General features: G+C 68.3%; 61 protein-coding genes and 1 riboswitch (2 of these 62 running past the window's edge). Of the genes, 37 read left to right on the top strand and 24 right to left on the bottom strand.

The window, feature by feature from the left end:
* Window positions 1–874: the beginning of a serine/threonine-protein kinase gene (locus tag AB0I19_RS16170; protein ID WP_357149273.1), read on the bottom strand. Its footprint begins 902 nt before the window's first position; only the first 874 of its 1,776 coding nucleotides appear in the window; it begins with the start codon at window positions 872–874; its stop codon lies beyond the left edge, outside the window.
* Window positions 875–963: 89 nt separating this feature from the next.
* The gene (locus AB0I19_RS16165) at window positions 964–3,372 is read right to left on the bottom strand and encodes a protein kinase (protein ID WP_357149270.1); all 2,409 of its coding nucleotides are present in this window, start codon (window positions 3,370–3,372) and stop codon (window positions 964–966) included.
* Window positions 3,373–3,595: 223 nt separating this feature from the next.
* Here AB0I19_RS16165 and AB0I19_RS16160 point away from each other — a divergent pair, with 223 nt between their 5' ends.
* The gene (locus tag AB0I19_RS16160; protein ID WP_357149400.1) at window positions 3,596–4,945 is read left to right on the top strand and encodes an amidase family protein; all 1,350 of its coding nucleotides are present in this window, start codon (window positions 3,596–3,598) and stop codon (window positions 4,943–4,945) included.
* On the opposite strand, the gene AB0I19_RS16155 is transcribed toward AB0I19_RS16160, so the two are convergent.
* The 3 genes from AB0I19_RS16155 to AB0I19_RS16145 form a co-directional block, all read right to left on the bottom strand.
* Window positions 4,942–5,838: a LysR substrate-binding domain-containing protein gene (locus tag AB0I19_RS16155; RefSeq protein WP_067495793.1), complete on the bottom strand. Its 897-nt coding sequence runs from the start codon at window positions 5,836–5,838 to the stop codon at window positions 4,942–4,944. The two genes, AB0I19_RS16160 and AB0I19_RS16155, sit on opposite strands and share 4 nt — an antisense overlap.
* A 323-nt stretch (window positions 5,839–6,161) precedes the next feature.
* Window positions 6,162–7,703, bottom strand: coding sequence for an aldehyde dehydrogenase family protein (locus tag AB0I19_RS16150; RefSeq protein ID WP_357149268.1), 1,542 nt, complete (start codon window positions 7,701–7,703; stop codon window positions 6,162–6,164).
* A gap of 113 nt (window positions 7,704–7,816) precedes the next feature.
* Complete coding sequence (locus tag AB0I19_RS16145; protein ID WP_067495790.1) at window positions 7,817–8,089, bottom strand: DUF2277 domain-containing protein; 273 nt, start codon at window positions 8,087–8,089, stop codon at window positions 7,817–7,819.
* Between the two features lie 62 nt (window positions 8,090–8,151).
* Here AB0I19_RS16145 and AB0I19_RS16140 point away from each other — a divergent pair, with 62 nt between their 5' ends.
* A complete protein-coding gene (locus tag AB0I19_RS16140) occupies window positions 8,152–9,009 on the top strand; it encodes a DUF1266 domain-containing protein (RefSeq protein ID WP_357149265.1) in 858 nt (285 codons plus the stop codon).
* A 5-nt stretch (window positions 9,010–9,014) separates the two neighbouring features.
* On the opposite strand, the gene AB0I19_RS16135 is transcribed toward AB0I19_RS16140, so the two are convergent.
* Complete coding sequence (locus AB0I19_RS16135) at window positions 9,015–9,995, bottom strand: hypothetical protein (RefSeq protein ID WP_357149262.1); 981 nt, start codon at window positions 9,993–9,995, stop codon at window positions 9,015–9,017.
* A 226-nt stretch (window positions 9,996–10,221) separates the two neighbouring features.
* Between AB0I19_RS16135 and ftsH the strand changes: the two genes are divergently transcribed.
* The 19 genes from ftsH to AB0I19_RS16040 all read left to right on the top strand — a co-directional run bounded on the left by ftsH (window position 10,222) and on the right by AB0I19_RS16040 (window position 29,339).
* Window positions 10,222–12,582 carry an ATP-dependent zinc metalloprotease FtsH gene (gene ftsH, locus AB0I19_RS16130; protein WP_357149260.1) on the top strand — a complete coding sequence of 787 codons (2,361 nt, stop codon included), beginning with the start codon at window positions 10,222–10,224 and terminating at the stop codon, window positions 12,580–12,582.
* 479 nt (window positions 12,583–13,061) lie between these two features.
* The gene (folE, locus tag AB0I19_RS16125; RefSeq protein ID WP_356984769.1) at window positions 13,062–13,652 is read left to right on the top strand and encodes a GTP cyclohydrolase I FolE; all 591 of its coding nucleotides are present in this window, start codon (window positions 13,062–13,064) and stop codon (window positions 13,650–13,652) included.
* Window positions 13,649–14,518, top strand: a complete 870-nt coding sequence (gene folP, locus AB0I19_RS16120) for a dihydropteroate synthase (protein ID WP_357149257.1) — start codon at window positions 13,649–13,651, stop codon at window positions 14,516–14,518. Before folE ends, folP begins: the two co-directional genes overlap by 4 nt.
* On the top strand, window positions 14,515–14,937 hold the full coding sequence (folB, locus tag AB0I19_RS16115; protein ID WP_067495891.1) for a dihydroneopterin aldolase: 423 nt from the start codon (window positions 14,515–14,517) through the stop codon (window positions 14,935–14,937). Before folP ends, folB begins: the two co-directional genes overlap by 4 nt.
* The gene (gene folK, locus AB0I19_RS16110) at window positions 14,934–15,467 is read left to right on the top strand and encodes a 2-amino-4-hydroxy-6-hydroxymethyldihydropteridine diphosphokinase (protein ID WP_357149254.1); all 534 of its coding nucleotides are present in this window, start codon (window positions 14,934–14,936) and stop codon (window positions 15,465–15,467) included. Before folB ends, folK begins: the two co-directional genes overlap by 4 nt.
* On the top strand, window positions 15,461–15,934 hold the full coding sequence (locus AB0I19_RS16105) for a DUF3180 domain-containing protein (protein WP_067640545.1): 474 nt from the start codon (window positions 15,461–15,463) through the stop codon (window positions 15,932–15,934). Before folK ends, AB0I19_RS16105 begins: the two co-directional genes overlap by 7 nt.
* 68 nt (window positions 15,935–16,002) lie before the next feature.
* Window positions 16,003–17,133, top strand: coding sequence for a DUF6779 domain-containing protein (locus AB0I19_RS16100; RefSeq protein ID WP_357149251.1), 1,131 nt, complete (start codon window positions 16,003–16,005; stop codon window positions 17,131–17,133).
* A gap of 413 nt (window positions 17,134–17,546) precedes the next feature.
* Window positions 17,547–18,500: a DUF2520 domain-containing protein gene (locus AB0I19_RS16095; protein WP_067495769.1), complete on the top strand. Its 954-nt coding sequence runs from the start codon at window positions 17,547–17,549 to the stop codon at window positions 18,498–18,500.
* Window positions 18,500–19,456, top strand: a complete 957-nt coding sequence (panC, locus tag AB0I19_RS16090; protein WP_357149248.1) for a pantoate--beta-alanine ligase — start codon at window positions 18,500–18,502, stop codon at window positions 19,454–19,456. Before AB0I19_RS16095 ends, panC begins: the two co-directional genes overlap by 1 nt.
* A gap of 14 nt (window positions 19,457–19,470) precedes the next feature.
* Window positions 19,471–19,890 carry an aspartate 1-decarboxylase gene (panD, locus tag AB0I19_RS16085; protein ID WP_067640553.1) on the top strand — a complete coding sequence of 140 codons (420 nt, stop codon included), beginning with the start codon at window positions 19,471–19,473 and terminating at the stop codon, window positions 19,888–19,890.
* Between the two features lie 19 nt (window positions 19,891–19,909).
* Window positions 19,910–20,692 carry a type III pantothenate kinase gene (locus AB0I19_RS16080; RefSeq protein ID WP_067640555.1) on the top strand — a complete coding sequence of 261 codons (783 nt, stop codon included), beginning with the start codon at window positions 19,910–19,912 and terminating at the stop codon, window positions 20,690–20,692.
* Window positions 20,693–20,846: 154 nt separating this feature from the next.
* On the top strand, window positions 20,847–21,437 hold the full coding sequence (locus AB0I19_RS16075) for a cysteine dioxygenase family protein (protein WP_357149245.1): 591 nt from the start codon (window positions 20,847–20,849) through the stop codon (window positions 21,435–21,437).
* Window positions 21,437–21,868, top strand: a complete 432-nt coding sequence (locus AB0I19_RS16070; RefSeq protein WP_174550337.1) for a rhodanese-like domain-containing protein — start codon at window positions 21,437–21,439, stop codon at window positions 21,866–21,868. Before AB0I19_RS16075 ends, AB0I19_RS16070 begins: the two co-directional genes overlap by 1 nt.
* Before the next feature lie 118 nt (window positions 21,869–21,986).
* Window positions 21,987–23,453: a lysine--tRNA ligase gene (gene lysS / locus AB0I19_RS16065; protein WP_067640833.1), complete on the top strand. Its 1,467-nt coding sequence runs from the start codon at window positions 21,987–21,989 to the stop codon at window positions 23,451–23,453.
* A gap of 115 nt (window positions 23,454–23,568) precedes the next feature.
* Entirely contained in the window at window positions 23,569–23,931 is a 363-nt protein-coding gene (locus tag AB0I19_RS16060) for an Lsr2 family protein (RefSeq protein ID WP_067495754.1), read from the top strand.
* A 261-nt stretch (window positions 23,932–24,192) separates the two neighbouring features.
* Complete coding sequence (locus AB0I19_RS16055) at window positions 24,193–24,804, top strand: FHA domain-containing protein (protein ID WP_067495714.1); 612 nt, start codon at window positions 24,193–24,195, stop codon at window positions 24,802–24,804.
* Between the two features lie 132 nt (window positions 24,805–24,936).
* The gene (locus AB0I19_RS16050) at window positions 24,937–25,491 is read left to right on the top strand and encodes an anthrone oxygenase family protein (RefSeq protein ID WP_357149240.1); all 555 of its coding nucleotides are present in this window, start codon (window positions 24,937–24,939) and stop codon (window positions 25,489–25,491) included.
* Between the two features lie 76 nt (window positions 25,492–25,567).
* Window positions 25,568–26,503 carry a lipase gene (locus AB0I19_RS16045; protein WP_357149237.1) on the top strand — a complete coding sequence of 312 codons (936 nt, stop codon included), beginning with the start codon at window positions 25,568–25,570 and terminating at the stop codon, window positions 26,501–26,503.
* A gap of 268 nt (window positions 26,504–26,771) precedes the next feature.
* Entirely contained in the window at window positions 26,772–29,339 is a 2,568-nt protein-coding gene (locus tag AB0I19_RS16040; protein ID WP_067495751.1) for an ATP-dependent Clp protease ATP-binding subunit, read from the top strand.
* A gap of 59 nt (window positions 29,340–29,398) precedes the next feature.
* Here the strand turns inward: AB0I19_RS16040 and AB0I19_RS16035 are convergent, their stop codons facing one another.
* Complete coding sequence (locus AB0I19_RS16035) at window positions 29,399–29,863, bottom strand: YfbM family protein (RefSeq protein WP_357149234.1); 465 nt, start codon at window positions 29,861–29,863, stop codon at window positions 29,399–29,401.
* A gap of 128 nt (window positions 29,864–29,991) precedes the next feature.
* Window positions 29,992–30,450, bottom strand: a complete 459-nt coding sequence (locus AB0I19_RS16030) for a DUF1877 family protein (protein WP_357149231.1) — start codon at window positions 30,448–30,450, stop codon at window positions 29,992–29,994.
* Between the two features lie 125 nt (window positions 30,451–30,575).
* Between AB0I19_RS16030 and AB0I19_RS16025 the strand changes: the two genes are divergently transcribed.
* On the top strand, window positions 30,576–31,223 hold the full coding sequence (locus AB0I19_RS16025; RefSeq protein ID WP_357149228.1) for a VWA domain-containing protein: 648 nt from the start codon (window positions 30,576–30,578) through the stop codon (window positions 31,221–31,223).
* A 16-nt stretch (window positions 31,224–31,239) separates the two neighbouring features.
* Here the strand turns inward: AB0I19_RS16025 and AB0I19_RS16020 are convergent, their stop codons facing one another.
* Together AB0I19_RS16020 and AB0I19_RS16015 are read right to left on the bottom strand one after the other, a co-directional pair.
* Window positions 31,240–31,920: a response regulator transcription factor gene (locus AB0I19_RS16020; RefSeq protein ID WP_357149225.1), complete on the bottom strand. Its 681-nt coding sequence runs from the start codon at window positions 31,918–31,920 to the stop codon at window positions 31,240–31,242.
* Complete coding sequence (locus AB0I19_RS16015) at window positions 31,917–33,173, bottom strand: histidine kinase (protein ID WP_357149222.1); 1,257 nt, start codon at window positions 33,171–33,173, stop codon at window positions 31,917–31,919. Before AB0I19_RS16015 ends, AB0I19_RS16020 begins: the two co-directional genes overlap by 4 nt.
* 146 nt (window positions 33,174–33,319) lie before the next feature.
* Between AB0I19_RS16015 and AB0I19_RS16010 the strand changes: the two genes are divergently transcribed.
* Window positions 33,320–34,213, top strand: a complete 894-nt coding sequence (locus tag AB0I19_RS16010; RefSeq protein WP_357149219.1) for an ABC transporter ATP-binding protein — start codon at window positions 33,320–33,322, stop codon at window positions 34,211–34,213.
* On the top strand, window positions 34,210–35,070 hold the full coding sequence (locus AB0I19_RS16005) for an ABC transporter permease (RefSeq protein ID WP_357149216.1): 861 nt from the start codon (window positions 34,210–34,212) through the stop codon (window positions 35,068–35,070). The genes AB0I19_RS16010 and AB0I19_RS16005 overlap by 4 nt, the downstream gene beginning before the upstream one ends.
* 7 nt (window positions 35,071–35,077) lie before the next feature.
* Here AB0I19_RS16005 and AB0I19_RS16000 read toward each other — a convergent pair whose 3' ends face one another.
* Window positions 35,078–35,530, bottom strand: coding sequence for a DUF4240 domain-containing protein (locus AB0I19_RS16000; RefSeq protein WP_357149213.1), 453 nt, complete (start codon window positions 35,528–35,530; stop codon window positions 35,078–35,080).
* Between the two features lie 37 nt (window positions 35,531–35,567).
* Window positions 35,568–36,164, bottom strand: a complete 597-nt coding sequence (locus AB0I19_RS15995) for a helix-turn-helix domain-containing protein (RefSeq protein WP_357149210.1) — start codon at window positions 36,162–36,164, stop codon at window positions 35,568–35,570.
* Window positions 36,165–36,268: 104 nt separating this feature from the next.
* On the opposite strand from AB0I19_RS15995, the gene AB0I19_RS15990 reads away from it, so the two are divergent.
* The 4 genes from AB0I19_RS15990 to AB0I19_RS15975 are packed head-to-tail and all read left to right on the top strand — an operon-like array spanning window position 36,269 to window position 38,226.
* On the top strand, window positions 36,269–36,913 hold the full coding sequence (locus AB0I19_RS15990) for an NAD(P)H-dependent oxidoreductase (protein ID WP_357149207.1): 645 nt from the start codon (window positions 36,269–36,271) through the stop codon (window positions 36,911–36,913).
* The gene (locus tag AB0I19_RS15985) at window positions 36,910–37,230 is read left to right on the top strand and encodes a multidrug efflux SMR transporter (RefSeq protein WP_357149204.1); all 321 of its coding nucleotides are present in this window, start codon (window positions 36,910–36,912) and stop codon (window positions 37,228–37,230) included. The genes AB0I19_RS15990 and AB0I19_RS15985 overlap by 4 nt, the downstream gene beginning before the upstream one ends.
* A gap of 55 nt (window positions 37,231–37,285) precedes the next feature.
* Window positions 37,286–37,732: an SRPBCC domain-containing protein gene (locus AB0I19_RS15980; RefSeq protein WP_357149201.1), complete on the top strand. Its 447-nt coding sequence runs from the start codon at window positions 37,286–37,288 to the stop codon at window positions 37,730–37,732.
* A gap of 56 nt (window positions 37,733–37,788) precedes the next feature.
* On the top strand, window positions 37,789–38,226 hold the full coding sequence (locus AB0I19_RS15975) for an OsmC family peroxiredoxin (RefSeq protein WP_357149198.1): 438 nt from the start codon (window positions 37,789–37,791) through the stop codon (window positions 38,224–38,226).
* 4 nt (window positions 38,227–38,230) lie between these two features.
* Here AB0I19_RS15975 and AB0I19_RS15970 read toward each other — a convergent pair whose 3' ends face one another.
* The 4 genes from AB0I19_RS15970 to AB0I19_RS15955 all read right to left on the bottom strand — a co-directional run bounded on the left by AB0I19_RS15970 (window position 38,231) and on the right by AB0I19_RS15955 (window position 40,214).
* The gene (locus AB0I19_RS15970) at window positions 38,231–38,683 is read right to left on the bottom strand and encodes a hypothetical protein (protein ID WP_357149195.1); all 453 of its coding nucleotides are present in this window, start codon (window positions 38,681–38,683) and stop codon (window positions 38,231–38,233) included.
* Window positions 38,684–38,719: 36 nt separating this feature from the next.
* Window positions 38,720–39,490: a CbtA family protein gene (locus AB0I19_RS15965; protein ID WP_357149192.1), complete on the bottom strand. Its 771-nt coding sequence runs from the start codon at window positions 39,488–39,490 to the stop codon at window positions 38,720–38,722.
* On the bottom strand, window positions 39,481–39,681 hold the full coding sequence (locus AB0I19_RS15960) for a CbtB-domain containing protein (RefSeq protein WP_067977397.1): 201 nt from the start codon (window positions 39,679–39,681) through the stop codon (window positions 39,481–39,483). Before AB0I19_RS15960 ends, AB0I19_RS15965 begins: the two co-directional genes overlap by 10 nt.
* A gap of 33 nt (window positions 39,682–39,714) precedes the next feature.
* A riboswitch (cobalamin riboswitch) is annotated at window positions 39,715–39,864 on the bottom strand.
* A 26-nt stretch (window positions 39,865–39,890) separates the two neighbouring features.
* Window positions 39,891–40,214, bottom strand: coding sequence for an antibiotic biosynthesis monooxygenase (locus tag AB0I19_RS15955; RefSeq protein ID WP_357149189.1), 324 nt, complete (start codon window positions 40,212–40,214; stop codon window positions 39,891–39,893).
* Between the two features lie 114 nt (window positions 40,215–40,328).
* On the opposite strand from AB0I19_RS15955, the gene AB0I19_RS15950 reads away from it, so the two are divergent.
* On the top strand, window positions 40,329–41,063 hold the full coding sequence (locus AB0I19_RS15950) for an alpha/beta hydrolase (RefSeq protein WP_357149186.1): 735 nt from the start codon (window positions 40,329–40,331) through the stop codon (window positions 41,061–41,063).
* A 48-nt stretch (window positions 41,064–41,111) separates the two neighbouring features.
* Here the strand turns inward: AB0I19_RS15950 and AB0I19_RS15945 are convergent, their stop codons facing one another.
* Entirely contained in the window at window positions 41,112–41,981 is an 870-nt protein-coding gene (locus tag AB0I19_RS15945) for an A/G-specific adenine glycosylase (protein ID WP_067640602.1), read from the bottom strand.
* Window positions 41,982–42,071: 90 nt separating this feature from the next.
* On the opposite strand from AB0I19_RS15945, the gene AB0I19_RS15940 reads away from it, so the two are divergent.
* Window positions 42,072–42,695 carry a carbonic anhydrase gene (locus AB0I19_RS15940; protein WP_181700825.1) on the top strand — a complete coding sequence of 208 codons (624 nt, stop codon included), beginning with the start codon at window positions 42,072–42,074 and terminating at the stop codon, window positions 42,693–42,695.
* A 71-nt stretch (window positions 42,696–42,766) separates the two neighbouring features.
* A complete protein-coding gene (locus AB0I19_RS15935; protein WP_357149183.1) occupies window positions 42,767–43,438 on the top strand; it encodes a hypothetical protein in 672 nt (223 codons plus the stop codon).
* 146 nt (window positions 43,439–43,584) lie between these two features.
* On the opposite strand, the gene radA is transcribed toward AB0I19_RS15935, so the two are convergent.
* Window positions 43,585–44,985, bottom strand: coding sequence for a DNA repair protein RadA (radA, locus tag AB0I19_RS15930; RefSeq protein ID WP_357149180.1), 1,401 nt, complete (start codon window positions 44,983–44,985; stop codon window positions 43,585–43,587).
* Window positions 44,986–45,064: 79 nt separating this feature from the next.
* Window positions 45,065–45,766 carry a hypothetical protein gene (locus AB0I19_RS15925; RefSeq protein WP_245655392.1) on the bottom strand — a complete coding sequence of 234 codons (702 nt, stop codon included), beginning with the start codon at window positions 45,764–45,766 and terminating at the stop codon, window positions 45,065–45,067.
* Between the two features lie 352 nt (window positions 45,767–46,118).
* Here AB0I19_RS15925 and carD point away from each other — a divergent pair, with 352 nt between their 5' ends.
* From carD to AB0I19_RS15895, 6 genes are all read left to right on the top strand, one after another.
* A complete protein-coding gene (carD, locus tag AB0I19_RS15920; protein ID WP_019044685.1) occupies window positions 46,119–46,607 on the top strand; it encodes an RNA polymerase-binding transcription factor CarD in 489 nt (162 codons plus the stop codon).
* 1 nt (window position 46,608) lies between these two features.
* Entirely contained in the window at window positions 46,609–47,349 is a 741-nt protein-coding gene (gene ispD, locus AB0I19_RS15915) for a 2-C-methyl-D-erythritol 4-phosphate cytidylyltransferase (protein WP_357149176.1), read from the top strand.
* Window positions 47,346–47,816, top strand: coding sequence for a 2-C-methyl-D-erythritol 2,4-cyclodiphosphate synthase (ispF, locus tag AB0I19_RS15910; RefSeq protein ID WP_181700831.1), 471 nt, complete (start codon window positions 47,346–47,348; stop codon window positions 47,814–47,816). The genes ispD and ispF overlap by 4 nt, the downstream gene beginning before the upstream one ends.
* Before the next feature lie 105 nt (window positions 47,817–47,921).
* A complete protein-coding gene (cysS, locus tag AB0I19_RS15905; RefSeq protein ID WP_067495651.1) occupies window positions 47,922–49,325 on the top strand; it encodes a cysteine--tRNA ligase in 1,404 nt (467 codons plus the stop codon).
* Complete coding sequence (gene rlmB, locus AB0I19_RS15900) at window positions 49,325–50,308, top strand: 23S rRNA (guanosine(2251)-2'-O)-methyltransferase RlmB (RefSeq protein WP_067495648.1); 984 nt, start codon at window positions 49,325–49,327, stop codon at window positions 50,306–50,308. The genes cysS and rlmB overlap by 1 nt, the downstream gene beginning before the upstream one ends.
* 82 nt (window positions 50,309–50,390) lie before the next feature.
* Complete coding sequence (locus AB0I19_RS15895) at window positions 50,391–50,669, top strand: hypothetical protein (protein WP_067495645.1); 279 nt, start codon at window positions 50,391–50,393, stop codon at window positions 50,667–50,669.
* Between the two features lies 1 nt (window position 50,670).
* Here AB0I19_RS15895 and AB0I19_RS15890 read toward each other — a convergent pair whose 3' ends face one another.
* From AB0I19_RS15890 to AB0I19_RS15870, 5 genes are all read right to left on the bottom strand, one after another.
* A complete protein-coding gene (locus AB0I19_RS15890) occupies window positions 50,671–51,474 on the bottom strand; it encodes an enoyl-CoA hydratase-related protein (RefSeq protein ID WP_067640613.1) in 804 nt (267 codons plus the stop codon).
* A 14-nt stretch (window positions 51,475–51,488) separates the two neighbouring features.
* On the bottom strand, window positions 51,489–52,661 hold the full coding sequence (locus AB0I19_RS15885; RefSeq protein WP_357149171.1) for an acyl-CoA dehydrogenase family protein: 1,173 nt from the start codon (window positions 52,659–52,661) through the stop codon (window positions 51,489–51,491).
* A gap of 40 nt (window positions 52,662–52,701) precedes the next feature.
* A complete protein-coding gene (locus AB0I19_RS15880; RefSeq protein WP_084457235.1) occupies window positions 52,702–53,568 on the bottom strand; it encodes a metal ABC transporter permease in 867 nt (288 codons plus the stop codon).
* On the bottom strand, window positions 53,568–54,320 hold the full coding sequence (locus AB0I19_RS15875) for a metal ABC transporter ATP-binding protein (protein WP_357149397.1): 753 nt from the start codon (window positions 54,318–54,320) through the stop codon (window positions 53,568–53,570). Before AB0I19_RS15875 ends, AB0I19_RS15880 begins: the two co-directional genes overlap by 1 nt.
* Window positions 54,321–54,449: 129 nt before the next feature.
* Window positions 54,450–55,140, bottom strand: the 3' portion of a protein-coding gene (locus AB0I19_RS15870) for a zinc ABC transporter substrate-binding protein (protein WP_357149168.1). 194 nt of this gene lie beyond the right edge of the window; the window shows 691 of its 885 coding nt (coding positions 195–885); the start codon falls outside the window, past its right edge; the stop codon is at window positions 54,450–54,452.

Here is a 55,140-nt window from a genome sequence, read left to right as displayed (position 1 = left end):
GAATCCGGCGTAACGCGGCCGGGCAATCGGCGGGCAGCTCACCGACCACCGCACCGTGACGGCGGTCGAGCGCCGCGGCCGGGTCGTCGTTGACGTCATCGAAAGGCTTTGTCCCCGTGAGCAGTTCCCACAGCAACACCCCGAGGGAGAAGATGTCGGCGCGGGTGTCGAGGTCGGCGGGATCGCGCCCGAAATAGCATGCCTCGAGCTGCTCGGGTGACATGTATGCCAGCGAGCCACCGAAGTAGGACGCGGCGGACACCTCGGTGGCCGAGCGGCTGAAACTGATGTTGAAATCGGCCAGCTTCGGCACGCCTTCGGCGCTGAGCAGCACGTTGGCAGGCTTCACATCGCGATGCAGCACGCCACGTGCGGCGGCGTAGCTCAGCGCGGCCGCGAGGCGGCTGCCCAGCCACGCGACGGTCTCGGGCCAGGTCAGTGCGGCGATCTCGCCGCGCACCGCCGAGTCGGCCGGGCGGATCTCACCCTTTTCCTCCATGGCGGCGTCGACGGCGTCGAGCAGCAGGGCGCTGGTGCGTTCGGCGGGTGGGGTTGCGCGCACCCAGCGCAGTACGCCGAGCAGGGTGCCGCCGGGCAGGAACTGCATGTACAGCAGGCGAAGCGGGGTCGAGCCGTCGATGACCTGCTGGTCGAAGACGCGCACGATGTAGTCGTGGTCGAGTTGGGCAAGCGTCTGCGGTTCGATGCCGCTGTCGGCGGACACCTTCACCGCCACCAGCCGCTGCATCGACCGCTGCCTGGCCAGGAACACCCGCGCGAACGCGCCCGCGCCCAATTCGGTGAGCAATTCGAAATCACCGAGCCGCGTGCCCACCTCGATCCGGTCGAGCGCACGGCAATCGGCCGGATGCATGGTCGTGCTGTGGACAGGCGAGGGCCGGGTCGCCTCCGCGGTGCGGGTGGAGCTCACTGTTTGGCATACGCACGCGGGGACGTGATGGTTCAGCTGACCACCCGTTCCAGTGCCCGCAGGTCGGCCTCGAGTGCGCGGAACAGCAGGTACGAGCCGATGAAGGCGATGATGCCGCCCACGCACAGCACCCGGACCGCGACGATCACCGAGGGGATGTCGGCGGGCGGCAGGAAGGTCAGCCCGGCCACCGCGAGCAGCGGCACCGAGGCGGCCACGGCCAGATACCAGGTGCAGCGGCGGCTCAACCCGCGCAGCCAGGCGCTGTCGTCGGCGCTGATCTCGCCGTGGCGCAGGAACACCGGGTAGAGGCAGCGGATCAGGTAGAACGTGACGAGGAAGAACGGATACGCCACCGCGATAGCCCCGCACACCAGCAGCGATGCGAGGAAGTGCACCACCGCCCGCCCGGGCACATTGCCGGTGGCCAGTTGCAGCGCGATGGGGAAGGTGACGCCGGCCAGCGCCCACAGGGAGAAGGCGACGACGACGGCTTGGTCGCCGAAGCGCACGGTGTCGTGTCTGGCCCGGCGCAGGGTGGCCGGGTCGTAGCGTCTGCCCTTGCGTAATCCGCCGGGCACACCCAACAGGAAACGGGCCAGATAGATCAGCAGCGCCGCGCCCGCGGGGAAGAACACCAGGTTCACGCCGGCCGTGATGATGATGAACGTCTGCTGCGCCGTCTCGCCGAGCCGGCTCACCACCAGCGTCTGGTTGTGCTGGATGTTGTACCAGGAGGCGAGGGCGTTGGGGATGCCGATGGCCAGCACCAGAACCAGCAGCGGCCAGCGCCGCAACCGGATCCGCCAGCTGTTCGGCGGCGGGTCGACCAGGTCGCGAGCGCGTTCGTCCAGGCACAGGTCGAACTGTTTGGCCAGCGTCGCGCCGTCGGCCCAGCGGCCCGCCCGATCGGGCGCCAGACAGGTGAGCAGGACGCGGCGCAGCGCCGACGGGCAGTTCGGCGGCACCCGGTCCATCGCGGCCGGGTCGACGCCGGAACTGCGCCGCTCGAGCATGGCCTCGAGGGTGGTCTCGTCGCCTCGGCCCTCGGCTTCGGCGGTGGAGTCATCGAACGGTTTCGCCCCGGTGAGCAGCTCCCACAGCACCACGCCGAGGGAGTAGATGTCGGCGCGGGTATCGAGGTCGGCGGCGCTGCGGCCGCGCCCGGGATGACAGGCCTCCAGCTGCTCCGGCGACATGTACGACAGCGACCCGCCGAAGTAGGCGACCGGACTCGTGCCCTCGACCGACCGGCTGAAACTGATGTTGAAATCGGCCAGCTTGGGCACGCCCTCGGCCGTGAGCAGCACATTCGCCGGTTTCACGTCGCGGTGCAGCACACCGTGCGCGGCGGCGTAGTCGAGCGCCTCGGCCAGCCTGCGCCCCAACCAGGCGACGGTCTCGGGCCAGCTCAGGGCGGCGATCTCGGCGCGCACACTGGAATCGGTCGGGCGGATCTCGCCCTTCTCCTCCATCGCCGCGTCGACCGCCTCGAGCAGCAGTCTTCCGCTCCGCTCGGCGGGCGCGGTCGCGCGAACCCAGCGCAACAGGCCGAGCAGCGTGCCGCCCGGCAGGAACTGCATGTACAGCAGCCGCAACCGGCGCGCGCCCGTTGGCTCGGGATCCGCGTCGAGCAACTGCTGATCGAACACGCGGACGATGTAGTCGTGGTCGAGTTGGGCGAGCGTCTGCGGTTCCGTGCCGCGATCGGCGGAGATCTTCACCGCGACCAGCCGCTGCATCGACCGCTGCCGCGCCAGGAACACCCGCGCGAACGCACCCGTCCCCAGTCCCGTGAGCAACTCGAAGTCGCCGATCCGCTGACCGATCTCGATCCGGTCGAGCGCGACGAACGCACCGGGCACCGAATCGGGTGCCGTGGCGGCCGAGGTCGCTGTCGCGGCCGCGGTCGCTGTCGCGGTGAGGTCGAAGTTCGGCACCTGAGTACTACGGGTCCGCTCGGGTGGCTGGTTCACCGTCGCGTCGGGGTCGACGGCGCGGTGGGTGCTCTGGTCCAGGTCGTCGGCGTTGAGCAGGGCGCGCAGACTGGGGGCCTGGTGCGGGTATTCGCGCAGGCAGTCGCGCGGGTCGACCCGCTCACCGCTGTGCCTGCGGATCACGAACTCCTCGAAGACCAACCCGGCGGGTAGCGCCTCGGGCTCGAGTTCGGGAAACTCCGCGCAGTACTCGGTGAGCCGTTTGCGGGCGATGGTTTCGGCGGCGTGATGCAACCACCGCTGACGCAGATCCACCCGGATCAACTCGTGCAACGCCTGCCTGCGCAACGTGCGCGCATCGGGGAGGAATTCGGCGATATCGGGCGGTTCGCCGTCGACCGTGCCCCAGGCGGCGGCGAATGCCTCGACCATGTCGGCGCGCACGTTCAGATACCGACCGGTACTCGCGTCGGGTTGTTCACCGCTTGCGGTGCTATCACTCATCAGCCGACCTAAGGTTCGCGCGGATCGGTACGAATTTCCTTCCGCCACACCCGACGTCATCGTGCCCCGAGCCGTACCCGAAATGATAACTTGCGCCTGGAGAGCTGATCACCCGATTTTCGACGACCATGCGACGGGGGCGAATCCGCACATGCACGATGACCTCACAGCGGTAGCATGGGAGTCCGTCGACGACGACGGCGTGACGGACGCTGAGGTGGCGATGAACTCCTCCCACCAACCCGCCGACGACTTCCCGATCGGCGGCCCGGCCGCAGCCCTGGCCGCGCGGGTGCGAGCGGGCACGATCACGCCCGCCGACGCCGTCGCCGACGCGCTCACCCGCATCTCGTCGGAGAACCACAAGATCAACGCCTTCACCGTCGTGCGGTCCGAGCAGGCGCGCGCGGAGGCACTCGAACTCACCGCGCGACCCGACCTGGACGAGCTGCCGTTGGCCGGGGTTCCGGTCGCGGTGAAGCAGAACATCGCTGTCGCGGGGGAGCCGACCACGGCCGGTTCGGCCGCCACGTCCGCCGCGGCGGAACCGGCCGATCACCCGGTGGTCGCGAGACTGCGGGCGGCGGGTGCGATCGTCGTCGGGCTGACCGCGATGCCCGAGCTCGGCCTGTGGGCCAACACCGACGCCGACGGGCGCGTCACCCGCAACCCGCGCGATGTGGGCCGCACGCCGGGTGGTTCCTCCGGCGGCGCGGCCGCGGCCGTCGCGGCGGGCCTGGTTGCCATCGCGCACGGCAACGACGGGCTCGGCTCGATCCGGGTGCCCGCCGCCGCCTGCGGTGTCTTCGGCATCAAACCAGGTCGCGACGTGGTTCCCGCCGGGATCGGCGCCGACTCCTGGTCGGGCATGGCGGAGAACGGCATCCTCGCGACCACCGTCTCCGACGCCGCCCTCGCCCTCTCGGTCCTGGCCGACCGCAGCGATCTGGCCGACCTACGGCCGCCGCATCGACTACGTATCGGACTGGCCGTGGCTCCGCCGTCGCGACTGGTCCGGGTCGATCGGCACTGGACGGCGGCGGCGCGCACCGCGGGTGCGCGCGCGGCAGCGGCCGGGCACCTCGTGGAGCCCGTCGAACTGCCCTACGGCGACGCGGCACTGGCGATGCTGCTGCGCTGGCCCACAGCGGGATTGGCCGACGCCGAGCGACTGGCCGATCCCGAGCGGCTGCAACCACGCACCCGCAGGCACCTGGCCCTCGGCCGGCTCATCCGCCGCCTGCGCCTGGTCCGGCCGAGCCAGGCCGACCGGGCCGAAGCCAGGCTGCTCGACTTCTTCGAGAACTTCGACGTGGTGATCACCCCGACGCTGGCCGCCCCGCCGCCCAAGGCGCGGCAGTGGAGCAGGCGCGGCTGGGCGGCCAACGTCGCGTCCTCGGTGCGCTACGCACCGTTCACCGGCGTGTGGAATCTGGTCGGCTGGCCTGCCGCGTCACTGCCGATGGGCATCCATCCCGAGGCGCACACCCCGCTCGCCGCGCAATTGGCAGGCCCACCCGGCACCGAGGCGACCCTGCTCGGCCTGGCCGCCCAAATCGAACTGACGAACTAGACCGCGATCGGCTGCGGTGCCTGCGCGGGCTCGGAGAAACCACCGTCGACAGCGCGACCGGCGAATTCCAGAATCGTCGGACGGGTGTCGTCGGCGCGCCAGGCGACGGCCAGCTCGCACGGCGAAAGGCCGGCGACCGGTCGCGCGGTGAGACCGGGCCAGCGGTACATCGGCACATTGTTTTCGGCCAGCAGGCACACCCCGAGGCCGAGGCTCACCGCCTCGAGCTTGTCCTCGGGGGTGGCGGCTTCGGCGCCGATTTTGGCCGCGCGACCACCGCGCGCGTCGTTGCCGAGCCAGAAATCGCGCACCGCACCGGCTTCGGTCGGCAGGGCGACGAACGGCTCGTCGAGCAGATCGGCGAAGTCGATGGTGTCGCGCTCGGCCAGCGCGTGGTTCTCCGGCAGCAACACCCAGCGCGGCTCGGTGCGCAGCACCTGCCAGCGGTAGCGGTTGGGGTCGGGCAGCGGCAACCACACCAGGGCCAGGTCGGCCTGGCGGCCCGCGAGGCCGCTCGACGGGTCGTTCCAGGACGCCGCGTGCAGCGCCAGGCGGTGTCCGCTCGCGCTTTCCAGATCGTTGAGCAGGCCGCGACCCAGCGCGGACTGGATGCCGACGCGCAGCACCTCGCCTGCTTCCTGGAGGGACACGTTGGTCACCTCCCACAGCTCGAGGATCTTGCGGGCGCCCTCGAGCAGTTCCTTACCGGCGACGGTGAGGGCGACGCTGCGCTGATTGCGGTCGAACAGGACCACGTCGAGCTGGCGTTCGAGCTGGCGGATCTGGCGGGAAAGCGTCGGCTGGGCGATATGCAGCCGCTGAGCGGCGTTGGTGAAATGCAGTTCCTCAGCGACGGCGACGAAATACCGCAGATCGCGCAAATGCGGGTCCATAGCACCTTGCTATCAGAATCGGTCGGGAAAATCTAGCCAAAACGGGCAGAGAAGTTCGCGAAAGCGGGTCAAAACAGTCACCAGGTCGGTATCTCACAGCATATGGCCTGGCATGGTGCATCGCACCACCGAGTCCGATCGAATTTCACCGACGATCGATGTGAGCGGCCTCATTGCGGCACCTGGGCGTTTGACCAGGGCAAATGCGTTGCTTTTCACAGCGGGATCGGCGCTTCGCGCGCTGTCGCGGGGCCTTGCGGAGGCTCGCTGACCACGCAGAACCGACAAATAGGTGACATTGATCACAATCAGGTTTGCGGAACCTACTTGCCACCCTTGAGGCGCCACACCTTGGCCAGATCCACTCGCCGCAGCCCACGCGCACCGGCCAACCGCATCGCCGCCACCGCCACGACGAGTTTGTTCATGTCGTAGGGGAACCAGAACAATTCCTTGGACATGGTCGGCAGCTTCGGCGCCGTGATCGCCTGGGCACGACAGTACTTCCGGATTCCGGCCGCGCCACCCCAGCGCGCGCCGACGCCGGACTGACCCCAGCCGCCCATCGGCATGGCGAAATTGAACAGGTTGGCGAACACGTCGTTGATGTTCACCGCGCCCGCGTTCAGCCGCCGCGCCACGCGTTCGCCACGCGCCTTGTCGCCCGTCCACACCGACGCCGACAGGCCGTAGATCGAATCGTTGGCGAGCCGCACCGCCTCGTCCTCGTCGGCCACCTTCATCACCGGAAGGGTCGGACCGAAGGTCTCCTCGGCGACACACGACATCGAATGATCGACGTCCACAAGCACTGTCGGCTCGAAGAAGGTGCCGACGCCGGTCGGTTTACCGCCGGTGGTCACCCGTGCGCCCGCCGCGACGGCCTCGTTCACGTGACGTTCCACGATGCGCAGCTGGTTCTCGTTGGCCAGCGCGCCGACGTCGTTGCGGGACTCACGGTCGTCGGCGCCCTGGCGCAGCGCCGCGACGGCCGCGGTCAGCTTCTCGACGAATTCGTCGTAGACCGGTGCCTCGACATACACCCGCTCCACCGAAATACACACCTGACCGGCGTTGAACATGCCGCCGAAGGCGATGCCGTGCGCCGCGCGGTCCAGGTCGGCGTCGGCCAGGACGATCGCCGGGTCCTTGCCGCCGAGCTCGAGGCTGTAGGGCACCATGCGGTCGGCGCAGGCCTGCGCGATCTTGCGGCCGGTCGCGGTGGAGCCGGTGAACTGGACGTAATCGGCGTTGTCGACCACGGCCGCTCCGGTCGCGCCCGCGCCGGTCACCACCTTGAACACCGGCGGCGCGCCGATCTCGGCCCAGCCGCGCGCCAGCTCGACCGCGGACAGCGGTGTCACCTCGGACGGCTTGAGAATCACGGCAGCGCCGGCGGCCAGCGCGGGGAACACGTCGATCGCGGGCATCGCGAGCGGGAAGTTCCACGGCGTGATGACCCCGACCACCTGATACGGCCGATAGGTGACGGTGAGGGCCTTGACCCTGGCCAGCGGGCTGTGCGGCGACGGGTGATCGTCGCCGAGGAACTTGGCGGCCCGGCGCGCGTAATAGCCGGCCAGATCGACCGCGAAGGCCGGGTCGATCAATGCGTCGACGCGCGGTTTGGCGGTCTCGGACTGCAGCACGTCGGCCAGGTGTTCGGTGTTGTCGATCAACCAGTCCTGCAGCTTCAGCAGCCACTCCTTGCGCCCGTTCGGCCCGATGGCCTCCCATTCGGGCTGGTAGAGGCGCAGTTCGCGGACGGCGGCCGCGACGTCGTCCGGGTCGGTGACGGGCACCGTTCCCACGGATTCGCCCGTTGCCGGGTTGCGGACGTCGATCACCTGGTCGATGTGTGTCACGGTTGTGCTCCCCACTGCGTTGTGTGAATCACAACCAGCCTGGCACGGTCGCGCCCGTACGTCACGGGTTATCGGCGCACCGGTTACCCGGTGCGCGCGAATCTTCCTCGGGTCTAGCCGGTCTCGGACACCTCGGCATCGCGTGCCGCGATCCGGCGCAACGGGGGTTCCGTCGGCGGCGGCACGCGGCGGTCGGGGAGCTCGGCGAGCAGGGTGGTCGTGGCCGCGGCTATGGCGGCGACGGCCTTGTCGACCGCGGGTTTGGTGGTGCTGCTCAGCCCGGAGATGCCGCCGACTTTGCGCACATATTGCAAGGCGGCAGCGTAGATCTCCTGCTCGGTGGCGGCAGGCTCCAGACCACGCAAGACGGTGATATTTCTACACATGACAGAACAATAGACCTGTGGGGCACATCACTGCAGGACAAGAAGACACTAGACTCGGCCGCATGCCTGCTCGGGGAGTACCAGCGCTGACCACCTTTCCCTACCCGGAACTCGACGAGCGCGAGGAAGACCACTGGTCGGGGGCGGGCGTCAGCGACGACGAGCTGCGCGCCCTGGCACTGGGTGCCTTCTATTCGACCCGGTGGGACGCCTTCCACGACGCCATACTGCTCGGTCCCGAACGCGAACACCCCCTCGGTGACCGGCGTGAACTCGCCATCGACACGCTCACCGGCGCGTGGGGAATCACCGACGGCAACGAGGCGCGCGCCTCGATGGAACAGCTCCTCGAGGGCATGCACGCGCCGCTGTACGCGCTGGTGCATCCGCTGGTGATGGCGTCCGTCAATGCCAGTGAACGCGACCGCTTCGGCGAACGCGCCGACCGGCACCGCGCCTTCCTGCGCCAGGTCGGTTCGTTCCGCGGGATGGACAACCCGGAGGCGCTGGTCCGCGACTACGACATCTGGGCACAGGCCATCAAGATCGGTTTCACCGAGCACCTGGCCCGCCCGCTGCCCAACGACATCCACGCCTGGGACCTGGCGCGCGTGGTCGCGGTGGCGCGGATGGCGTTCACGGCCGGGTATCTCGAGGCCGACGTGGCGTGGGAGTACGTCATGCGTGCGTTGCCGCCCGCCCAGCGCCGCTACCGCAACTGGCGCCAGTTCGGCGACGCCTATCTAGCGGGCTGGACCTACTGGCAGGCCACCGAGGATCTCGCCGAACTCAAGAACGGCGGCGTCGACCGGCGGATGGAACTGCTGCGGCTGTGGACCCGCCCGACCAGCCCGTGGCGACGCATCGAACTCAACGAGTCCGAACCCAAGACCGAGGCGCCCACCGAAGAGCCCAGCTGACCGAGCTACAGGCTGCGTAGGATCCCGCGGCCGTAGCGCTGGAACTGGGTGTCGTCGACCATGCCGAGTGAATGCCGCTCCACCAGCAGTTCCCATTCGCTGTAGAGCTGGGTGACGCCGGGATCGGCGGGCCCGGGCGCGCCGTCGGCCGCCTGCCTGCGCACGGCGAAGTTCACCGCGCAGGTCACGCGTTCGATGTCGGCCCGATCGACACCCGCGAAATGCAGGGTGCGATTGCCGTCGCTGACATCCATCCCCGAGCCGCCGTGCCTGGTGTCGATCTCACCGGGCGCGGCATGGCTCTCGACGGTCCTGGCGCCCAGAATCGCGGGAACGGGCAGCTCGTGGGCATAGCGATCGCCGCCGATGCCGATGAACAGCAGCCGGTCGGTCGTCGCCGCGAGCAGCCCGGCGCCCGAGCCGGCTGGCGGCGAGGCGATGGCGATCGCGGTCTCGAGCACGTATTCGTCGGAGGTGACGTACCGGTGCAGCGCGTTGATCGCCGAGCGGGCGTCCTTGCGCGGCGCCATCCGGCGCACGGCGCGGTCCACATCGGCGCGGACCGGCCCGGACTTGCCCCACTCGGGAGCGGGCGGGGTGAGATCGGGCGCGGCGATATCGATGCGCTGGGTGGCCATGATCTGGTCGTTGATCCGGTCGACGATGCCGAGCGCGGTCGGCACGTCGTGTTCGGCGATCAGCACCGGCAGCGGGGTGCGGTCGGCGGGCACACCGGTGAGCACGGCGGTGGGATAACGCAGGTAGATCTCGATCACCACCGCGTCGTCGGCGCGGCGGTTCAGCCGGACTTTGAGCAGGTCGGCGATGGGAACGTCGAGGACCCGTTCGCCGTCGGTACCCGGCCGGAGGACGGTGAGCCGCCCCTCGCCGTGGCGCAGAATCGCTGTGGGTGTTCGTAGCTCGACGATGTCCGTACCCCCTGCGCTGTAGTTGTGTCCTCGCCCACGATAAGACGGGCATGACATGATTGTGGCCACTTGCAACAACCCGGACGGGGTACTCGGGAACCTCTCCCGTTCCCCGGCCGTTTACCAGTGCAGCTGCACCAGCAGCCGAACTGCGCGATGTATCGACTAGACCGTACGCGGTAACGTGGCATGTCCGCATCCGAATCCCGCCGATCTCGACAGCTTCGCTAGGCACACCCCGGAGAAATAACCGGAAAGGACTGGGCCGTCCGGCCGACGCTCTATGAACCGCAAGACAGTGTTTCGCACCTTGGCGATCATCTCGGGCATCATGCTCATGATCTGGCTGTTCAGCTATCTCGGCGATGACACGCGCGGCTGGGAGAGTGTCGACACCTCCGTGGCGCTCAGTCAGCTGGAGAACAAGGAAAACGTCAAGAACGTCCAGATCGACGACAAGGAGCAGCAGCTCCGCGTCGAACTGAACAACGGCAACGACGCGACCAACAACAACGCCAAGATCGTCGCCAAGTACCCCGGCGGCGGTGAGACCTCCGCCAAGATCCTCGACGCGGTCCAGAAGTCGGGCGCGCCCTACGACACGGTGGTCAAGCAGGAGAGCTGGCTGTCGCAGCTGCTGCTGTTCATCGTGCCGATGGTGCTGCTGGTCGGCCTGTTCATCTTCGTGATGTCGCGCATGCAGGGCGGTGGTCGCGGAGGCATGATGGGCTTCGGTAAGTCCAAGGCCAAGCTGCTGTCCAAGGACATGCCCAAGACCACGTTCAAGGACGTGGCCGGTGCCGACGAGGCCGTCGAAGAGCTGTACGAGATCAAGGACTTCCTGCAGAATCCGGCCCGCTACCAGGCGCTCGGCGCGAAGATCCCGAAGGGCGTCCTGCTCTACGGCCCGCCCGGAACCGGTAAGACGCTGCTCGCGCGCGCGGTCGCGGGTGAGGCCGGGGTGCCGTTCTTCACCATCTCCGGTTCGGACTTCGTCGAGATGTTCGTCGGTGTCGGTGCCTCGCGTGTGCGCGACCTGTTCGAGCAGGCCAAGCAGAACAGTCCCTGCATCATCTTCGTCGACGAGATCGACGCGGTCGGCCGCCAGCGCGGCGCGGGCCTCGGCGGCGGTCACGACGAACGTGAGCAGACCCTCAACCAGCTGCTGGTCGAGATGGACGGCTTCGGCGACCGGTCCAACATCATCCTGATCGCGGCGACCAACCGCCCCGACATCCTCGATCCCGCGCTGCTTCGCCCCGGTCGTTTCGACCGGCAGATCCCGGTCGGCAACCCCGATCTGGCCGGTCGTCGCGCCATCCTTCGGGTGCACTCGGCGGGCAAGCCGATCGCGCAGGACGCCGACCTCGAGGGTCTGGCCAAGCGCACCGTCGGTATGTCGGGCGCCGATCTGGCCAACGTCATCAACGAGGCCGCTCTGCTCACCGCCCGCGAGAACGGGTCGGTCATCACCGGCGAATCGCTCGAGGAGTCGGTCGACCGGGTGATCGGTGGTCCGCGTCGCAAGAGCCGCATCATCAGCGAGCACGAGAAGAAGATCACCGCCTACCACGAGGGTGGGCACACGCTCGCCGCGTGGGCGATGCCCGATATCGAGCCGGTCTACAAGGTCACCATCCTGGCGCGCGGCCGCACCGGCGGTCACGCCATGACGGTGCCCGAGGACGACAAGGGCCTGATGACCCGCTCGGAGATGATCTCGCGACTGGTCTTCGCGATGGGTGGCCGCGCGGCCGAGGAACTGGTGTTCCACGAGCCGACCACCGGTGCGTCGTCGGATATCGACCAGGCAACCAAGATCGCGCGCGGCATGGTCACCGAGTACGGCATGAGCGCCCGCCTCGGCGCGGTGCGCTACGGCCAGGAGCAGGGCGACCCGTTCCTCGGCCGCTCGATGGGCGTGCAAGCCGACTACTCGCACGAGGTCGCCCGCGAGATCGACGAGGAGGTGCGCAACCTGATCGAGGCCGCGCACACCGAGGCGTGGTCGATCCTGAGCGAGTACCGCGAGCAGCTCGACGCGCTGGCCACGGCCCTGCTGGAACGCGAAACCCTGCACCGCAAGGACCTCGAGGAGGTCCTCGCCGGTGTCGAGAAGCGTCCGCGTATCACCGCGTTCAACGATTTCGGTGAGCGTCTGCCGTCGGACAAGCCGCCGGTGAAGACCCCGGGTGAGCTGGCGCTCGAGCGTGGTGAGCCCTGGCCGCCGGTGCAGCCCGCGCCGGTTCCGGTGCCCAACGGCGCCCCGCCGCAGCAGCCCAACGGCTACCCGGGCCAGCAGCCCTACGGTCAGCCCGCCCCGCCCGCCGCCGGATACCCGCTGCCCAACGCACCCACCCAGGCGTTCCCGCGTCCGACGGGCACGCACGGTTCCCGTCCGGACTACGGCGCCCCGGCCGGTTGGTCGGCGCCCGGCTGGCCGCCGCACGAGGAACAGCAGCAGCAGCCCCAGGGCCAGGGTGGTTGGTCACAGCCGCCGCAGCAGCAGGCCCCCCAGCACCAGCCGCGCCACGGCAGCGAGTTCCAGCCGTGGGGCGAGCAGCCGACCGCACCGCCGCAGCAGCCACCTGCGCGCGACGCGGACCCGGACACCAACGAATGGAACGGCCCGAACGGTCGTTGACCGCACCCGTCGCGCTCGCCCGGTCGGCCCGCCTGGAACTACACCAGGCGGCGCACCGATCGGGCGCACGCGTCGCCGATCGTGCGCGCGGCGAGCGAGACGGGTGCGGCGCCGCGTCCCGCGCGTGGTGACTGTCGGGTCTTTCCGGCCATGTGTGCCGCTCCCAGCAGGCATTGTGTGCCGCGCGCGAGGTCACGTGTCGCGGATGCGGGACCGCGGACACCAGGCCGAGCTGCTGCGGTCGGCCCCGCGCCAACTACGCTGGGATGTTCGAGCCGGATCGTTTCGGCTCTGGTCACCGTCCGAGTCGGGACGTTCCGGCTCTGGTGACCGCCCGCAGCCGGACAGACCCGGTAGCGGTACCGGATTGACCCGGAGGTGTGGAGAAGTTGTCGGCCAATAGGAAAGTCGCTGAGCCGGCCGGGAACGGTTCGGGGTTCGACCCGGCCGGTGAGCTCGGCGAGACGAGCCCGGCCCAGCTGACGGCGCTCGCGACAGGCCGCGCGTTCGACCAGCAGCGCGCCGAGAACGCGGTGCGTGAACTGCTGCTCGCGGTCGGTGAGGACCCCGATCGCCCCGGTCTGGTCGATACCCCGGCCCGGGTGGCCCGCGCCTACCGCGAGATGTTCGCCGGCCTCTACACCGAGCCCGACGAGGTGCTGGCCACCACCTTCGACGAGGGTCACCAGGAACTCGTGCTCGTGCGTGACATCCCCATGTTCTCCACCTGTGAGCATCACCTGGTGTCGTTCCACGGCGTCGCGCACGTCGGCTACATCCCCGGCCCGCACGGCCGGGTGACGGGCCTGTCGAAGCTGGCCCGCGTGGTCGACCTCTACGCCAAGCGCCCCCAGGTGCAGGAACGTCTCACCAGCCAGGTCGCCGACGCGGTGATGCGCAGGCTCGACCCGCGCGGCGCGATCGTGGTGATCGAGGCCGAGCATCTGTGCATGGCGATGCGCGGTATCCGCAAGCCCGGCGCAAGCACCACCACCTCGGCGGTGCGTGGCCTCTTACAGACCAATGCCGCCTCGCGATCCGAGGCGCTGGACCTGATCCTGCGCAAATGAATCAGCCCCTCGTGACCGCGCGGGGCGGCCGCTCATGTGTGGTCATGGGCGTGGTGAACGTGACCGCCGATTCGTTCTCCGACGGCGGTCGCTATCTCGATCCCGAACTCGCGATCGCGCACGGTGTCGCCCTGTACGAGGCGGGCGCCGACATCGTGGATGTGGGTGGTGAGTCCACCAGGCCCGGCGCCGACCGCGTCGACCCGGCCACGGAGGCCGCGCGGGTTGCGCCGGTGATCCGCGGGTTGGTCGCGGCGGGTGTGCCGACCAGCGTCGACACAATGCGCGCCGAGGTGGCCGAGGCGGCGCTGGCCGCCGGTGCCGCCGTCGTCAACGACGTGTCCGGCGGGCGGGCCGACCCGGACATGGTCCGTGTGGTCGCCGAGGCGGGCGTGCCGTGGATCCTCATGCACTGGCGTGCGGGCGCCGACTACCGCCACACCGGCCCGGCCGACCACTACGACGACGTGGTCGCCGAGGTGCGCGCCGAACTGCGCACCCAGGTGGACCTGGCCGTGGCCGCGGGCATCGCCGCCGACCGGCTGATCCTCGATCCGGGCCTGGGTTTCGCCAAGAACGCCGACCACAACTGGGCCCTGCTCGGTGCCCTTCCGGAGCTGGTCGCCGACGGCCTGCCCATCCTGATCGGCGCGTCCCGCAAACGTTTCCTCGGCGCCCTGCTCGCCGACGAATCCGGCCCGCGCCCGCCCGACGGACGTGAGGTCGCCACCGCGACCGTGTCGGCGCTCGCCGCGACCCACGGCGCCTGGGGCGTGCGCGTCCACGACGTGCGCGCTTCGCTGGACGCCGTCACCGTTGTCGATGCGTGGCAGCGCGCCACCGCCGCCCGAGGAGCCGCCCGATGAACTCACCGCTGCTGCCCCCGCCCGCCGACCGGCCCGCGTCCTCGCGCATAGAACTGCGCGGACTCACCGTGTTCGGCAGGCACGGCGTGTTCGATTTCGAGCGCCGCGACGGTCAGGAGTTCGTCGTCGACCTCACCGTGTGGGTCGATTTCGCGGCCGCCGCGGCCTCCGACGATCTGGCCGACACGGTCGACTACGGCGCCCTCGCCGAACGCGCCGTGCGCATCGTCGCCGGCCCGCCGCGCGATCTCATCGAAACGGTCGTCTCCGAGATCGCCGACGACGTGATGACCGACCCGCGGATCGAAGCGGTCGAAGCGGTGCTGCACAAGCCGTCGGCCCCGATCCCGCACACCTTCACCGATGTGCGCGTGGTGGCCACCCGCTACCGCACCGCGGTGCCGGAGCCGCGCCGATGACCCGTGCGGTGCTCTCGATCGGCGCCAATCTCGGCGACCGGCTCGCCAATCTGCGCAGCGTGCTCGACGCGCTGGGGGAGCGCACCCGCGCGGTGTCACCGGTGTACACCACGGCACCGTGGGGCGGGGTGGAGCAGGACGACTACCTGAATGCCGTTGTGGTGGCCGAGGATCCGTCGTTCGACGACTACGACTGGCTGCGTTTCGGGCAGCGGCTCGAGCAGGCGGCGGGCCGGGTGCGTGAGGTGCGCTGGGGCGCCAGGACGCTCGACGTCGACATCGTGCAGTGCGTCGACGGCGGCGAAGCCGTTGTGCGCGACAGCGATCCGACGCTGATCCTGCCCCACCCCGAGGCGCACCATCGGGCGTTCGTGCTGGTTCCGTGGCTGGACGTCGAGCCCGACGCCCGTCTGCACGTCGACGGCGCCCAGGTGCCCGTCGCCGACCTGCTCGCCGCCGTCGACCCCGCCGAACGCGCGGGTGTGATCCGCACCGACCTGGTCCTGCGCGAAGGCGCCCGCCCGTGCTGAAACCGACCCGGCTGCTCGACCTCGCCCTGAATGTCGTGCTGGCCGCGGCCATCGCCTGGACCGCGACCCGCTTCGCCTATTCGACCTTCCCGTCCATCTCGGTGCTCGCCGGCGCCTCGTTGCTGCCGGTGGCCGGGATCGAGGCGGCGCTCGGGTTCGTCGTCAAGAACCGGATCGCCGAGCAGCGCATCGGTGACGGACCGGGTGAACTGCATCCGATCAATGTGGCGCGAGCGGCCGCGCTGGCCAAGGCGTCGTTGCAGGTCGGTTCGCTGGCGGCGGGCGTGTGGCTCGGCTTCCTGCTGTGGGTCTTCCCACAGAGCGGCACGGTGACGGCGGCGGCCTCGGACTCACCGGGCGCGGTGGTCGGTCTGCTCGCCGGTTCCGCCCTGGTTGCTGCGGCTTTGTGGCTCGAGTATTGCTGCCGCGCGCCCGACGAACCACCGGACGAACCGGCAACCACCTAGCAACTTGCGAATGGAATCACCCCCGTTGTCGGTGTGCCGACCAGCTGTTTCCGGCTACCCTGGCCACCATGGTTTCACCCTCCCGTAGCACCACGCCCCGTCGACGGCGGGACGACGCGGGAAAGCTCTTCATCGGCGCCCTCCTTCTCCTCGGCCTGACAGCCAGTGTTTTCCTCGTCTTCAGCGACAATGTGCAATTCGTCCGGATCGGCCTGGTAGCGGCGCTGTGGGCGGCCGTGATCGGCGCCCTCGCGGCCACTCGTTACCGCAAGGACGCGGCCGTCGACAAGGCGAAGGTGCGAGATCTGCAGACGGTGTACGAGTTGCAGCTCGAGCGGGAGATCAACGCTCGCCGCGAATACGAGATGGGTGTCGAGGCGCGGGTGCGCGCCGAAGTGGGCGCCGACGCCTCGGAGATCGCGGCCCTGCGCGCCGAGCTCACGCTGCTGCGCCAGAACCTGCAGGTGCTGTTCGAGGGCGCGCTACCCGATGACCAGCCTGCCCTGCAGGCCGACGCGGTCCGCATCGACGCACTGCCGAGCGGCGGATCGGCCTACGCGGATTTCGACGCCTTCGACGAGGCGGAGCCCGAGATCGACGATAGCCACGAGGCTGCCGCCGCCGCGTGGTTCGGCCCGTGGCAGCAACCGCCCAGCGCCCTGAAGCCGGTTTTCATGCAGCCGGTGTCGGCCAATTTCGCCGACCCCTACGACGATCCGGTCACCGCCGAGACCTCCGCCGTGCAGCTCGACGAATACGCCGAGTCCCAGCAGTCGGCCCCCGAGCCCGAACCGGCCAAGTCGTCGTCGACCAAAACCCCGCCCCCGCGCCTGTCGGCCCCCCACACCCGCAAGGTCGACAACGAGGGCCGCCTCCTCGACCCCGAACCCTCGGCCCCCACGTCGAACGGCACGGACCAGTCATCGACCCCGGCACCCACCGCCACCGACCCGACGGCTGCTCCGGCACCCACCGGCTCCCTCACTCCCGAGCCCGCGACCGAACAGCCCGCCACGTCCGCCACCACCGAATCCGGCTTCGAAGCCCCCCCGAACTCCGGCCCGGCCCCCAACACCACCCCGGCCACCCCCACCGTCGGCACCAGCTCTCGCCGCCGCCGTCGCGCCGAATCCGAAGGCACCCGCCTCTCGGTAGCCGACATCATGGCCAACCTCCAATCGGAGTCCACCCGCACATAGCCGCACCAAGATCACCGTCCAGCGGGCCACCCACCCGAACCACACCGCTGAATCCGCCACGCACCCGCCCACTTCGGTGAGGACATGGGTAACTCACCGGGGACGGGCAACCGCAACCGCGCACATGGTCTGGCCGCCGACGCAAGTCTCTCCGCGCATAAGCCTGGCCTGAATTCTCGGGGAGGCGGGGCAGTGAGGACATGGGTAACTCACCGGGGACGGGCAACCGCAACCGCGCGCATGGTCTGGCCGCCGACGCACGTCACCCCGCCCCTGAGTCCGGCCTGAATTCCCGGAGAGGGGGGTGTGCTAGATCACGACGGGGGGCGTGGCGGGGCGGGCGTAGGGCCCGTTATTCTCGACCAGTACGTCTGGTACCCGCACAGCGGGACTGGAACGCAATCGAGAGGACAATGTTGACCTCGAGAAGTGTCGATTCTGATGGCGCGAACTCAGGTGTCGATCCAGCGCCCGCACGGCTGACGGTGGGAATCGTCTCGGCGGGACGGGTGGGTTCGGCGCTCGGTGTCGCGCTCGAGCGAGCCGGGCATGTGGTGTTCGGTGTCGCCGCGATTTCCGATGCCTCCGTGCACCGGGCGCGCACGCGGCTGCCCGATTCGCAGATCCTGCCGGTGGAGCAGGTGGCGCAGCGCAGCGAGTTGTTGCTGCTCGCGGTGCCCGATGCCGAGCTGGCCGGGTTGGTTCGTGGTCTGGCCTCGGCCGGTGTGGTTCGGCCGGGCACGATCGTCGCGCACACCTCCGGTGCCAATGGTGTCGGTGTGCTCGCCCCGCTCACCGAGCAGGGCGCCTTGGGCCTGGCGATTCATCCGGCGATGACCTTCACCGGTCACGACGAGGACATCGCCCGTCTCGCCAATGCCTGCTTCGGTATCACCGCCGCCGACGAGGTCGGTTACGCCATCGCCCAGGCGCTGGTGATCGAGATGGGCGGCGAGCCGGTGCGGATCGAGGAGGACCAGCGCACGCTGTATCACGCGGCCCTCGCGCACGGCAGCAATCACCTGGTCACGCTCATCGTCGACGCGGTTTCGGCGCTGCGCGAAGCGATGTCGGGCCCGGGGCTGCTCGGCCAGCCGGTGGTCGACGAGCAACCGGGTGGCCTGCCCGAACGCCTCATCGGCCCGCTGGTCTCCGCCGCCCTCGACAACGCGCTGCGCCGTGGTCAGGCCGCGCTCACCGGCCCGGTCGCCCGGGGCGACGTGGACGCGGTCGCCGCACACCTGAATGCCGTCGAGTCGTTCGACGAACGCCTGGCCGCGTCGTATCGCGCCATGTCGTTGCGCACGGCCGAACTCGCCAGGACCAATCCCGCTCTGCTCGAGCTGCTCGCCGAGAAAGGCCACTGATGGAATCCCGAGAAGTGCATCACCACCAGGGCGGCGCGCGGGCGACCGGTGCGTTCAAGCCCGGCGCGCTCACCGTGCACCACAGCCCCGAGGTGCTGTCCACGGTGGCCAAGGCGTTGCGCGGCGCGGGTCGCAGCATCGGTTTCGTGCCGACCATGGGCGCGCTGCACGAGGGCCACCTGCAGCTGGTTCGGCAGGCGCGGCTCACCAACCAGATCGTGATCGTGTCGATCTTCGTCAACCCGCTGCAGTTCGGTGCGGGCGAGGATCTCGACGCCTACCCGCGCACCCTCGACGCCGACCTCGCACTGCTCGCGGCCGAGGGCGTCGATCTGGTGTTCGCACCGTCGGCCAACGAGATGTACCCCGACGGCCCGCGCACCACCGTGCACCCGGGCCCGCTCGGCGCCGAGCTCGAAGGTGGCAGCAGGCCGACGCATTTCGCGGGCATGCTCACCGTCGTCGCGAAACTGCTGCAGCTCACCCACGCCTCGGAGGCGTATTTCGGGGAGAAGGACTACCAGCAGCTCACCTTGATCCGCCAGATGGTCCGCGACCTGAACTTCGACGTGAAGATCGTCGCCTACCCGACGGTCCGCGAACCCGACGGTCTCGCCCTGTCCTCGCGCAACCGCTATCTCGATGCGGCGCAACGGGAATCGGCGCTCGCCCTGTCGGCCGCACTGGCCGCGGGCAGGCACGCCGCGGGTCTCGGCCCCGAGGGTGTCCTCGCCGCCGCCCGCGCCGTCCTCGACTCGGCCGACGGTGTCGAGGTCGACTACCTCGAACTGCGCGACTCGCTCCTCGGCCCCGCCCCGGAATCGGGCAACGCCCGCCTGCTCGTCGCGGCCAAGGTCGGCAGCACCCGCCTGATCGACAACGCACCCCTTGTTCTCGGCGCCCAGCTCGACGGGCACCCCGACGCGAACTCCCTGCCTGCCCCGCAGGCGCACTGAGAAAGGCGAAGCCGATGCTGCGCACCATGATGACCTCGAAGATCCACCGTGCCACCGTGACCCACGCCGACCTGCACTACGTGGGTTCGGTGACCGTCGACCAGGATCTGCTCGACGCCGCGGGCCTGCTCGAGGGTGAGCAGGTGTGCATCGTCGACATCGACAACGGCGCTCGCCTCGAAACCTATGTGATCGCGGGCGAACGCGGTTCGGGTGTGATCGGGATCAACGGCGCCGCGGCACATCTCGTGCACCCCGGCGACCTGGTCATCCTCATCGCCTACGGCCAGCTCGACGAGGCCGAGCTGCGCGAGTACGCGCCGAAGGTGGTCTTCGTCGACGACCGCAACCGGCCCGTGGAGCTCGGCGCCGATCCCGCGCACGCGCCCGAGGGTTCCGGGCTCACCTCGCCGCGTTCCCTCTCGATCGCCTGATCGCGGCGGGGGGTCGGACATGCTGCTGACGATCGACGTCCGCAACACCGCCATCGAACTCGGCCTGTTCTCCGGTCTCGGTGAACACTCGAAACTGGTGCGGCACTGGCGTATTCACACGAATCCGCTGCTCACCGCCGACGAGTTCGCGATGCAGGTGCGCGGTCTTGTCGGTGCCGATCTCGACCAGGTGGTCGGTGTCTCGGCGTTGTCGACGGTGCCGCCGGTGCTGCGGGAACTGCGCATCATGCTCGCCCGCTATTGGTCGCACGTGCCGAATGTGGTCGTGGAACCCGGTGTGCGGACCGGCATTCCACTGCTGGTCGACAATCCCAAGGAGGTCGGCGCCGACCGCATCGTCAACTGCCTCGCCGCGTTCCGCCGGTTCGGCGGCCCGGCGATCGTCGTCGACTTCGGCACCGCCACGTGTGTCGACCTGGTCTCGGCCAAGGGCGAGTTCCTCGGTGGCGTGATCGCGCCGGGCGTCGAGGTGTCGACGGAGGCACTGGTCGAACGCAGTGCGTTGCGCCGCGTCGAACTGGCCAGGCCGCGTTCGGTGCTCGGTAAGAACACGATGGAGTGCATTCAATCCGGTGCCGTTTTCGGTTTCGCCGGTCTGGTCGACGGATTGATCGATCGCATTCGCGACGAATTCGACGCGTTCGCCGGTACCGATGTCACCGTGGTCGCCACCGGGACGGGCGCGCCGCTGATCGTGCCGGAATCGGAAACGATCGACCAGCACGAACCGCATCTCACCCTCACCGGTCTGCGCCACGTCTACGAGCGCAACAAGAAGTGATTCAGGTCATTGGCCCGTCCACACGGGAGCCTGCTAAGCTCGCTCCCGTGTCTTTCCGTGTGAGCACCCAGGAGTGTTGTCGAGGCTGACCTGCCTCGACCGTTCGAGGCTGACGTTTTCCCTCGACCGATTCTCACTCCTTGGAGATGCGCTCATGCGTTCTTCTGTTCTTTCCCTGCCGTCGGCCGGTGACGAATACTCCGCGACCCCGCCGCTCGACCGCGCGGTCGCCTCGGCCCTGCCCACCCGGCTGCGCCCCGCCGACCTGCTGCGTCTCACCGACGAGGGCGCCGAGGATGTCCTGGCCGGTCGCTACGACCATCTGCTGCCCGCCGACGGGCTCTGGCCGACCGAACAGCGCTGGGCCACCCGCCTGATCGCCGACGACGAGGTCGATGTCTGGCTCATCAGCTGGACGCCGGGGAAATCCACCGAATTGCACGACCACGCCGGTTCGCTCGGCGCGCTCACCGTGCTCAGCGGCGCACTGTCGGAATTCCGCTGGAATGGAACCGAGTTACGCGAGCGCACCCTCGCCGCGGGCGATCAGGCGTCGTTTCCGATCGGCTGGGTTCACGATGTGGTCCGCGCCGCCGACGCGACGGCGGGCCCGCTCGATCCCACCCTCAGCGTGCACGCGTATTCGCCGCCGCTGACCGCCATGTCCTATTACGAGGTGACCGGCCACGGCACCCTGCGACGCACCCAAACCGTCCTCACCGACCAGCCCGAAGGTGATCTGTGATGAGCCGTTTGTCGATTGACCAGATGCTCGACAACGCGCGCGCCAAGCTGCGCAGGCTGTATGTCTACGACGTCCCCGCCGCCCTGGCCCGAGGCGCCATTCTGGTCGACATCCGCCCGGCCGCGCAGCGTGTTCGGGAGGGCTCTCTGCCGGGCGCGCTGGTGATCGAGCGCAATGTGCTGGAATGGCGGCTGGATCCCACGTCGTCGGCGCGGTTGTCGCTCGCGCGCGACCACGATGTGGAGTGGATCATTTTCTGCTCGGAGGGCTATACGTCCAGTTTGGCCGCGGCCTCGCTTCAGGAACTCGGATTGCACCGCGCGACCGATCTGATCGGCGGTTATCAGGCGCTGAAGTCGGCGGGCATGCTCACCGTGGGCGTCGGGGTGCCGCACTTCGCCCGGGAAGTGGAGTCGCTGGCTTCGTTGTAACGGGCGGCGCACTGGTCCTTTCCGGTGCACGCTACTGTTATCGAATGTGAGCACCCCTAACTCCGCCGAGACCGGCCGCGCCGTCAGTTCCGCCGTGGACAGCGATGTCCCCGAGCAGATGCGGATTCGCCGGGACAAGCGTGAACGGCTGCTCGCCGGCGGTGGTGACGCCTATCCGGTGGTCGTGCCGCGCACGCACACGCTGGCCGAAATCCGTTCCGCCTACCCGGATCTCGAACCCGATACGCAAACCGGCCTGCAGGTCGGTGTCGCCGGCCGCGTCATTTTCGTCCGCAATACCGGCAAGTTGTGCTTCGCCACCCTGCAGGAGGGCGACGGAACCAAACTGCAGGCGATGATCAGCCTCAATGGTGTGGGCGCCGACGCGCTCGCCGCCTGGAAGTCCGATGTCGACCTCGGCGATTTCGTGTTCGTGCACGGTGAGGTCATCTCCTCGCGTACGGGCGAATTGAGCGTGATGGCCGACTCGTGGTCGATGGCGGCCAAGTCGCTTCGCCCGCTGCCGGTGGCGCACAAGGAAATGAACGAGGAATCGCGCGTCCGTCAGCGTTACGTCGACCTGATCGTGCGTCCCGAGGCCAGGGAAATGGCCCGTACCCGCGTGAACGTGGTCCGCGCGTTGCGCACGGCGCTCGAGCGCCGTGGCTTCCTCGAGGTCGAGACCCCGATGCTGCAGACCATCCACGGTGGTGCCGCCGCGCGCCCGTTCGTCACCCATTCCAATGCCCTCGACATGGACCTGTTCCTGCGTATCGCCCCGGAACTGTTCCTCAAGCGCTGCGTGGTCGGCGGCCTGGAGAAGGTCTTCGAGATCAACCGGAACTTCCGCAACGAAGGCGCCGACTCCACCCATTCGCCCGAGTTCGCGATGCTGGAAACGTACGAGGCCTACGGCACCTACGACGACTCGGCGACGATGATCCGGGAATTGGTCCAGGAAGTCGCACAAGAGGCATTCGGCACCCTCGTGGTGACTCTTGCCGACGGTACTGAATATGATCTGAGTGGCGAGTGGACGACGGTCGAGATGTATCCGTCGCTGTCGGAGTCGATCGGTGTGGAGGTCACTCCGGAAACGACTGTCGAGGAATTGCTGGCACTCGCCGAACGGGTCGGTCTGGAAATTCCGTCGGGCAAGGGCTACGGCCACGGGAAACTGGTCGAAGAACTCTGGGAACACGTCTATGGCGACAAGCTCTACGCGCCGACTTTCGTTCGCGACTTCCCCGTGGAGACATCACCGCTGACCCGTCAGCATCGCAGCAAGGACGGCGTTACGGAGAAGTGGGATCTCTATGTTCGCGGCTTCGAGTTGGCCACGGGCTATTCGGAGTTGGTCGATCCCGTCATCCAGCGCGAACGGTTCGTCGACCAGGCGCGCCTCGGCGCGGCGGGCGATGACGAGGCGATGGTGCTCGACGAAGACTTCCTCACCGCGATGGAACACGGCATGCCGCCGACCACCGGAACGGGTATGGGAATCGATCGCTTGTTGATGGCACTCACGGGTTTGGGAATCCGGGAAACGATCCTGTTCCCCATTGTGCGCCCGAGTAGTCGCTGACCTGTGAATTCGCGGGGCGAAGGCCTCGTGTTGGAAATTTCGCATTTCGGGGTATTCTTGCCTCGGGTATTCGGCCTGGAGGCAGGCTTGACGATTTCGAGAGGACGTTCATCTCATGGCAAAGAAGGTCACCGTTAGCCTGATCGACGATGTCGACGGTGAGTCCATCGCGGACGAAACCATCGAGTTCGCTATCGATGGGGTGTCGTACGAGATCGATCTGTCGGAGGCAAATGCGGCGCGCCTGCGCGAAGGCCTGGACGAGTGGGTCGCCAACGCGCGTCGCGTGAGTGGCCGTCGCCGGACCAAGGCCGCCGGTACGCCGGCGCCGCAGGGCAAGAGCCGCGTTTCCATGGACCGCGAGCAGAGCGCCGCAATTCGTGAATGGGCCCGTCGTAAGGGCCACAAGGTCTCCGCACGCGGCCGTATCTCGGCCGACATCACCGAGGCCTACAACAAAGAGGTCGGCAAGAGCTGAAATATTGGAGCGCTGGCGCGCTCGAGTCGGCGGCCCCTGCGGTCCCGACGATCAGGCACCGTTGCTTGCTCCTTCGTCGCCTACGCAACGGCGCCTGATCGTCGGGACGGCCGCCGACCGCCGCTTCGCGGCGATCCCTCCTCGAGGTCGGGAAGGGGTTGGGTACCGCTTCTTCTGCCCTCCTCGGGTGGGTGGGAATGTGGCCTGGAAAGATAGACTGATGGTTGTGCGCAAGGTGTTTCGAGTCTCGGGAGATGTGCGGTGAGCTCCTTTCTTCGGTACACCGACAACACCGGGCGCCAGCATGAATTGCCGCTGGACCCCGCGCAGCAGCGGATCACCATCGGGCGCAATGTCCAGGCCGACCTCGTGCTCGGCTGGGATGCCGAGGTGTCGCGGTTGCATGCCGCGGTCGAACACCTCGGTGCGCATTGGACGATCATCGACGACGGGCTGTCGCGCAACGGGACGTTCGTCAACGGTGAGCGGTTGGTCGGCAGGCGCAGGCTGAGCCCGGGTGACCGCATTCGCGTCGGCACCACGCTGGTGCATTTCTTCGATTTCGGTGGTGTCGTCGACGACGCCACGCATACCGCCTCCGGTTCCATCCCCACCATGCGTTCGCTGACCGAAACCCAGCGCGCGGTGCTGATCGCCCTGTGCCGTCCGTACAAGCACGGCACCGGATTCGCGACGCCCGCGTCGAACCAGCAGATCGCCGAGGAACTCTTCCTGTCGATCGACGCGATCAAAACCCACCTGCGTGCCCTCTTCGCGAAGTTCGGGGTGGAGAACCTGCCGCAGAACCAGAAGCGCACGCGGCTCGCCGCCCTCGCGATGCAGAGCGGAATGATCTCCGATCACGAGTTGTGACGTCCGGGGCCGGCGGTCGAGCGCCTGACGCAGGTGGCTGAGCGCCTGAACCATGTCGGTGGCGGTAGGGACGCGGTTGACTATTCCTGTCACCGGAGCGCGACTCCGGATTCGAGTCAGGAGTTGGTTCCCATGTCGGCCATTCGTTTGTCCTCGCTGGTTCTCGCGATGCTCAGCACCGGCCTCGTCGCCGGCGTCTTCTACGCCTACGCGATCTCGGTGATGCCCGCCCTGGCGCGCACCGGGGACCGCACGCTGATCGAGATCATGCAGAAGATCAACGTGGTGATCATCAACCCGTGGTTCATGTTCGGCTTCCTCGGGACGGTCGGCTTCACCGCACTCGCGGCCGCGCTGCACCTGGGCGGTGACCACCGCGCCACGCTGATCTGGATCGGAATCGCCTTGGTGCTCAACGTGATCGCGTTCGCGGTCACCGCCGGGCAGAACGTGCCGCTCAACGACGCCCTGGCCGCGGCGGGCGACCCGGCGACGCTGGCGGACACCGTTTCGGTGCGCGCCGATTTCGAGGCGGCGTGGGTGCGCTGGAACATCCTGCGGGCGGTGCTGCACACGGCGGCGTTCCTTGTGTTGTGCGGTGCGCTGTTCGTCGCGGGTGTGCAGCAGGGCAAGTCGAACGCCGCGCCGGTCTCGGGCGAGACCGCTTCGCACGCGCTCGTGCGCTGAATCGCACCGTAGTGCCACGCGAAGGCTGGAACGTGTTCCATGATGACTGGAACACGTTCTAGTCAGGGGTGGTTCCATGCGAAGTAAGTCGATGCTCGTTCTCGCCGTCGCGATGCTGCTGGGTCTCGTGGGGGCAGGCGGTGCGACCGCCGACCCCTACCCGGTCGACTACAACTTCTTCGCGGGCATCGCGCCCGAGCTGACGAATCCGGGCGGTGCCCTGCCCGGGGCGAACGACCCGAATTGTGTTCCCACACCAGAACATCCGAATCCGGTCGTCCTGCTGCACGGCACCGGCGGTGGAGGGCAGACGAACTGGGGTGTATACGCCCCGCTGCTGGCCAACGAGGGCTATTGCGTGTTCACCCTCACCTACGGCGCGTACGCGCTGCCCTGGCCCGTCTCGGCCATCGGCGGGATGCGTCCCATCGAGCAGAGCGCGGCGGAGGTGTCGGCCTTCGTCGACGGTGTCCTCGCGCGGACCGGTGCCGAACGGGTCGACCTCGTCGCCCACTCGCAGGGCAATATCGTCGGCAACTACTACCTCAAGCGGCTCGGCGGCGGGGAGAAGGTCGGCACGCTGGTCGGGATCGCGCCGCCCTGGCTCGGCACCAACGCCTTCGGCGCGGGCGATATCGCCCACTTCAGTCGGGCGCTCGGCGCGGGACCGGTCTTCGACGCCGCCACCGGCTCGCTGTGCCAGGCGTGCGCGCAGATGTTCAGCGGTTCGCCGTTCATGACCGCGCTCAATGCCGACGGGGTGTACGACCCGCGCGTCACCTACGTCAATATCGTCACGGTCCTCGACGAGCTCGTCGTGCCGCACACCTCCGGCCTGGTGCCCGGTCCCAACGCCACCTCGGTCGTCGTGCAGGACGGTTGCGCGCAGGACTGGTCCGAGCACATGGCCATCGCGGGCAGTCCGCGTGCCGCCGGTCACGTCCTCAATGCCCTCGATCCGGCCAGGCGGGCGCCCGTGCCGTGCGAGTTCGTGCCCCCGTTCACCGGCTGAGGCGGGATTTCGCTGTAGGCAAAACTGGAACGGAAACGAATGCCGCGACGTGCGCGTTGTGAGTGAATGACCAAGTTGTCACCGGTCCCCAATAGGGTGGAGCGGCGACGGCGGAATCCCCTGCCAACTAGAGTGGATGGCGGGGGCCGCAACCCCCGGGCTTCATGGCAGGCTGACGGCGACAGTTGTCGCCTCCGGCGCCCAAGGTTGTACCGAGCACACAGCGGCGTCTGTTGCCAGAATGTCGGAGCAGGAGAGTGAGGGAGCGATGTTCGAGAGGTTCACCGACCGCGCGAGGCGTGTCGTTGTCCTGGCCCAAGAAGAGGCCCGGATGCTCAACCACAACTACATCGGCACCGAGCACATCCTGCTTGGGTTGATCCACGAGGGCGAGGGCGTGGCGGCGAAGTCGCTGGAGTCCCTTGGCATCTCGCTGGAGGGTGTGCGCAGCCAGGTCGAGGAGATCATCGGGCAGGGCCAGCAGGCGCCGTCCGGTCACATCCCCTTCACCCCGCGTGCGAAAAAGGTGCTGGAACTGAGTCTGCGCGAGGCGCTGCAGCTCGGTCACAACTACATCGGCACCGAGCACATCCTGCTCGGCCTCATCCGTGAGGGTGAGGGCGTCGCGGCCCAGGTGCTCGTCAAGCTGGGCGCCGACCTGAACCGGGTCCGTCAGCAGGTCATCCAGCTGCTGTCCGGGTACCAGGGCAAGGAGCCCGTCGAGGGCACCGGCTCGCGCGGTGAGGCGGGTACGCCGTCCACCTCGCTGGTGCTCGACCAGTTCGGTCGCAACCTCACGCAGGCGGCGCTGGAAGGCAAGCTCGACCCCGTCATCGGCCGCTCGAAGGAAATCGAGCGCGTCATGCAGGTGCTGAGCCGCCGCACCAAGAACAACCCGGTGCTGATCGGCGAGCCCGGTGTCGGTAAGACCGCCGTCGTCGAGGGCCTGGCCCAGGCCATCGTCAACGGGGAGGTCCCCGAGACCCTCAAGGACAAGCAGCTCTACACCCTCGACCTGGGTTCCCTTGTCGCGGGCAGCCGCTACCGCGGTGACTTCGAAGAGCGCCTCAAGAAGGTGCTCAAGGAGATCAACACCCGCGGCGACATCATCCTGTTCATCGACGAGCTGCACACGCTCGTCGGCGCGGGTGCCGCCGAAGGCGCCATCGACGCGGCCTCGATCCTGAAGCCGAAGCTGGCCCGTGGCGAGCTGCAGACCATCGGTGCAACCACCCTCGACGAGTACCGCAAGTACATCGAGAAGGACGCCGCCCTGGAACGCCGTTTCCAGCCGGTGCAGGTGGGCGAGCCGACCGTCGAGCACACCATCAACATCCTCAAGGGTCTGCGCGACCGCTACGAGGCGCACCACCGGGTCTCCATCACCGATGGCGCTCTCGTGGCCGCCGCGACGCTGGCCGATCGCTACATCAACGACCGGTTCCTGCCGGACAAGGCGATCGACCTCATCGACGAGGCGGGCGCGCGTATGCGCATCCGCCGGATGACCGCGCCGCCGGACCTGCGCGAGTTCGACGACAAGATCGCCGATGCCCGTCGCGAGAAGGAAAGCGCGATCGACGCGCAGGACTTCGAGAAGGCCGCGCGCCTGCGCGACAAGGAGAAGCAGCTCGTCGCCAAGCGCGCCGAGCGGGAGAAGCAGTGGCGTTCGGGCGACCTGGACGTCGTGGCCGAGGTCGACGACGAGCAGATCGCGGAGGTGCTGGCCAACTGGACCGGTATCCCCGTCTTCAAGCTCACCGAGGAGGAGACCACCCGTCTGCTCCGCATGGAGGACGAGCTGCACAAGCGGATCATCGGCCAGGAGGATGCCGTCAAGGCCGTCTCCAAGGCGATCCGCCGCACTCGCGCCGGCCTGAAGGATCCGAAGCGTCCGTCCGGTTCGTTCATCTTCGCCGGTCCGTCCGGTGTCGGTAAGACCGAGCTGTCCAAGGCGCTGGCGAACTTCCTGTTCGGCGACGACGACGCGCTCATCCAGATCGACATGGGCGAGTTCCACGACCGCTTCACCGCCTCGCGCCTGTTCGGTGCCCCTCCCGGGTACGTGGGCTACGAGGAGGGCGGCCAGCTCACCGAGAAGGTGCGGCGCAAGCCGTTCTCGGTGGTGCTGTTCGACGAGATCGAGAAGGCGCACCAGGAGATCTACAACACCCTCCTGCAGGTGCTCGAGGACGGCCGTCTCACCGACGGTCAGGGTCGTACGGTCGACTTCAAGAACACCGTGCTGATCTTCACCTCGAACCTTGGTACCTCCGACATCTCCAAGGCTGTCGGCCTGGGCTTCACCCAGTCCAACGCCGAGGGTTCGAACTACGAGCGGATGAAGCTCAAGGTCAACGACGAGCTGAAGAAGCACTTCCGCCCCGAGTTCCTCAACCGCATCGACGACGTGATCGTCTTCCACCAGCTCACCAGCGAGCAGATCGTGCAGATGGTGGACCTGATGATCAACCGTGTCGCCAAGGCGCTGAAGAACAAGGACATGGCGATCGAGCTGACCGACCAGGCCAAGAGCCTGCTCGCCAAGCGCGGTTTCGACCCGGTCCTGGGTGCCCGTCCGCTGCGTCGCACGATCCAGCGCGAGATCGAGGACCAGCTGTCGGAGAAGATCCTCTTCGGCGAGATCGGCGCGGGCCAGACCATCACGGTCGACGTCGAGAACTGGGACGGCGAAGGCCAGGGCGAAGACGCCAAGTTCACCTTCACCGGCAAGACGAAGCTGACCAAGGCCCCCACGGGCGACGACAAGCCCGAGGTCGTCCTCACCGGAGCAGCCGAGGGCACCGCCCCCGACACCGCCGCCTCCGGCGAGTAACCAGCTGAACGAAAAGCCCACCTTCTGAACCCAGAAGGTGGGCTTTTTCGTTGCAGGGTTCAGCTGAAGTGCTGCAGGAGCCCGGCGTCGTGCTCGGCCGCGTGCTGAAACACGGCGACCAGCTTGGTGTAGTACTCCCGGAGATAGCTGAGGCCGTCGTTGCGGGTATCGCCCCAGATGTTGGGATAGACCTGAGCCTCGACCATGTGCACTCCGTTGTAGTGCTCGGCCAGCTTGCTGAACGGAGTCTTCGAGAGTATCTCCGCGGTGCGCGCCACCTCCTCTGCCGTCCAGGCGTTGTACTCGCCGATCGGTAGAGGGGTAGGCGTGAAGAACAGGTCGACACCGGTCCCCGCGGCCTCCAGCAGGTAGTTCAACCCGCCCCATGCTTTGTCGAGGTAGCCGCTCGGATCATCGGCGGAGGGCTCATATCCGGCAAGGAACTCCTCTGCGATGTCCTTGTGCCGCATCGCCATTTCCAGCTCGGCCGTACTCACCTGCATGAACGACATAACTGCACCCACGTCAACTCCTCCTTGTGATCCCAGTGAACCCATTGCGAAGTTACGAACGACGGCTTGGAGTTGTCTTGCCATCTCCTTTCGCGGGCTCGCGAGATCTGAGCGCGATCCACTGACAGCCGGCGGAGGCATCATTGGAATAGCGCGACGGCTTGGGAATTCTGTTCGGCGGCGAAGATGAAGAAGGTGCGGAGGGCTTCGTAGTTTTCGCGGAGGAATTCTCGGCAGAAATCGGTGTCCCAGATTTCGGGGTAGACGTCGTCGGCGTCCATGGCTGCCGGGTCGAAATGTCGGTCGAGGACGCTGTAGGGCGTGGCTGTGAGGGTGTGGGCGGCGGTGGTGATCTCGGCGGCTGTCCATATCTTGGTCGCGCCGTCGCCTGCCCAGGGGTCGAGGTCGCCGAAGAGGTCGAGGCCGATGTGCGCGGCCTCGAGCAGATAGCGCAGGCCGTCCCAGGCCTTGTCGATATCGCCGGTCGGTTCGCCGGGGTGGTCGAGTTGATCGATCAGGTCGAGGGCGGCTTCGGCATCGGCGGTGATGCGGGCGGCGTCGGCGTCGGAAATTCGGTGGAATGCGAGAACTGGGCCCATGAGGGCGAAGGTAGGAATGCGAACTTGGAGATACCTTTCGAGCCGCTTTTCATGGTCTCCGGGAGGTGAATTCGCGGCGTACCGTGGGTTGGGCCAGTCCATACGACACGGGGGTGTTCACGCACATGACTGATTCCGATCGCACGCTCATCGCTGTTCTGCTCGACCGTTCCGGTTCGATGCAGACGATCAAGGCCGATACCGAAGGTGGGTTGGCCGCGTATTTCGAGCAGCAGCGGGAGGTGCCGAAGCGGATCGAGGTGACCTTGGCGCAGTTCGACACCACCTACGAGGTGGTCTATTCGAATGTGCCGCTGGATCAGGTGCCCGCGCCGAATCTGCTGCCGCGTGGCGGGACCGCGCTGTACGACGCCGTCGGCAAACTCGTCACCAGCGTCGGCGAGGAGCTCGCGGCCCGCCCGGAGCACGAGCGACCCGGCACGGTGATCGTAGTCGTCCTCACCGACGGCCACGAGAACTCCAGCCGCGAATGGACCCATGCCGCGGTCAAATCCCTCATCACCCAGCAGCAGGACGTCTACAACTGGACCTTCGTCTTCCTCGGCGCCAACATGGACGCCGTCGAAGTAGGCGCCGACCTCGGTTTCGACCCCGGCTCCTCCATCACCTATGCCCCCGTCGCAGGCGGCGTCCGCGGCGCCTTTGACGCCCTCTCGGCCTACTCGGCCCGAGCCCAGGCCGCCCCCGCCGGAATGGCCCGCCGCGCCCGCTTCTCCGAGGACGAACGCCGCCGAGCGGGTACGGACAGCTGATCCGAAGGCGCTCCGGCTACTGCCAGCCCGGGCGGACGAGGCCGGATTCGTAGGCGAGGACTACGAGTTGGGTGCGGTCGCGGGCGGCTAGTTTGGTGAGGATGCGGCTCACGTGGGTGCGGGCGGTGGCGGGGCTGAGGTAGAGGCGGGCGGCGATTTCGGCGTTGGTGAGGCCCTCCGCTACCAGGGTGAGGACCTCGCGTTCGCGGTCGGTGAGGTCGGCGAAGGCGGGTGGGGGTGGTTGTTTGGCGTGGGTGGCGAATTCGGTGAGCAGCCGGCGGGTGACGCTGGGGGAAAGGAGGGCGTCGCCCGCCGCGACGACCCGGACGGCGCGGAGCAGGTCGGCGGGTTCGGTGTGTTTCACCAGGAAACCCGCGGCACCGGCGCGGATCGCCTCGAAGACGTATTCGTCGATTTCGAAGGTGGTGAGCACGACGACGCGCACGTCGGCGAGCTGCGCGTCGTCGGCGATTATGCGGGTGGCGGCCAGCCCGTCGAGGACGGGCATGCGGATGTCCATCAGCACCACGTCGGGAGTCAGGGCGCGCGTCATCCGCACGGCTTGTTCGCCGTTCTCGGCCTCGCCGACCACCTCGATGTCGTCCTGGGCATCGAGCAACGCGACGAATCCACCGCGCACGAGGGCCTGATCGTCGGCTACGAGCAACCGAACCGGCCGTGGATCGGGCGCACTCATCCCTGTGCCCCTGATGCCTTGTCCCCGTTCGCGACCAACTCGGCACCCGCCGGTCGCGCGGGCAACCGGGCCGCCACCCGGAACCCACCGGAGGGCCGAGGTCCGGCGGTGAGCGCACCACCGAGCGCATGCGCCCGTTCCCGCATGCCGATGATCCCGTTTCCGCCGATCCCGCTGCGCACCGCGGCCTCAGTGGGGCGGGTGTTGTCGACGGTGATGTCGATCGTTTCGGCGGTGTAGCGCAGGGTGATCATCGCAGTCGACCCCGGCGCGTGGCGCACCACATTGGTCAGCGATTCCTGGATGATCCTGGCGGCGGCCACGTCGATGACACTCGGCAGCTTCTTGGGGGTGCCGATGACCTTGGTGTCGACGGGCAGACCGGTCGCCCTGGTGCGTTGCAACAGGGTGTCGAGGTCGTCGAGCGTCGGTGCCGGAGCGCGCGGTGCGGGCGCCGGAACCGGCTCGGCCGCAGGGGTTTCCGGGTATTCGGGGGCGACGGGTGCGCCGCTGCGGATCGCGTGCAGCAGTGTGTGCACCTCGGTCAGTGCTTCTTTGGAGGTGGTCTTGATCGTGGCCAGCGCGGCGGCGGCCTGCTGTGGTTTGCGGTCGAACAGTTCCAGCGCCACCGAGGACTGCACATTGATCAGCGAAAGGCTGTGTGCCAGTACGTCGTGCAACTCGCGGGCGATGGCGAGCCGTTCCTCGGACGCGGCCCGCGCCTGCTGTGCCTGTTCGTCGCGTTGCGCCGCCTCGGCCCGCTCCCGGCGCGCGAGCACCACCGTGCGCCGCTGACGGATCCCCTCGGCGATCCCGACCAGCACACCCAGCCAGGCCAGCAGACCGAAAACCTGCCAGGCGTCGACATCGCGGCCGAGCAGGACGGGCAGCGGCCACACCATCGTCAGGTAGCCGACAACGACCAACGGGTAAGTGCGCCAGCGCGATCCGTGTACGGCAGCCGTGAGGAACGCGATGATGAGAGAAAGGAAGATCGGCCCGTACCCGTAGTCGCGCAGCACATAGGACACGGCGGCGAGCAAGGCCACCACCAGCACCGGCTCGGGGAGCAACCGCCGGAAGCCGAGCGCGATCGGCCCGGCCAGCAGCAACAGGTACGCGAACGCATCGAGCGAACGCACCCCGGTCTGCTGCGCGTTCGCCCCGGAACTGCCTGCCAGCTGCACTATCGCGACCACCACCGCCAGCCCCCAGTCCCGGACGGCCGCGTCACGCTCCCACTTCGCTCCCACCCACGCAACCCTATTGCGTCACCCGGGCAGAAGCGTCGGCCTACGCACGTATTTTTCCCGCGGCCCCGCGTACATCGCGCGACGTAGGCCCGATCGAGCCGCGCGACGGATGTGCGGACACCCCTTCGGCGCGGATCGTCTTTCGCATGAACGAATCCATCGTGGTCACCACCGGGCTGACCAAACGCTATGGCGAACACCTCGCGGTCGACGCGGTGAGTATGCGGGTCAAGACCGGGGAGATCTACGGTTTCCTCGGCCCCAACGGCGCGGGCAAGACGACGACCCTGCGCATGTTGGTCGGGCTCATCCGGCCGAGCGCGGGCACCGCGACGGTCCACGGCAGCGCCCCCGGCGACCCGGAGGTGCTGCGCCGGGTCGGGGTGCTGATCGAGGGCCCGGGCTTCTACCCGTACCTGTCGGGTCGCGACAACCTGCGCGTTCTCGCTCGTTATCGCGGACTCGGCGACCGCGAGGTCACCCAGGCGCTGGCCCGCGTCGACCTCACCACCCGCGCCGACGACCGCTTCCGCACCTACTCCCTCGGCATGAAGCAGCGCCTCGGCGTCGGCGCGGCCCTGCTCGGCGATCCCGATCTGCTCGTCCTCGACGAACCGACCAACGGTCTCGACCCGGCCGGTCTGGCCGAAATGCGTTCGCTCATCGTCGATCTCGCGGCAGACGGCCACACCGTGCTGCTGTCGAGTCATCAGCTCGCCGAGGTGCAGGAGATCTGCCACCGGGTCGGGGTGATCTCCGGTGGACGTCTGCTCGCCGAATCGACGGTCGCCGAATTGCGCGGCACCGCATCGCTGCTCGTCCGCGCCGAACCGGTGGACGTTGCCGTCGAGGCGGTCCGCGCGCTGTCCGACGCGCCCGTGCGTGCGAGCGCCGAGGGCATCCGGATAGAGACCACGACCGCGATGGCGCCTGCTGTGGCGCGAGCTGTCGTGCAGGCGGGTGCGGACCTGCTCGAGCTGCGCGTCGACGAGAAATCCCTGGAAGAAGTCTTCTTCGAGCTGACGGAGGTAGCGAAATGACCAGCACGACAAGAGATCTCATGGCGAGTATCAGGGCGGAGGGTCTGCGTCTTCGGCGCTGGCCCGCCTTCTGGATCGTGCTCGGCACATGGATCCTGCTGAATCTGACCTTCGCCTACCTGTTCAACTACCTGGCCTACCGCTCCGGAGAGAGCGGTTCCATGTCCGACGGCTTGCCGCGCGACGTGCTGCTCGGCCAACTCATGCCGGTCGCCGTGCCCGAAGTATTCACGCAGGGTATGGCCATGTTCGGCGGTGCGCTGATGCTTGTTCTCGGTGCGCTGGCGGTTGGCAGCGGGTACGGCTGGGGGACGTGGAAGACAGTGTTCACCCAGGGGCCGGGCCGGGCGAACGCGGTCGGTGGGCTGCTGCTCGGCCTGCTGGTGACGGTGGTCGTCCTGGTGTGTGCCGCGTTCGTCGTCGACCTCGGTGTCGCGTCGCTCATCGCGGTGACGGAAGGTCAGCCGATCACGCTGCCCGCGCTCGACCGATCTCTTCTCGGAATCCTCACCGGCACAGCCATTCTGAGCATGTGGACCGCAGCAGGTGCGTTCATCGGCGCCGTCGCCCGTGGCCCCGCTCTCGCTGTCGGGCTCGGCCTGATCTGGGTTCTCGTCGTCGAGAACCTGCTGCGCGGAGTCGCGGGAATATTCGGCCCCATCGAAGCGGTCACCGACCTCCTCCCCGGCACCGCCGCAGGTTCGCTGGCCGGGGCGATGCGCACGGTGGACGGCCCGGCCACGCCCGGTGTCCTCGACATCCTGACCCGCGGCGAGTCCCTCGTCGTCCTCGCGGTCTATGTGACGATCTTCGCGACGGGAACCATCTGGCTAACCGCCCGCCGCGACCTCACCTGACCCCGATTCACGACCACCCGGCCGGATTCGACGCCGTCTCCCTGGAGATCCCCGAATTCCGGTCGGGGAAGGTCCCGAACCGGTCGCTGTGCAGATGGGCGAAGAAATAGCCCATCTGCCCACATTCGCCGTGGGATCGCACGGCCCCCGGATCGGCCACAGCCGCGCGGTAGTACTCGCGACCCAGCGCGACGATGAAGCCGCGGCGATAAAGGAACCCGTCGTCGGAGCCGCCGACCACCGCGTGGATATCGGCACGGTCGATGTCGTAGAGCGCGCGCTCGACCACGCGGTCCAGCGCGGTGAGCTCGTCGCTGGTGAGACCAGCACTGAGCACCCGCAATTCGGCGAGGAACTCGTCGAGTCGCTCTTCGGTTCGTGGCTCGCCGCAGGCGCCCCAGGCCGATTCGATCATGGCCCAGAACCGGTCGACTTCGGCGTCGGTAGGAAGTGTCCTCACCCGCGCGACGGTAGCCGTAGCCACCGACACATCGTGCCTACCCGGCCCCGAGCAGCCGGTGAGCGAGGACCGACAGACCTGCGGTGATCTGCTCCGGGGACAGGCCGCGTTCGCGCTGCTGAAGGTAGACCTCGGCCGCCACAGGGGCCAGGACGGTATCGATCAGCGAATCAGGGTGGGGGATACCGGCTTCGACGAGCAGGGCCCGGACATGCAGTGACCAGAACCCGTAGGCGCCGGTGGCGAAGCGGGCTCCGCCGGTCTCGGCGCCGAGCACCAGATGGGCATGGGCGCTGAGCAATTCGATCATCGCCGCGTAGAAGGCGGCGAGCCGATCGGCGGGGGGAGCGCCGGGGCCGAGTGGGGGTTCGCCGCGGAGGAGCTGTTCCTGGATGGCGCGTTCGTGTTCGTCGAGCAGGGCGACCGCGATGGCGTTGCGGTCGGGGTAGCGGCGGTAGAGGGTGCCCCGGCCGACGCCCGCGGCCTTGGCGATGTCGTCCATGGTGACGGTGCGCGGGTCGCGGGTGGCGAAGAGGTCGGCCGCCGCGGCGAGCACTTTGGCGCGGTTGCGTGCGGCGTCGGTGCGTTCGGGTGGTGGTGCCGTGCCGGTGAGCAGGTCGGATCGAGGCTCCATGGGGTCGACTCTAACCGAGAAACGTAAATGTGGACAGGCTGTCCACTTATGTTCTAACGTTGGAGACAAGCGGACATCACGTCCGGTTATCGAAAGGTTCGACCATGACCCACCTGTTGCACCTCGACGCCAGCGCCAGGACCAATTCCCTCAGCCGCAGGCTCGGCGCGGAATTCGTGCGGGCCTGGCGTGCGGCAGCCCCCGAGGGCGACTACACCTACCGAGACCTCGCCACCGACCCCGCACCGTTCATCGACGAGGGCTGGACCGAGCTGTGCGACGCCGTCCTCGCGGCGGGCAGCACCGACCTCGATCGCCTGCCTGATCTCGCCGTCACCCCCGCCGCGTGGCGCACCGTCGAACCCCTGCTCGCGCAATTGCTGGCCGCCGACGTGATCCTCATCGGCACCCCGATGTACAACTACTCGGTCCCCGCCACGCTCAAGGCCTGGCTGGATCAGGTGACCTTCCCGCGTATGTCGCTGGGGCACAGGCGCTTCGTCGTCGTCTCCGCACGCGGCGGCGCCTACTCGCCCGGCGCGCCGAAGGCGGCGTTCGACTATCAGGAGCGCTACCTGCGCGACTTCTTCGCGGGTCATTACGCCGTCACCGACACCGTTTTCGTCAATGCCGAACTGGCCAATGCTGTCTCGGACCCCAACCTCGCCCACCTGCGTCCCGAGCACGAGGCCTCACTCGACGCGGCCATCGCCGAAGTGCGCCTGCTCGCAAAGGATTACACGCGATGAACTGGATCCTGCTCGGCGTGGCCGGCCTGGTCGAAATCGCCTGGTCGCAGACCATCAAACCCACCGAGAACTTCACCAAACTCGGCCCGACCCTGCTGTGCATCGCGCTCGGCTCGCTGGCGGTCTACCTGCTCTCGCGCGCCATGCAGACCCTTCCGGTCGGCACGGCGTACGCGGTGTTCACCGGGATCGGCGCACTCGGGGCGATCGGTCTCGGCGTGCTCGTGCACAAGGACCCGCTCAGCGCGGGCCGGGTCTTCGCCCTGACGCTGATTCTCGGTGGCATCGTGCTCGCGCGCGTCACCAACCCCGAGTGACGCTGTGGCACACCCGATGCGGGCTCGGTGGGCACTTGACCGGTAGGGTCGGCTGATGGACCAGCCAGTTCGCCCCCCGGACCTGTCCACTCGGCCCCACGAGCTCACCGTCGAGCGAGTCATGAAGGCCCAGCCGAGCCTGCTGTACGCGGCTTGGACCCAAGGCCTCGACCTGTGGCTGGCCGTCCCCGGATCGGTGCTGATGCGACCCGCCGTGAACGAGCCCCTCTATTTCGACACCGGCTCGGCCGAGAAACGCAACCCGCACTACGGCCGCATCCTCACGCTCGAAACGAACCGCCGGATCGAGTTCACCTGGGTCACCGCCGCGACCGAAGGGGTGGAGACCGTGGTCGCCGCCGAATTCCTGAAACAACCACGCGGCATCAGGTTGCGGCTGCGGCACTCCGGTTTCCCCACCGCCGCCATCCGTGACCTGCATCAGCAGGTGTGGCCGGAGAAGCTGGAACGCCTCGACGAAGTGACGAGTATCCCGGTCTGAGCTCACGTAGGTTCGGTATCGCACACACATTTCTCGACTGAGGCGAAAGGAACGTGATGGCGATTCGTAGCGCACGCACACTCTGGGCAGGCGGGCTGCAGGACGGCTCCGGACAGGTCGAGCTGGTCAGCTCCGGTCTCGGCAAGTTCGACGTGTCCTGGCCCCGGCGCACGTCCGACACCGCCGACGGCACCAGCCCCGAAGAGCTGATCGCGGCCGCGCATTCGTCGTGCTACTCGATGGCGCTTTCCGCCGAGCTCGCCAACGTGGGCGGCACCACGGAGAGCCTCGACGTCACCGCCGATGTGACCCTCGGCCCCGACCCGGCGGGCGGTTTCCGGATCAGCAAGATCAAGCTGACCGTGCGCGCCGTCGCCTCGGGGATCGACGCCGAGGGCTTCTACACCGCGGCGACCGCGGCCAAGAACGGCTGCCCGGTGAGCAAGGCGCTGGCCGGTGTCGCCGAGGTGGAACTGGACGCCGCACTCATCTGAACACTCACCGCTGGGTGAACCAGCGGTGCGCCGCCGGGGTGTACATCGCCGGAATCGCGAGCACCACCGCGAGGATGTGCACCGCCCGGCAGGCGACGAGGACAGCCGAATCGGGCGCGAGCCCACCGAACAGGGCGCCGAAGTCGTCGGTGGACAGCAGCACCGCAAGCGGTTCGATGATGAGCGAGACCAACCCGATCATCCCGATACCGACGGTGAGCAGGGCCCGCGACACCCGGCTGCCGTTGGCCATGTGCATCGCGACCCCGAGCACCACCAGGTAGATGGCCAGTCGGGGGAGCAGACCCGTTGCGGTGGCGCCGAATTCGGTCCCGCCGCGCACGGCACGCAGCAGTCCCTCGGCGACCCCGGCGGCCAGTGCGGTGACCAGCCCGGCGAAGGCCACGCGCACCGCGCCCGGACGGGCGACGGAAACAGAGAAGGCAGTGTCGGTCATGGTGCCGACACTGCCCTCTCGCGGTACTCACGAGAATCACCCCGAGGTAGCGACCTCGCGTGCTACCGGAGTGCTACGCGCGCTGGACCATTCGGTGAGCGCGGCGAACGCCAGTCCCAAAGCCGCCCACAGGGTGGCGGTTTCGGCCAGCGACGCCACCTGGAACTGCCACAGCAGCGTCGCCGGGAAATCGTCGGACACCTCGTTCACGCCCGGCAGCAGCACGTAACCGACCGTGGTGACCAGCACGAACGCGGCTACCGCGGCGATGAGCCGGAACGAGTCGAGCTGCCCGGCCAGCGCGCGATAGGCCGCGACGGCCGCCGCGACCGCGAGCAGGCCGAGCACGACGACGGCCACCCACAGCCAGGTGCGCTGATCGATGGTTTCCGGGTCGCCGACCGCCGGTGGATTGGCCGGGTACTTGAAGAACGGCACCGCGACGATCGCCACCCACGCCAAACATGCTGCGGTCAGCGACAATCGGGGCCCGCTCAACGTGGTGAAACGGCGAGCCACGTTCACCACCGCGGCGAAGATCGCCCCGAAGGCCATCCCGGCCAGGGCGAGCGCGAGGAACTGACCCGCCTGCTGCCCCGACCGGCTGACCAGCGGTTCTTCGTCGTGCGCCTGGTCCTCGACCGCCCCGTGCGAATGCCCACCGGACCCGGCTTCCTCGATGGCGATCGCCGCCTCGATATGGGGTTCGCCGATGAAATAGCCCACTGTCGCGGCCAGCAGACCGGCGATCAGACCGGCCAGCAGACCACGTAACAGCAGGGTTTTGAAGGATCCGGTCAGTGGCACGGGACACCGAGCAGGTGACGTCCGTCGTGCATCAGCTCGTGCAGGAACATCCCGCTACGCGAGACGGCCCCCTGATCGAAACCGACCAGGTACAGCGTGAGCAGTGCAAGAAGAACGACACCGGCCGTGACCAGCACGGTTGCCAGGGTGTCGAGGCCGGTAGACCGGCTGGGTGAATGTGCGATAGCCATTCGGGTCCTCCTCCGGGATGCGCGTCCCGCGATCGAAGCGATAGGCGAGGGTGCCGATGTCTGGCTGTCCGCACCGGAACCCGGCACGGAATACAGTGGCGCGACCGCTCCGGAATCTCACCGGATTACCGCGCACCCTCGCGTAATTTCCCTCGAACTGTGACAGCCGCTGCCAGCGCGCGTCAATACATCCAGGGGAAACGCCCGGATCAAGCCTTCGCGGGCACGTCCAGCACGACCTCGAACTCGAGCAGCGACGCACCGGTCGACACCGGCTTGGGCCGCTCGCCGTCGGCACCGTGACCGGCGTGCGCCGCGCGGGCCGGGCCGTCGCGCCACGCGGCGAACGACTCCTCCGAATCCCACTGCGTCACCACGAAGTACCGGTTGTCACCGGCCACCGGGCGCAGCAACTGGAAGCCGAGGAACCCGGGGGAGTTCTCCACCGCGTGGGCACGCGCGGCGAACCGCTTCTCCAGCTCCGGGCCCGCGCCTTCGGGAATCTCGATCGCATTGATCTTCACAACAGCCATGAGCTCAGTCTATGGCGGCCGGTGCCGCGGGCCGGGCACTCCTTCGTCGCACCCTCCGGTCAGTCCAGCTCGAGGTGGGCGGAAACCGATGCGCGAGCTGGCACAATCAGCTGGGTGTTGTACGACGAAGGCGGGGTCGGGGTGCCGATTCTGCTGTTGCACGGGCTGATGGGAAGTGCGCGTACCTGGTCGGATCAGGTGCCGTGGTTGCGCGAGTTCGGGCATGTATACACTTTCGATGCCGCAGGTCACGGCCGTTTTCCGCCCGCCGAGCTCACCACCGAGGCGTTCGTCGCGGACCTCGCCGCGCACACGGCGGCGATCACCGAACCGATGATCGTGATCGGGCACTCGATGGGTGCGCTGCACGGGTGGGTGTTCGCGGCGACCCACCCCGACCGGGTCCGCGCGATCGTCGTCGAGGACATCGCCCCGGACTTCACCGGCCGCACCGCCGCGCACTGGGCCGAACTCATCCACTCCTGGCCGCAACCCTTCCCCGACGAGCAGGCCGTGCTCGACTATTTCGGGCCGGTGGCCGGGCGGTACTTCCTACGGGCGTTCACCGAATCGGGCGGCTACCGGCTCCACGGCGAGGTCGACACCTTCCGCGCGATCTCCGAGGAATGGGGAACGCGCGACTTCTGGGACGAATGGAAATCGCTGCGCGTGCCCGCCTTGCTCATCGAGGGCGAGCACACCATCACCCCGGCAGGGCAGATGCGGACGATGGCCGAGGTGCATCCGGACGCGGAGTACGTGCGAGTCCCCGGGGCCGGGCACCTGATTCACGATGAGCGGCCCGAGGAATACCGCGCGCACGTCGAACGGTTTCTGGTGCGGGTCTGAGTGCTTGGGTCGTGGCCGCCCGAACGGTTTCCGCCGCGGGTCCGGAGATCAGGCTCCCTCGCCGGCCAGGGCGAACAGGCCGTCCTCGGTCTGCTCGACGAGTCCGTCGACCAGCAGGGAATCCAGGGCGCGGGCGCGCTGACCCGGGTCACGCGTCCAGGCCATGTCCAGCCGCACCCGCTCGACCGGCCCCGACGCATCACGCAACACGTCGAGCAGCCTGCCCCGCGCCTGTCGATCGGTGCCCTCGTACTTCTGCACCTTGCGCACCACCTCGGCGGCCGGCCTGCCCGCGTCGACCCAGGCGCAGCGCGGCAGCGGGCAGTTGCCGCAGTCGGGATTGCGGGCCGTGCAGACCAGCGCACCCAGTTCCATCAGCGCCGCGGAGAACTTCGCGGCCCGCGGCACCGAGGTGGGCAGCAGCGCCTCGGTTTCGGCGAGATCGCGCGAGGACGGGTTACCGGGTTCACGGCCGTGCACCGCTCGCGCCACCACGCGGCGAACGTTGGTGTCCACCACCGGAACTCGCTGCCCGTACGCGAAACACGCCACCGCGCGCGCGGTGTAGGCGCCGATACCGGGCAGGCTCAGCAGGACGTCGACATCGGCCGGAACCACGTCGCCGTGCTCGGCGGCCAGCACCCGCGCGCACTCGTGCAACCGCAGTGCCCGGCGCGGATAACCGAGCTTGCCCCACGCCCGCAGTACCTCCGCCTGTGACGACGCCGCCATCGCCGAGGGCACCGGCCAGCGCGCCACCCACTCCCGCCAGATCGGCTCCACCCGGACCACGGGTGTCTGCTGCAGCATGATCTCGCTCATCAGGATGTGCCAGGCGGTCGCCTCCGGCCGCCGCCACGGCAGGTCACGCGCCCGCTCGGTGAACCAATCCAGCAGGACCTCGGCGTCGATACTCACTGTTTCCGTTCCATCTCTGCCAGGCCGACTTTGCCGAGGCGTAACAGCGCAGACTCGCTGGTAACCGATAGCGTGTGCACAATGGTCGGTATGCCTGGTTCTAATCCGATAAGTGCCTGGAAGTCGCTGCGCGAGGGTAACGAGCGCTTCGTCAACGACACTCTGCTGCATCCTAGCCAGGGCGCAGCAGACCGGGCCAAGCTCGTGAACGGACAGCGACCGCACGCCATCCTCTTCGGCTGCGGCGATTCACGCGTAGCCGCCGAACTGATCTTCGACCAGGGCCTCGGCGACATGTTCGTGGTGCGTACCGCGGGCCACGTCGTCGACTCCTCGGTGCTCGGCTCGATCGAATACGGCGTCGAGGTGCTCAATGTGCCGCTGATCGTGGTCCTCGGCCACGACAGCTGCGGCGCGGTGAAGGCCACGATCGACGCGCTCGACGGCGGCGCCGTCCCCGGCGGCTTCATCCGCAGCGTGGTCGAGAAGGTGACCCCCTCGATCCTGCTCGGCCGCCGCGAAGGGCTCACGACGGTCGACGACCTCGAGGCCCGGCACGTGGTGGAGACCAGCAAGCTGCTCATGGAACGCTCGATGATCATCTCCCAGCGCGTCGCCACAGGTCAGTGCGCCATCGCGAGCGTCACCTACCAGCTGTCGGATGGTCGCGCGCACCTGCGCCGGGTGGTCGGCAATATCGGCGAGACGGTCTGAATCAGGCGGTACGCGCCCGACACGCCGAGGTCATCGAGCGCGCCCTCGCGCGCTGCGCTTACCTTTGAAGCGTGCTGGAACCGAATGGACCGCTGCCACCGGAGATCTACTGGCGTCGTCGCGCGCTCGCCATCGGCGTCGTCATCGTCGCGCTCGCGATCGTGGTCTGGCTGGTCACGATGGTGGCGCGCGGTGGTGATTCGTCCGGTTCGGGCGCGGCCGCGGCCTCGACGACGGTCACGAGCACGTCCCAGAGCAGCAGTGCGACCAGTAGCGCGGCGGCAAGCAGCTCGGTGACCAGCACGTCGGCGGCGTCGTCGACCACATCCGCCGCACCCGAGCCCGCAGCCCAGCCGTGTAGTGATCAGTCGCTGGCGCTGAAAGTGACGGTCAACCAGCCGACGTACCGGGTGGGTGACCAGCCGGGCTTCGGCACGGTCATCACCAACATCTCCACGGCCGCGTGCTCGCGCGATCTCGGCGCGGGCCCGCAGTTCCTCGTCTACACCCTCGACGGGCAGCGCAGGCTGTGGGCGAGCAACGACTGCACCCCGGACGGGCCGCCGGAGGTGAAGACACTGAAGGCGGGTGAACAGCTGTCGTACAAGGGCACCTGGTTCGGCACCACGTCTCAGCCGCAATGCGCGGGGGAGCGTTTGCCTGTCCCGGCGGGCGCGTACATGGTTGTCGCACAACTCGGTTCCATCCGCAGCGCGGCCGAACCGTTCAACCTGGCCGACTGAATACCGTCCGACCGGGCATTATGCGGATGCGCTGTAAATCACATGTCCAAGACGGCTGATTTGCAGAATTCGCAGGACGGGCGGCCGTGTCAACGGCTGTTACCGCCGAAATGCCGAATTCGACCGGAAAGCGCGGTTTGCCGGAGTTATTCCACGGCCACCGGCTCGCGGGGTGCCCGGGATTTGCGGAGTTCGGCCAAACGCAGCGCCGAACGCAGGTCGCCGACCTCGTGGATGCGCATCGAACCGACCTTGGTCTTCTCCGAACCCGGCGGCACCAGGGCGGTGGTGAAGCCCAATCGCTCGGCCTCGGCCAGGCGCCGACCGAGCCCGGTGATCTTGCGGACCTCGCCCGCCAGGCCGACCTCACCGAGGATCACCCAGCCCGCGGGGAGGGCGATATCGGCCTCGGCGCTGGCGATGGCCAGGGCGATGGCGAGGTCGGCGGTCGGCTCGACCAGGCGCATGCCGCCGACCGTCGCCGCGTACACGTCGTGCTTGCCGAGGAACACCCGTCCACGGCTCTGCAGCACCGCGAGCACCATGGCCACCCGGTTGTAGTCCAGGCCGCTCACCGCGCGACGCGGCTGCGGGATCTCGGTCTTCACCGTGAGCCCCTGCACCTCCGCGACCAGCGGACGTTTGCCATCCATCGCGACCGTCACCGCTGTGCCGGGCACGGCATCGGTGCGGTGGTGCAGGAACAAGCCCGACGGATCGTCGACGCAGGCGATGCCGTCCTCGTGCAGTTCGAAACAGCCCACTTCGTCGGCGCTGCCGAAGCGGTTCTTGATGCCGCGCACCATGCGCAGCGAGGAGTTCTTGTCACCCTCGAACTGCAGCACCACGTCCACCAGGTGCTCGAGCGTGCGCGGACCGGCCACATTGCCGTCCTTGGTGACGTGCCCGACCAGCAGCACCGCGATCCCGCTCGCCTTGGCCAGCGAGGTGAGCGCCGCCGTCACCGCGCGTACCTGGGTGACACCGCCGATCACGCCGTCGACCTCGGGGGCGAGCATCGTCTGCACCGAGTCGACGACCAGCAGTGTCGGACGCACCTGCTCCACGTGCCCGAGCACGATCGACAGATCCGATTCGGCCGCGAGATACACCCGGTCGTGCACGGCGCCGGTCCGGTCGGCACGCAGGCGCACCTGACCCGCCGACTCCTCCGCCGTCACGTACAGCGCGGTCTCGTTGCGCTGGGCGGCCCACCGGAACGCGACCTCGAGCAGCAGGGTCGACTTGCCGACGCCCGGTTCACCCGACAGCAGCACCACCGATCCCGGCACCACCCCACCGCCGAGCACCCGGTCGAGTTCGCTCACCCCCGTCGACCTGGCCTGGGTGACCTTCGCGTCGATCTGCGACAGCGGCGCCGCCGCCGTGCTCGGCAGCATGGCCCTGCGCCCGGGCGCCGCCGCGGAGGCCGAGACCGCCACCTCGTTCACGGTGCCCCACGCACCGCAATCAGGACATTTGCCAACCCATTTCGACACCTCGTGCGAACACGAGGTGCAACGGAAAACAGCTTTGGTCTTGGCCACACGCGCACCCTACGGACCGGGTCCGACAACAAGAAAAGCCGCCGCGAAAGTTCGCGACGGCTTTTCTCGGCAGCTGGTCTCAGTGACCGCCGCCCGCGCCTTCGGGCGCCGGGCCGGACTTCTCGTTCTCGACACGCTCGGACGTGGCGGCGTCGACCGGAACGGCCACCTGCACGGTGCCCGCATCCTTGAAGTTGAAGGTGACCGTGTAGGTCAGGCCAGGGGTGATGTTCTCCGTCAGGCCGGTGATCTCGATGCTTGCCTGCTCGGCGGCGGCATCGCTGGCGCTCGAGTTACCGCCACCCGGCGCCGTGGTCGGCGCCGCGGTGGTGGTGGGCGCGGCCGTGGTGGTGCCGTGGTGATCGCCGGTCTCGGCCGCGGCGGTGACGCTCGGCGGGCCGACCAGCACGGTCTCCTGCGGCTGCAGCTCGAACTTGCCGCCGGCCGGGCCGGTGATCTTGATCGGGCCGAGGTCGGTGCTCACGCTGGTGAGCTCGTCGGTGACGGTCTCGCTGCCGTTGATGATCGACAGGGCGAGGACGGCCTTGCCGCCCTTCTGGTGCTCCGACGCCGCCTCGGGGTACACGATGTGCACGTTGCGCAGGGAGATGTCGCCGACATCGGCGTGGTTGCCGTTGATCGCGGCGGCCTGCGACGAGGTCTGGGTGTGCTGGCCGGCACTGCAGCCGGTCAGGGCGATGCCCGCGGCAGCGGCGAGCGCGGCAACCGTCACCATGCGACGTCGCGCCGACGGGGCGGTCACAGCTTTCAGGGCAGTCACGGTTTGTCCTCCATGTCGACCGGGCTCACTCCGTTCCACACGGGGACCGGAGGGTAGTAACTAGGCAGCGTAGTAGTTCGCTTCGCGCGCGTGGCGTCGGGGCTCGCGACGCGCGGGTTCGGAAGTAACAGTTCGGTGTCCCGGACGTGGTTGCCACGTCGATGCCGGACGGCCGAAGTGCGAATACCGGTCGTTGTGCTGGTGGTTAACCTGTTCTGGCGCAACACAATGCACAACAATTCTTGATTGTCAACCCCTGGGATGTCCTCGTTGTGGCCCTGACCTGCACAGTTGATCGCGCCGTTACCGAGTCGCATGTTAAACTGTGAACATCGAAAGGGGCACGGGACACATGATTTTTAAGGTCGGAGACACCGTCGTTTACCCCCACCACGGAGCGGCGCTGATCGAAGCAATCGAGACCCGCACCATCAAGGGTGTGCAGAAAGAGTATCTGGTCCTGAAGGTCGCGCAAGGCGACCTGACCGTTCGCGTTCCCGCAGAAAACGCCGAATACGTCGGCGTGCGCGACGTCGTCGGCCAGGAAGGTCTCGACCGCGTCTTCCAGGTGCTACGCGCGCCACACACGGAGGAGCCGACCAACTGGTCCCGCCGTTACAAGGCCAACCTCGAGAAGCTCGCCTCCGGCGATGTGAACAAGGTGGCCGAGGTCGTCCGCGACCTGTGGCGTCGTGAGCAGGATCGCGGCCTGTCCGCCGGTGAGAAGCGGATGCTGGCCAAGGCTCGTCAGATCCTCGTCGGTGAGCTCGCGCTCGCCGAGGGCACCGACGACGGCAAGGCCGAATCGCTGCTCGACGAGGTCCTCGCCGCGGCCTCGTAGTGTGCGACCTGTCGTAGCACTGGTTCCTGCCGCCGGTCGTGGCGTGCGCCTGGGTGAACCCACCCCGAAGGCGTTCGTCCCGGTCGGCGGTACACCTATGGTCCGGCTGGCCGTCGATGGGCTGATCGCGTCCGGTGCTGTGCACCGGGTGGTCGTGGTCGTGCCCGCCGAACTGGTCGACGCCGCGTCCGCCTTGCTGTCCACCACTTCGCTGACCGGCGGTTCGATGCCCCCTGTGCCGGTGCAGGTCGTCGTCGGCGGCGCCGAGCGCACGGATTCGGTGCGCGCGGGCATCGCGGCCGCACCCGACGCCGGGTACTACCTAGTGCACGACGCCGCCCGCGCGCTCACCCCGCCCGAGCTCATCGCGCGCGTCGCCACCCAACTACAGGCAGGCAGCCCGGCCGTCGTGCCCGCCCTGCCCGTCGTAGACACCGTGAAATCGGTCGACGACGCGGGCATTGTCACCGGCACTCCCGACCGCGCCCGCCTGCGCGCCATCCAGACTCCCCAGGGCTTCGACGCCGAGTTGTTGCGCCGCGCCTACGCCACCGACGTCGGCGCGACCGACGACGCGGGCCTGGTCGAACGCCTCGGCGTCGCCGTGCACACCGTCGTAGGCGACCCACTGGCCTTCAAGATCACCACGCCACTCGACCTGACCCTCGCCGAAGCCGTCCTCGCGGTCGGCGGCTCCGCGCAGCTCGGTGACGCTGCCGTCCGGACCGAGGTCGCGGGATGAGAGTCGGCATCGGGAGCGACGTACACCCCATCGAACCCGGTCGTCCTTGCTGGATGGCCGGTCTGCTGTTTCCCGACGCCGACGGCTGCGCAGGCCACTCCGACGGTGATGTCGCTGTGCACGCCCTGTGCGACGCACTGCTCTCCGCCGCCGGCCTGGGCGATGTGGGCGCCGTCTTCGGCGTCGGCCGCCCCGAATGGGCCGGAGTCACCGGCGCCGCCATGCTCACCGAAGTCCGCAGACTCCTCACCGACGACGGTTACTCCGTCGTCAATGCCGCCGTGCAGGTCATCGGCAATCGCCCGAAGATCGGCCCGCGCCGCGCCGAAGCGCAAAAAGTACTCGGCGAATTACTCGACGCACCGGTTTCGGTATCCGGAACCACCACCGACGGGCTCGGATTGACCGGGCGCGGTGAGGGTGTCGCCGCCATCGCGACCTGTCTGCTGGAGTGTTCGCAGCCCTGACGGGCCACCCCACCCGACCGCCCCACCGTCGCCGCCCGGAATCGCGGCGAGCCACGAACCGGCCGGTCAACCCCACCCTCATCCCACCGACTAGGATCGAATGCCGTGACCTTGCGCCTTTTTGACACCGACACGCGGACCATGCGGGAATTCACCCCGCTGGTCCCCGGCCGTGCCTCGGTGTATCTGTGTGGTGCCACCGTGCAGGGTCAGCCCCATATCGGGCATGTGCGCAGCGGCGTCGCCTTCGACGTGCTGCGCCGCTGGCTGCTGGCACACGACTACGACGTGCGGTTCATCCGCAATGTCACCGATATCGACGACAAGATCCTGAACAAAGCCGCCGAGGCGGGCAGGCCGTGGTGGGAATGGGCGGCCACGCACGAGCGCGCGTTCGATTCCGCCTACGAAACCCTCGGTGTGCTGCCGCCGTCGGCCGAACCGCGCGCCACCGGGCACATCACCCAGATGGTCGCCCTGATGGAGCGGCTGATCGAGCGGGGGCACGCCTACGCCGCCGAGGGCGATGTGTACTTCGATGTGGTGAGCTGGCCGAATTACGGTGAACTCTCCGGCCACAAACTCGACGACGTGCACCAGGGCGAAACCCCCACCCGCGGCAAACGCGACCCGCGCGATTTCACCCTGTGGAAGGCCGCCAAACCCGGCGAGCCCAGCTGGCCTTCGCCGTGGGGCCCCGGTCGCCCCGGCTGGCACCTGGAATGCTCCGCGATGGCCGAGTTCTATCTCGGCCCCGAATTCGATATTCATTGCGGCGGAATGGATTTGATCTTCCCGCACCACGAGAACGAGATCGCCCAGTCGAAGGCGGCAGGCGACGGTTTCGCGCGTTACTGGCTGCACAACGGCTGGGTGACGATGGGCGGGGAGAAAATGTCGAAGTCGCTCGGCAATGTTCTCTCGGTGCCGAATGTGCTCACCCGGGTGCGGCCGGTGGAATTGCGTTTCTATCTTGGCAGCGCGCATTACCGTTCGATGCTCGAATACTCCGACAAGGCACTCGACGACGCGGTCGCTTCCTATCAGCGCATCGAAGCTTTCGTACGGCGGGTGCACGATCGGGCCGGTGCGGTGCCGGTCGGCAAATGGACCGACGCTTTCGCCGCCGCCCTCGACGACGATCTGGCGATTCCCAAGGCACTCGCCGAGATCCACCACGTGGTGCACGAGGGCAATCGCGCCATGGAATCGGGTGCGCTCGACACGGCGGCCGAACTGGCCGGGCAGGTGCGGGCGATGCTCGGCATCCTCGGCGTCGACCCGTTCGACGAACACTGGTACACCCCCGCCGACAATTCGGCGGCGCTCGACGCGCTCGACGTGCTGGTCCGCTCGGAGCTGGATCGCCGGGCGAGCGCGCGGGCCGACAAGAACTGGGCAGAAGCCGATGCCGCACGGGATCGGCTCATCGCGGCGGGTATCGAAGTCACCGATACCCCGCAGGGGCCGGAATGGTCGCTGGGCGCAGCTAGCGGAAAGGCGAACTGATGGCAGGCAATTCACAGCGACGCGGAGCGATCAGGAAGGGCGGCACCAAGAAGGGTGCTGTCGTCGGTTCCGGCGGCAGGCGCCGTCGCGGCCTCGAAGGGCGCGGCGCGACCCCGCCCGCGGTCGAACGCACCAAGCATCCCGCCGCCAAGCGCGCGGCCGCCGCGGCCAAAGCCAAAGCGGCACAGGGCCGTCCGACCGGCAAGTCCGGTGTGCCGCGCGCCGGTCGCAAGTCCGACGACGGTCCCGAGCTGGTGCTCGGCCGCAACCCGGTGCTCGAGTGCCTGCGCGCCGATGTGCCCGCGACCGCGCTCTACGTGGCGGTCGGCACCGAGAACGACGACCGCCTCACCGAAAGCGTGCAGCGCGCCGCCGACCTCGGCATCTCCATCCTCGAGGTGCCACGCACCGACCTGGACCGGTTGAGCGCCAACGGATTGCACCAGGGCGTGGCCCTGCAGGTGCCGCCGTACCGGTACGCCCACCCCGACGACCTGATGGACCGGGTGAAGTCGACCGCCGAGCCCGCACTGCTCGTCGCCCTCGACAACATCACCGACCCGCGCAACCTCGGCGCGGTCATCCGCTCGGTCGCCGCGTTCGGCGGTCAGGGTGTGGTGATCCCGCAGCGTCGCAGCGCGGCCGTCACCGCGGTGGCGTGGCGGACGAGTGCGGGTGCGGCAGCGCGTCTGCCCGTTGCCCGGGCGACCAACCTGACCCGCACGCTGAAGGACTGGGCTGCGCAGGGCATTCAGATCGTCGGCCTCGACGCGGGCGGTGACACGACCCTCGACGATTTCGACGGCAGTGTGCCGACGGTGGTGGTCGTCGGCTCCGAGGGCAAGGGCCTGTCGCGCCTGGTCCGCGAGACCTGCGACTCGATCCTGAGCATCCCGATGGCGGGGCCGGTCGAGTCGTTGAACGCTTCGGTGGCCGCTGGTGTGGTGTTGGCCGATATCGCCCGGCAGCGCCGCCTGGGCTGAGTTTGGCCGCTGTACGCCACGTCGGCAGCCTAGTTGTGGTTTGCTGACGCTGAATCGTGGTCGCACACCGTAGAATTCGGGTGTGGCGATCCCTAATCAACCGATCGGCCCGACGGTCGAGCACCCGCAGGCGAACATGATTCTCGTGCTCGGGCTGCTCAGCCCGTTCTGCTGCGGGATCTTCGGGCCGGTCGCGTGGACGCTCGGGAAGCGGGCACTCAACGAGATCGACGCTTCCTACGGTGGGCTCAGTGGGCGTCACCAGGTGCTGATCGGGTACATCGGCGGGATCATCGGCACGATTCTGATGATCTGTTTCGCGCTGCTGTACCTGGCCGGGTCCTGCAACGGGAACTTCTGAGCTAGTCGAGGCTCGGGCGTTCGCCGGGGGCGTCCCAGGCGGGCCACTCGTCGTTGACGCTGCCCGACCAGTTCGGCTGACGACGTTCCTTGAACGCCGCCATCGCCTCTCCGCCGTCGACGCTCTTGGCCACGTGCGCGTTGAGCTCGGATTCGAGCTGCCCGACCACGGCGGGGGTCATGCCGAGGCTTTCCCAGATGAGCCGCTTGGTGAGGGCCACGGGCAGTGGCGCGGAGCCACCAGCGATGTCCTCGGCGACGGCAAGAGCGGTCGGCAGCACCTCGGCGGCGGGCAGGCTGGCATTGGCCAACCCCATCGACTTGGCTTCGTCACCGTCGAAGGTGCGGCCGGTCAGCATGATGTCGGCGGCGTTGGCGAGCCCGGCCAGGCGTGGCACGGTCCAGTGCGCGTAACCGTCGGCGAGCACACCGCGCCGGACCTGGCTCAGCCCGTACACGGCGTCGTCGGCGAAATAGCGCAGATCGCACTGCAAGGCGAGCGCGAGCCCGATGCCGACGGCGTGCCCGTTCACGGCGGCGATCACCGGTTTGCGCACCTGCCACGGTGACGGGTCGAGCGTCGCGCTCGCCCCGCCCGCACCGGCCGACAGGTCGGCACCGGCGCAGAAGGCGGGTGGGGTGCCGGTGATGACGACGGCGCGGATGGCGTCGTCGGTGTCGCAGCGGCGAAGGGCCGCCCCGAGTTCGGCCGTCATGGTCGCCGTGACGGCGTTGCGCTGGGCAGGACGGTTGAGCGTGAGCACCGCGACGCCCGCGCGGACATCGACCAGCAGTTCCGAACTCATGGGATCGAATGGTACTAGCGGCCGACCAGATGTCTGCCGATCGCGTATTTGTGGACCTCGGTCGGCCCGTCGTAGAGCCGGAAGGCGCGCATGTCGCGGAACAGCATTTCCACCACGGTCTCGTCGCTGATCCCGATCCCGCCGAGCACCTGCACACACCGGTCGGTGACCTTGAACAGTTCTTCGGACACGTAAGACTTGGCCATCGACGATTCGTGCCTGGCCTGCTGTCCCTGGTCCATCAGCCAACAGGTGTGCCAGATGGTCAGCCGGCACTGGTGCAGCGCGATCTCGTTGTCCGCCAACATGAACGACACGCCCTCGTGCTGACCGATGGGTTTGCCGAAGGCGGTGCGGGTGCGCGCGTGCTCGAGCGCGATGCTCTGCGCGCGTTCGGCGGCGCCGAGCCAGCGCATGCAGTGGGTGAGCCGGGCGGGGGCCAGGCGCAACTGGGCGTAGCGCAGGGCTTGGCCGGTGCGGCCGAGCACCGCGCTCGGCGGCAGCGTCAGATTCTCGAACCGGACCACCGCGTGGCCGCCCACGTAGTTGCGGTCCATCGTGTTCATGATCCGCTCGATGACGATGCCCGGCGTGTCGGCCTCGGTGAGGAACAGTGTCTGCCCGGCGGGCAGGTGCGGGTTCTCGGCCAGGTCGGCCATGATGATCCAGGTCGCGGCGCCGTCGGCACCTGTGATGAGCCACTTCTGCCCGTCGATCACGAAGTTCTCGCCGTCGAACACGGCCCGCGTGCTGAGTTGCCCGGGGTCCGAGCCGGCCCCGCCCGGTTCGGTCATGGCGAACACCGAGCGCCGTTCCCCGCGGATCATCGGCATCAGATGCTGGTCGATCTGTTCGAGGTCGGCGATCTTGCCGAGCAGGTACATGTTGCCCTCGTCGGGCGCCGCACAGTTCATCGCGACCGGCCCCAGCGTCGACCACCCGGCCGCCTCGTACACCAGCGCCTGCTCCACGTGGCTGAGCCCGAGCCCGCCGTACTCGACGGGCGCCTGCACGGTGAGCAGCTTCTCGGCCCGTGCCAGCTCGACCAATTCGGCTCGCAACCCGTCGGTCGGCCCGTGCGCGGTGAGCCGCGGATCGCGTTCGAACGGCACGATCCGGTCGACGACGAACGCGCGCACCCGATCGCGCAGGGCGGCCAGATCCTCCGGCACCGAGAAATCGATCATGGATGAATCATCGCGCTGCCGCGCGCGGCCCGTGGCGGTTTCAGCGCACGGGCGCGAGCTTGCGCTGCCGGTGTCCGACGACGCGGCACACCAGGTAGATGGTGAACGAGATGCCGGTGACGAAGGTCGACACCGGCACGCCGGGTGCCAGCGACAGCAGCAGCCCGCCGACGGCGGCGACCTCGGCGAAGATCACCGAGAGGACGGTGGCGCGCAGGGGGCTCGACGTCACCTGTGCGGCCGCGGCGGCCGGGGTGATGAGCAGGGCGAGTACCAGCAGCGCGCCGACGATCTGCACGCCGAACGCGGCGGTGATGCCCAGCAGCACCGCGAACACCACCGACAGCGCACGCACCGGCACCCCGCGCGCCACCGCGACCTCGGGGTCGGCGCTGGCGAACAGCAGTGGCCGGTACACCACGGCGAGCACGGCCAGCACGGCGGCGGTGCAGGTGAGCAGCAGGGCGAGCCCGTCGTAGCCGACACTGGCGACCTGCCCGGTGAGCAGCGAGAACTTCGATCCGGCGCGGTCGGGGGACAGCCACAGGAACAGCACCGACAGACCGAGTCCGAACGAGAGCACCACCGCGATCACCGAATCACGTTCGCGCGCACGCGAACCCAACCAGCCGAACAACACGGCCGCGACCACCGAACCGGCGATGGCACCGAACCCGACACCGACGCCGACGAGCAGCGCCGCCGCCGCACCGGTGAGCGACAGTTCACTCGTCCCGTGCACCGCGAACGACATCTGCCTGGCCACGATGAGCGGCCCGATCAGCCCGGCGAGCAGGCCGAGCAGGGCGGCGGCGAGCAGCGCCTGCTGCACGAAGTCGTAGCCGAGCAGGTTCGCGGTGGTGCCGATGTCGAACATCGACTGGAGAACTTTGGTGAGCTTGTCCATCAGGCCAGGGCGTCCATATCGTCACCGGTGCCGACGACCACGAGCCGCCCGCGCACCCGCAGTACCTCCACCTCGGTCCCGTAGAGCTCCGAGAGGGTCTGCGAGGTCATCACCTCGTCGGGTGTGCCGATCCGGAACTCGCCGTCGACCAGGTACAGCACCCGGTCGACCAGCGGCAGGATCGGATTGAGCTCATGGGTCACGAACAGCACGGCGGTGTCGTGTTCGCGGCGGCGCTTGTCGATCAGTTCGGCCACGAGGCGCTGGTTGGCCAGGTCGAGGCTGAGCAGGGGTTCGTCGCACAGCAGTACCGAGGGATCACCGACGAGCGCCTGGGCCACCCGCAACCGCTGCTGTTCGCCACCCGACAGCGATTCGAGCGGGGCATGCGCGAACTTCTGCGCGCCGACCGCGGCGATGGCGGCCTCGACCTGCTCGACCCGCTCCCGGCGTTTGCGCCACCCGAGCCCCCAGCGGTGTCCGTCCACGCCGAGCCCGACCAGATCCACGCCGCGCAACAGCACCCCGGCATCGATCGTCTTCTGCTGCGGGATGTACCCGATACCGGGATTGCCCACCCCGGCTCGCCGCCCGGCGATCTCCGCGCTGCCCGCGGTGAGCCCGAGCGTGCCGAGCAGGACTCGTAACAGCGAGGTCTTACCGGAACCGTTCGGGCCGAGCACCGCGATGAACTCACCGGGCGAAACCTCGAGATCGAGGTCGCTCCACAGAGTGCGTTCGCCGAACGACATCGTGGCCGAGCGCAACCGGATCGCCGGATCCGCTTGCGCGTCTGCCACGCCTGCGGCAGACGCGCCGGTCGTGCCGGGCGCCGACAGTGCGGTTGCGTCGGTCATGAGGTCCTCGATCGGGTTCGAGCGTCAGCGCAGAGCCGCGGCCAGCGCCTTGGCATTGGCCGTCTGCCACTGCACGTAGTCGACGCCCTCGGGCAGCGTCTCGGTCACCTCGACCACCGTCACACCGGCAGCCTGCGCGGCCGCGCGCAGGTCCTGGGTGACCTTGTCCTGGGTCTGGGTGTTGTAGATCAGGGCCTTGACCTGCTTGCCGGTGATGAGGTCGCGGGTGGCGGCGACGGCGGCCGGGGACGGGTCGGTCTCCTGCTCGATCGCTTCCTGGAACTCGTGCGGAGTCTTGTCCTGTGCCTTGGCGGCCAGCAGCAGGTAGTGCGCCAGCGGCTCGGACTGGGCGACGGCCGCGTTCGGCGTCTGCGCCGCGATGGCGCCGGTGATGGTGCTGATGCCCATCAGCTGGTTCTTGAAGGCGACGGCACGCTCGGTGTAGGCGTCCTTGTGCGGCGCGTCGATCTCGCCGAGTTCGGCGGCGATGCGGTCGGCGACGGCGGCGACGGTGGTGACGTCGTACCAGACGTGCTCGTTCTCGTCGCTCTTGTCGGTGCGCTCCTCGAACGCCTCGACGGTCCGCTTGTCCTTACCGGAGATGGCTTGCTCGATGAACTCGTCGTAGTGGCCGCCGTTGAACACCACCAGCTCGGCATCGCTGACCTTCGCGGTATCGCTCGCCGAGGTCTCGAACGAATGCGGGTCGGCGGCC

The organism is Nocardia sp. NPDC050413 (assembly GCF_040655475.1).
GTDB lineage: Bacteria > Actinomycetota > Actinomycetes > Mycobacteriales > Mycobacteriaceae > Nocardia > Nocardia coubleae.
The sequence above is the reverse complement of the archived record's forward strand: the minus strand, read 5'-3'. Positions and strand labels throughout refer to the sequence as shown.

Excerpts from the sequence above, each read along its gene's own strand:
- AB0I19_RS16045 (WP_357149237.1), top strand. The coding sequence starts at position 25,568 with ATGCGAAGTAAGTCGATGCTCGTTCTCGCCGTCGCGATGCTGCTGGGT.
- AB0I19_RS16070 (WP_174550337.1), top strand. The coding sequence starts at position 21,437 with ATGAGCCGTTTGTCGATTGACCAGATGCTCGACAACGCGCGCGCCAAG.
- ispF (WP_181700831.1), top strand. The coding sequence starts at position 47,346 with ATGAGAGTCGGCATCGGGAGCGACGTACACCCCATCGAACCCGGTCGT.
- AB0I19_RS16140 (WP_357149265.1), top strand. The coding sequence starts at position 8,152 with ATGCCTGCTCGGGGAGTACCAGCGCTGACCACCTTTCCCTACCCGGAA.
- lysS (WP_067640833.1), top strand. The coding sequence starts at position 21,987 with ATGCGGATTCGCCGGGACAAGCGTGAACGGCTGCTCGCCGGCGGTGGT.
- AB0I19_RS16005 (WP_357149216.1), top strand. The coding sequence starts at position 34,210 with ATGACCAGCACGACAAGAGATCTCATGGCGAGTATCAGGGCGGAGGGT.
- AB0I19_RS15880 (WP_084457235.1), bottom strand. The coding sequence starts at position 53,568 with ATGGACAAGCTCACCAAAGTTCTCCAGTCGATGTTCGACATCGGCACC.
- AB0I19_RS15940 (WP_181700825.1), top strand. The coding sequence starts at position 42,072 with ATGCCTGGTTCTAATCCGATAAGTGCCTGGAAGTCGCTGCGCGAGGGT.
- AB0I19_RS15885 (WP_357149171.1), bottom strand. The coding sequence starts at position 52,661 with ATGATCGATTTCTCGGTGCCGGAGGATCTGGCCGCCCTGCGCGATCGG.
- AB0I19_RS16060 (WP_067495754.1), top strand. The coding sequence starts at position 23,569 with ATGGCAAAGAAGGTCACCGTTAGCCTGATCGACGATGTCGACGGTGAG.
- folK (WP_357149254.1), top strand. The coding sequence starts at position 14,934 with ATGACCCGTGCGGTGCTCTCGATCGGCGCCAATCTCGGCGACCGGCTC.
- AB0I19_RS15890 (WP_067640613.1), bottom strand. The coding sequence starts at position 51,474 with ATGAGTTCGGAACTGCTGGTCGATGTCCGCGCGGGCGTCGCGGTGCTC.
- folB (WP_067495891.1), top strand. The coding sequence starts at position 14,515 with ATGAACTCACCGCTGCTGCCCCCGCCCGCCGACCGGCCCGCGTCCTCG.
- AB0I19_RS16100 (WP_357149251.1), top strand. The coding sequence starts at position 16,003 with ATGGTTTCACCCTCCCGTAGCACCACGCCCCGTCGACGGCGGGACGAC.
- AB0I19_RS16075 (WP_357149245.1), top strand. The coding sequence starts at position 20,847 with ATGCGTTCTTCTGTTCTTTCCCTGCCGTCGGCCGGTGACGAATACTCC.
- AB0I19_RS15980 (WP_357149201.1), top strand. The coding sequence starts at position 37,286 with ATGGACCAGCCAGTTCGCCCCCCGGACCTGTCCACTCGGCCCCACGAG.
- AB0I19_RS15955 (WP_357149189.1), bottom strand. The coding sequence starts at position 40,214 with ATGGCTGTTGTGAAGATCAATGCGATCGAGATTCCCGAAGGCGCGGGC.
- panC (WP_357149248.1), top strand. The coding sequence starts at position 18,500 with ATGGAATCCCGAGAAGTGCATCACCACCAGGGCGGCGCGCGGGCGACC.
- AB0I19_RS16165 (WP_357149270.1), bottom strand. The coding sequence starts at position 3,372 with ATGAGTGATAGCACCGCAAGCGGTGAACAACCCGACGCGAGTACCGGT.
- AB0I19_RS16020 (WP_357149225.1), bottom strand. The coding sequence starts at position 31,920 with ATGAGTGCGCCCGATCCACGGCCGGTTCGGTTGCTCGTAGCCGACGAT.
- AB0I19_RS16025 (WP_357149228.1), top strand. The coding sequence starts at position 30,576 with ATGACTGATTCCGATCGCACGCTCATCGCTGTTCTGCTCGACCGTTCC.
- AB0I19_RS16080 (WP_067640555.1), top strand. The coding sequence starts at position 19,910 with ATGCTGCTGACGATCGACGTCCGCAACACCGCCATCGAACTCGGCCTG.
- AB0I19_RS15985 (WP_357149204.1), top strand. The coding sequence starts at position 36,910 with ATGAACTGGATCCTGCTCGGCGTGGCCGGCCTGGTCGAAATCGCCTGG.
- AB0I19_RS16040 (WP_067495751.1), top strand. The coding sequence starts at position 26,772 with ATGTTCGAGAGGTTCACCGACCGCGCGAGGCGTGTCGTTGTCCTGGCC.
- AB0I19_RS16155 (WP_067495793.1), bottom strand. The coding sequence starts at position 5,838 with ATGGACCCGCATTTGCGCGATCTGCGGTATTTCGTCGCCGTCGCTGAG.
- AB0I19_RS16145 (WP_067495790.1), bottom strand. The coding sequence starts at position 8,089 with ATGTGTAGAAATATCACCGTCTTGCGTGGTCTGGAGCCTGCCGCCACC.
- AB0I19_RS16135 (WP_357149262.1), bottom strand. The coding sequence starts at position 9,995 with ATGTCATGCCCGTCTTATCGTGGGCGAGGACACAACTACAGCGCAGGG.
- AB0I19_RS15875 (WP_357149397.1), bottom strand. The coding sequence starts at position 54,320 with ATGTCGTTCGGCGAACGCACTCTGTGGAGCGACCTCGATCTCGAGGTT.
- AB0I19_RS15975 (WP_357149198.1), top strand. The coding sequence starts at position 37,789 with ATGGCGATTCGTAGCGCACGCACACTCTGGGCAGGCGGGCTGCAGGAC.
- AB0I19_RS15990 (WP_357149207.1), top strand. The coding sequence starts at position 36,269 with ATGACCCACCTGTTGCACCTCGACGCCAGCGCCAGGACCAATTCCCTC.
- AB0I19_RS16095 (WP_067495769.1), top strand. The coding sequence starts at position 17,547 with ATGTTGACCTCGAGAAGTGTCGATTCTGATGGCGCGAACTCAGGTGTC.
- AB0I19_RS15970 (WP_357149195.1), bottom strand. The coding sequence starts at position 38,683 with ATGACCGACACTGCCTTCTCTGTTTCCGTCGCCCGTCCGGGCGCGGTG.
- ftsH (WP_357149260.1), top strand. The coding sequence starts at position 10,222 with ATGAACCGCAAGACAGTGTTTCGCACCTTGGCGATCATCTCGGGCATC.
- rlmB (WP_067495648.1), top strand. The coding sequence starts at position 49,325 with ATGGCAGGCAATTCACAGCGACGCGGAGCGATCAGGAAGGGCGGCACC.
- AB0I19_RS16030 (WP_357149231.1), bottom strand. The coding sequence starts at position 30,450 with ATGGGCCCAGTTCTCGCATTCCACCGAATTTCCGACGCCGACGCCGCC.
- AB0I19_RS15960 (WP_067977397.1), bottom strand. The coding sequence starts at position 39,681 with ATGGCTATCGCACATTCACCCAGCCGGTCTACCGGCCTCGACACCCTG.
- AB0I19_RS16050 (WP_357149240.1), top strand. The coding sequence starts at position 24,937 with ATGTCGGCCATTCGTTTGTCCTCGCTGGTTCTCGCGATGCTCAGCACC.
- carD (WP_019044685.1), top strand. The coding sequence starts at position 46,119 with ATGATTTTTAAGGTCGGAGACACCGTCGTTTACCCCCACCACGGAGCG.
- AB0I19_RS16160 (WP_357149400.1), top strand. The coding sequence starts at position 3,596 with ATGAACTCCTCCCACCAACCCGCCGACGACTTCCCGATCGGCGGCCCG.
- panD (WP_067640553.1), top strand. The coding sequence starts at position 19,471 with ATGCTGCGCACCATGATGACCTCGAAGATCCACCGTGCCACCGTGACC.
- AB0I19_RS15995 (WP_357149210.1), bottom strand. The coding sequence starts at position 36,164 with ATGGAGCCTCGATCCGACCTGCTCACCGGCACGGCACCACCACCCGAA.
- AB0I19_RS16010 (WP_357149219.1), top strand. The coding sequence starts at position 33,320 with ATGAACGAATCCATCGTGGTCACCACCGGGCTGACCAAACGCTATGGC.
- folP (WP_357149257.1), top strand. The coding sequence starts at position 13,649 with ATGAATCAGCCCCTCGTGACCGCGCGGGGCGGCCGCTCATGTGTGGTC.